Origin of the sequence: Natronocella acetinitrilica (assembly GCF_024170285.1) — a bacterium.
In the GTDB taxonomy this organism is placed as follows: domain Bacteria; phylum Pseudomonadota; class Gammaproteobacteria; order Nitrococcales; family Aquisalimonadaceae; genus Natronocella; species Natronocella acetinitrilica.
In genome coordinates this window covers 167,739-224,461 of the sequence record NZ_JALJXV010000001.1, presented here as the reverse complement: position 1 = coordinate 224,461, position 56,723 = coordinate 167,739, and the positions used below count along the sequence as shown (strand labels likewise).

The 56,723-nt window shown below is 63.7% G+C and carries 51 protein-coding genes and 2 tRNA genes (2 of these 53 cut by a window edge); 26 read left to right on the top strand and 27 right to left on the bottom strand.

Annotated features, from left to right (window positions below):
* The 8 genes from ftsX to argB form a co-directional block, all read left to right on the top strand.
* On the top strand, nt 1-619 hold the 3' portion of the coding sequence (gene ftsX, locus J2T57_RS01110) for a permease-like cell division protein FtsX (protein WP_253472944.1). The gene continues 305 nt to the left of window position 1, outside the view; only the last 619 of its 924 coding nucleotides appear in the window; its start codon lies off the left edge, out of view; it ends in the stop codon at nt 617-619.
* Between the two features lie 99 nt (nt 620-718).
* Nucleotides 719-1,582, top strand: a complete 864-nt coding sequence (gene rpoH, locus J2T57_RS01105; RefSeq protein WP_253472940.1) for an RNA polymerase sigma factor RpoH — start codon at nt 719-721, stop codon at nt 1,580-1,582.
* A gap of 52 nt (nt 1,583-1,634) precedes the next feature.
* Nucleotides 1,635-2,309 carry a RadC family protein gene (radC, locus tag J2T57_RS01100; RefSeq protein WP_253472937.1) on the top strand — a complete coding sequence of 225 codons (675 nt, stop codon included), beginning with the start codon at nt 1,635-1,637 and terminating at the stop codon, nt 2,307-2,309.
* Nucleotides 2,310-2,319: 10 nt separating this feature from the next.
* A complete protein-coding gene (locus J2T57_RS01095; RefSeq protein WP_253472934.1) occupies nt 2,320-2,550 on the top strand; it encodes a hypothetical protein in 231 nt (76 codons plus the stop codon).
* 71 nt (nt 2,551-2,621) lie between these two features.
* A complete protein-coding gene (gene coaBC, locus J2T57_RS01090) occupies nt 2,622-3,842 on the top strand; it encodes a bifunctional phosphopantothenoylcysteine decarboxylase/phosphopantothenate--cysteine ligase CoaBC (RefSeq protein ID WP_253472931.1) in 1,221 nt (406 codons plus the stop codon).
* A complete protein-coding gene (dut, locus tag J2T57_RS01085) occupies nt 3,839-4,297 on the top strand; it encodes a dUTP diphosphatase (RefSeq protein WP_253472929.1) in 459 nt (152 codons plus the stop codon). Before coaBC ends, dut begins: the two co-directional genes overlap by 4 nt.
* A 53-nt stretch (nt 4,298-4,350) precedes the next feature.
* Nucleotides 4,351-6,924 carry a phosphomannomutase/phosphoglucomutase gene (locus tag J2T57_RS22085; RefSeq protein ID WP_301289038.1) on the top strand — a complete coding sequence of 858 codons (2,574 nt, stop codon included), beginning with the start codon at nt 4,351-4,353 and terminating at the stop codon, nt 6,922-6,924.
* Nucleotides 6,925-6,951: 27 nt separating this feature from the next.
* On the top strand, nt 6,952-7,854 hold the full coding sequence (argB, locus tag J2T57_RS01075; protein ID WP_253472927.1) for an acetylglutamate kinase: 903 nt from the start codon (nt 6,952-6,954) through the stop codon (nt 7,852-7,854).
* A 17-nt stretch (nt 7,855-7,871) separates the two neighbouring features.
* Here argB and J2T57_RS01070 read toward each other — a convergent pair whose 3' ends face one another.
* Complete coding sequence (locus tag J2T57_RS01070) at nt 7,872-8,516, bottom strand: DUF4124 domain-containing protein (protein ID WP_253472925.1); 645 nt, start codon at nt 8,514-8,516, stop codon at nt 7,872-7,874.
* Between the two features lie 74 nt (nt 8,517-8,590).
* Nucleotides 8,591-9,835 carry an alpha/beta fold hydrolase gene (locus J2T57_RS01065; RefSeq protein WP_253472923.1) on the bottom strand — a complete coding sequence of 415 codons (1,245 nt, stop codon included), beginning with the start codon at nt 9,833-9,835 and terminating at the stop codon, nt 8,591-8,593.
* On the opposite strand from J2T57_RS01065, the gene J2T57_RS01060 reads away from it, so the two are divergent.
* From J2T57_RS01060 to J2T57_RS01050, 3 genes are read left to right on the top strand one after another with little or no spacing between them, the layout of a single operon-like run.
* Complete coding sequence (locus J2T57_RS01060) at nt 9,834-10,682, top strand: alpha/beta hydrolase (protein ID WP_253472921.1); 849 nt, start codon at nt 9,834-9,836, stop codon at nt 10,680-10,682. The genes J2T57_RS01065 and J2T57_RS01060 overlap by 2 nt on opposite strands.
* 12 nt (nt 10,683-10,694) lie before the next feature.
* Nucleotides 10,695-11,096: a hypothetical protein gene (locus tag J2T57_RS01055; RefSeq protein WP_253472919.1), complete on the top strand. Its 402-nt coding sequence runs from the start codon at nt 10,695-10,697 to the stop codon at nt 11,094-11,096.
* Nucleotides 11,097-11,138: 42 nt separating this feature from the next.
* Nucleotides 11,139-11,741, top strand: a complete 603-nt coding sequence (locus tag J2T57_RS01050; RefSeq protein WP_253472917.1) for a YdbL family probable chaperone protein — start codon at nt 11,139-11,141, stop codon at nt 11,739-11,741.
* A gap of 354 nt (nt 11,742-12,095) precedes the next feature.
* Here the strand turns inward: J2T57_RS01050 and J2T57_RS01045 are convergent, their stop codons facing one another.
* The 4 genes from J2T57_RS01045 to icd form a co-directional block, all read right to left on the bottom strand.
* Nucleotides 12,096-14,039: a translocation/assembly module TamB domain-containing protein gene (locus J2T57_RS01045; protein ID WP_253472915.1), complete on the bottom strand. Its 1,944-nt coding sequence runs from the start codon at nt 14,037-14,039 to the stop codon at nt 12,096-12,098.
* A gap of 109 nt (nt 14,040-14,148) precedes the next feature.
* Entirely contained in the window at nt 14,149-14,790 is a 642-nt protein-coding gene (pyrE, locus tag J2T57_RS01040; RefSeq protein WP_253472912.1) for an orotate phosphoribosyltransferase, read from the bottom strand.
* A gap of 19 nt (nt 14,791-14,809) precedes the next feature.
* The gene (gene ppc / locus J2T57_RS01035; protein WP_253472909.1) at nt 14,810-17,452 is read right to left on the bottom strand and encodes a phosphoenolpyruvate carboxylase; all 2,643 of its coding nucleotides are present in this window, start codon (nt 17,450-17,452) and stop codon (nt 14,810-14,812) included.
* Between the two features lie 135 nt (nt 17,453-17,587).
* Complete coding sequence (gene icd, locus J2T57_RS01030) at nt 17,588-19,348, bottom strand: isocitrate dehydrogenase (NADP(+)) (RefSeq protein ID WP_253472906.1); 1,761 nt, start codon at nt 19,346-19,348, stop codon at nt 17,588-17,590.
* 382 nt (nt 19,349-19,730) lie between these two features.
* On the opposite strand from icd, the gene J2T57_RS01025 reads away from it, so the two are divergent.
* Complete coding sequence (locus J2T57_RS01025) at nt 19,731-20,921, top strand: acetyl-CoA C-acyltransferase family protein (RefSeq protein ID WP_253472904.1); 1,191 nt, start codon at nt 19,731-19,733, stop codon at nt 20,919-20,921.
* Nucleotides 20,922-21,367: 446 nt separating this feature from the next.
* On the top strand, nt 21,368-22,174 hold the full coding sequence (locus J2T57_RS01020) for an exodeoxyribonuclease III (RefSeq protein ID WP_253472902.1): 807 nt from the start codon (nt 21,368-21,370) through the stop codon (nt 22,172-22,174).
* A 16-nt stretch (nt 22,175-22,190) separates the two neighbouring features.
* On the opposite strand, the gene J2T57_RS01015 is transcribed toward J2T57_RS01020, so the two are convergent.
* Together J2T57_RS01015 and trxB are read right to left on the bottom strand one after the other, a co-directional pair.
* Entirely contained in the window at nt 22,191-22,517 is a 327-nt protein-coding gene (locus tag J2T57_RS01015) for a glutaredoxin family protein (RefSeq protein WP_253472900.1), read from the bottom strand.
* Nucleotides 22,518-22,636: 119 nt separating this feature from the next.
* Nucleotides 22,637-23,629: a thioredoxin-disulfide reductase gene (trxB, locus tag J2T57_RS01010; protein ID WP_253472898.1), complete on the bottom strand. Its 993-nt coding sequence runs from the start codon at nt 23,627-23,629 to the stop codon at nt 22,637-22,639.
* A gap of 229 nt (nt 23,630-23,858) precedes the next feature.
* Here trxB and J2T57_RS01005 point away from each other — a divergent pair, with 229 nt between their 5' ends.
* The 3 genes from J2T57_RS01005 to J2T57_RS00995 all read left to right on the top strand — a co-directional run bounded on the left by J2T57_RS01005 (nt 23,859) and on the right by J2T57_RS00995 (nt 28,527).
* On the top strand, nt 23,859-26,555 hold the full coding sequence (locus J2T57_RS01005) for a cation-transporting P-type ATPase (protein WP_253472896.1): 2,697 nt from the start codon (nt 23,859-23,861) through the stop codon (nt 26,553-26,555).
* The gene (locus J2T57_RS01000; RefSeq protein ID WP_436262671.1) at nt 26,525-27,943 is read left to right on the top strand and encodes an AmpG family muropeptide MFS transporter; all 1,419 of its coding nucleotides are present in this window, start codon (nt 26,525-26,527) and stop codon (nt 27,941-27,943) included. Before J2T57_RS01005 ends, J2T57_RS01000 begins: the two co-directional genes overlap by 31 nt.
* Nucleotides 27,944-28,125: 182 nt before the next feature.
* Nucleotides 28,126-28,527: a tetratricopeptide repeat protein gene (locus tag J2T57_RS00995; RefSeq protein WP_253472894.1), complete on the top strand. Its 402-nt coding sequence runs from the start codon at nt 28,126-28,128 to the stop codon at nt 28,525-28,527.
* Nucleotides 28,528-28,928: 401 nt separating this feature from the next.
* Here J2T57_RS00995 and J2T57_RS00990 read toward each other — a convergent pair whose 3' ends face one another.
* From J2T57_RS00990 to J2T57_RS00980, 3 genes are read right to left on the bottom strand one after another with little or no spacing between them, the layout of a single operon-like run.
* On the bottom strand, nt 28,929-30,053 hold the full coding sequence (locus J2T57_RS00990) for an aminotransferase class V-fold PLP-dependent enzyme (protein ID WP_253472892.1): 1,125 nt from the start codon (nt 30,051-30,053) through the stop codon (nt 28,929-28,931).
* 37 nt (nt 30,054-30,090) lie between these two features.
* Nucleotides 30,091-31,818 carry a potassium channel family protein gene (locus tag J2T57_RS00985; protein WP_253472889.1) on the bottom strand — a complete coding sequence of 576 codons (1,728 nt, stop codon included), beginning with the start codon at nt 31,816-31,818 and terminating at the stop codon, nt 30,091-30,093.
* Between the two features lie 8 nt (nt 31,819-31,826).
* A complete protein-coding gene (locus tag J2T57_RS00980) occupies nt 31,827-32,210 on the bottom strand; it encodes a DUF6394 family protein (protein WP_253472886.1) in 384 nt (127 codons plus the stop codon).
* Nucleotides 32,211-32,440: 230 nt separating this feature from the next.
* Here J2T57_RS00980 and J2T57_RS00975 point away from each other — a divergent pair, with 230 nt between their 5' ends.
* The gene (locus J2T57_RS00975; protein WP_253472883.1) at nt 32,441-33,919 is read left to right on the top strand and encodes a response regulator; all 1,479 of its coding nucleotides are present in this window, start codon (nt 32,441-32,443) and stop codon (nt 33,917-33,919) included.
* Here the strand turns inward: J2T57_RS00975 and nfi are convergent.
* From nfi to trmB, 4 genes are all read right to left on the bottom strand, one after another.
* A complete protein-coding gene (gene nfi, locus J2T57_RS00970) occupies nt 33,912-34,622 on the bottom strand; it encodes a deoxyribonuclease V (protein WP_253472880.1) in 711 nt (236 codons plus the stop codon). The genes J2T57_RS00975 and nfi overlap by 8 nt on opposite strands.
* On the bottom strand, nt 34,623-34,922 hold the full coding sequence (locus J2T57_RS00965; RefSeq protein WP_253472877.1) for a DUF6763 family protein: 300 nt from the start codon (nt 34,920-34,922) through the stop codon (nt 34,623-34,625). It lies immediately after the preceding gene.
* Nucleotides 34,923-35,067: 145 nt separating this feature from the next.
* The gene (locus tag J2T57_RS00960; RefSeq protein ID WP_253472874.1) at nt 35,068-36,108 is read right to left on the bottom strand and encodes an NADP(H)-dependent aldo-keto reductase; all 1,041 of its coding nucleotides are present in this window, start codon (nt 36,106-36,108) and stop codon (nt 35,068-35,070) included.
* Nucleotides 36,109-36,147: 39 nt separating this feature from the next.
* On the bottom strand, nt 36,148-36,780 hold the full coding sequence (gene trmB, locus J2T57_RS00955; protein WP_253472872.1) for a tRNA (guanosine(46)-N7)-methyltransferase TrmB: 633 nt from the start codon (nt 36,778-36,780) through the stop codon (nt 36,148-36,150).
* 212 nt (nt 36,781-36,992) lie between these two features.
* Here trmB and J2T57_RS00950 point away from each other — a divergent pair.
* Nucleotides 36,993-37,066, top strand: a tRNA-Gly gene (locus J2T57_RS00950).
* Between the two features lie 23 nt (nt 37,067-37,089).
* Here the strand turns inward: J2T57_RS00950 and J2T57_RS00945 are convergent.
* The gene (locus J2T57_RS00945) at nt 37,090-37,587 is read right to left on the bottom strand and encodes a host attachment protein (RefSeq protein WP_253472869.1); all 498 of its coding nucleotides are present in this window, start codon (nt 37,585-37,587) and stop codon (nt 37,090-37,092) included.
* Between the two features lie 331 nt (nt 37,588-37,918).
* On the opposite strand from J2T57_RS00945, the gene J2T57_RS00940 reads away from it, so the two are divergent.
* From J2T57_RS00940 to J2T57_RS00910, 7 genes are all read left to right on the top strand, one after another.
* Nucleotides 37,919-40,381 (top strand): AsmA family protein, encoded by a 2,463-nt coding sequence (locus J2T57_RS00940; protein ID WP_253472866.1) that lies wholly within the window; start codon nt 37,919-37,921, stop codon nt 40,379-40,381.
* A complete protein-coding gene (gene mutY, locus J2T57_RS00935; RefSeq protein WP_253472863.1) occupies nt 40,381-41,448 on the top strand; it encodes an A/G-specific adenine glycosylase in 1,068 nt (355 codons plus the stop codon). The genes J2T57_RS00940 and mutY overlap by 1 nt, the downstream gene beginning before the upstream one ends.
* A gap of 3 nt (nt 41,449-41,451) precedes the next feature.
* On the top strand, nt 41,452-41,727 hold the full coding sequence (locus J2T57_RS00930) for an oxidative damage protection protein (protein ID WP_253472859.1): 276 nt from the start codon (nt 41,452-41,454) through the stop codon (nt 41,725-41,727).
* Between the two features lie 79 nt (nt 41,728-41,806).
* A tRNA-Phe gene (locus J2T57_RS00925) sits at nt 41,807-41,882 on the top strand.
* Between the two features lie 58 nt (nt 41,883-41,940).
* Nucleotides 41,941-42,807 carry a DMT family transporter gene (locus tag J2T57_RS00920; RefSeq protein ID WP_253472856.1) on the top strand — a complete coding sequence of 289 codons (867 nt, stop codon included), beginning with the start codon at nt 41,941-41,943 and terminating at the stop codon, nt 42,805-42,807.
* A 31-nt stretch (nt 42,808-42,838) separates the two neighbouring features.
* Nucleotides 42,839-44,053: an MFS transporter gene (locus tag J2T57_RS00915; RefSeq protein ID WP_253472853.1), complete on the top strand. Its 1,215-nt coding sequence runs from the start codon at nt 42,839-42,841 to the stop codon at nt 44,051-44,053.
* 91 nt (nt 44,054-44,144) lie between these two features.
* A complete protein-coding gene (locus tag J2T57_RS00910) occupies nt 44,145-44,555 on the top strand; it encodes a hypothetical protein (RefSeq protein ID WP_253472850.1) in 411 nt (136 codons plus the stop codon).
* Between the two features lie 77 nt (nt 44,556-44,632).
* Here J2T57_RS00910 and J2T57_RS00905 read toward each other — a convergent pair whose 3' ends face one another.
* The 11 genes from J2T57_RS00905 to glpD all read right to left on the bottom strand — a co-directional run bounded on the left by J2T57_RS00905 (nt 44,633) and on the right by glpD (nt 56,362).
* Complete coding sequence (locus J2T57_RS00905; RefSeq protein ID WP_253472847.1) at nt 44,633-46,156, bottom strand: CoA-acylating methylmalonate-semialdehyde dehydrogenase; 1,524 nt, start codon at nt 46,154-46,156, stop codon at nt 44,633-44,635.
* 139 nt (nt 46,157-46,295) lie between these two features.
* On the bottom strand, nt 46,296-47,252 hold the full coding sequence (egtD, locus tag J2T57_RS00900; RefSeq protein ID WP_253472844.1) for an L-histidine N(alpha)-methyltransferase: 957 nt from the start codon (nt 47,250-47,252) through the stop codon (nt 46,296-46,298).
* Between the two features lie 2 nt (nt 47,253-47,254).
* The gene (gene egtB, locus J2T57_RS00895; protein ID WP_253472841.1) at nt 47,255-48,535 is read right to left on the bottom strand and encodes an ergothioneine biosynthesis protein EgtB; all 1,281 of its coding nucleotides are present in this window, start codon (nt 48,533-48,535) and stop codon (nt 47,255-47,257) included.
* Nucleotides 48,536-48,718: 183 nt separating this feature from the next.
* The gene (locus J2T57_RS00890) at nt 48,719-50,470 is read right to left on the bottom strand and encodes an ABC transporter substrate-binding protein (protein ID WP_253472838.1); all 1,752 of its coding nucleotides are present in this window, start codon (nt 50,468-50,470) and stop codon (nt 48,719-48,721) included.
* A 115-nt stretch (nt 50,471-50,585) separates the two neighbouring features.
* Complete coding sequence (locus J2T57_RS00885; protein WP_253472835.1) at nt 50,586-50,858, bottom strand: DUF2160 domain-containing protein; 273 nt, start codon at nt 50,856-50,858, stop codon at nt 50,586-50,588.
* Nucleotides 50,859-50,873: 15 nt separating this feature from the next.
* Nucleotides 50,874-51,677 (bottom strand): carbohydrate ABC transporter permease, encoded by an 804-nt coding sequence (locus tag J2T57_RS00880; RefSeq protein ID WP_253472832.1) that lies wholly within the window; start codon nt 51,675-51,677, stop codon nt 50,874-50,876.
* Nucleotides 51,678-51,701: 24 nt separating this feature from the next.
* Nucleotides 51,702-52,094 (bottom strand): carbohydrate ABC transporter permease, encoded by a 393-nt coding sequence (locus J2T57_RS00875; protein WP_253472829.1) that lies wholly within the window; start codon nt 52,092-52,094, stop codon nt 51,702-51,704.
* A 15-nt stretch (nt 52,095-52,109) separates the two neighbouring features.
* On the bottom strand, nt 52,110-52,565 hold the full coding sequence (locus J2T57_RS00870) for an ABC transporter permease family protein (RefSeq protein ID WP_253472826.1): 456 nt from the start codon (nt 52,563-52,565) through the stop codon (nt 52,110-52,112).
* A gap of 5 nt (nt 52,566-52,570) precedes the next feature.
* On the bottom strand, nt 52,571-53,659 hold the full coding sequence (locus J2T57_RS00865; RefSeq protein WP_253472823.1) for an ABC transporter ATP-binding protein: 1,089 nt from the start codon (nt 53,657-53,659) through the stop codon (nt 52,571-52,573).
* Nucleotides 53,659-54,759 (bottom strand): ABC transporter ATP-binding protein, encoded by a 1,101-nt coding sequence (locus J2T57_RS00860; RefSeq protein WP_253472820.1) that lies wholly within the window; start codon nt 54,757-54,759, stop codon nt 53,659-53,661. The genes J2T57_RS00865 and J2T57_RS00860 overlap by 1 nt, the downstream gene beginning before the upstream one ends.
* The gene (gene glpD, locus J2T57_RS00855) at nt 54,701-56,362 is read right to left on the bottom strand and encodes a glycerol-3-phosphate dehydrogenase (protein ID WP_253472817.1); all 1,662 of its coding nucleotides are present in this window, start codon (nt 56,360-56,362) and stop codon (nt 54,701-54,703) included. Before glpD ends, J2T57_RS00860 begins: the two co-directional genes overlap by 59 nt.
* Before the next feature lie 254 nt (nt 56,363-56,616).
* Here glpD and glpK point away from each other — a divergent pair, with 254 nt between their 5' ends.
* Nucleotides 56,617-56,723 carry the beginning of a glycerol kinase GlpK gene (gene glpK, locus J2T57_RS00850; RefSeq protein WP_253472814.1) on the top strand. The gene runs 1,393 nt beyond the window's last position, so 107 of the gene's 1,500 nt are visible here — the first part of the coding sequence; the start codon lies at nt 56,617-56,619; its stop codon lies beyond the right edge, outside the window.

Here is a 56,723-nt window from a genome sequence, read left to right as displayed (position 1 = left end):
CGACGCCCTGGCTGAGTTCCGCCAGCTCTCCGGTATGGGCGACGCGCTGGACCTGCTCGACGAAAACCCGTTGCCCGCCATGCTGGTGCTGGAGCCGACCACCGGGCTCGACGCTGCTGATTTGCAGACTCTCACCACTGAGTTGGAGATGCTTGGACCAGTGGAGCAGGCGCGGCTCGATCTGCAGTGGGTGCAGCGGCTCGATGCCATCATGCAACTGATGCGCCGGGGGGTGTGGCTGATCTCCCTGTTGCTGGCCATCAGCGTTGTTCTCATCGTCGGTAACACCGTTCGGCTGGCCATCGAGAACCGGCGCGAGGAAATCATTATCACCAAGCTTATCGGGGCCACCAACGCGTTCATACGCCGGCCGTTTCTCTACGAAGGGGTCTGGTATGGTCTGGCAGGTGGGCTGCTTGCCGTGATCCTGGTAGAGGGTGGCCGGCTGCTGCTGCAAGGCCCGGCAGACCGGCTTGCAACCCTTTACCAGACCGGCCCACTGTTGCATGGCCTGGGTTTCCAGGGTGGCCTCGCGGTGCTACTTGGTGGAACCGCCCTTGGCCTGATTGGCTCCTGGATGGCCGTCGCCCGGCACCTGGCTGCCATCGAACCACGATAACGCCCGTACCTTGCCAGAAAGGAACCACCCGGGGGCTTAGCACTCTAAGTGCGTGAGTGCTAAAATAGGCCAATCAGTTTAATCGGGGAGTCCAACGACATGGGAACCGCCTTGACCCGGGTGAATCCTGCCCATCTGCCGCTACGCGCCGGCAGCGAGGACGCGTACATCAGCGCCGTGAATCAGATCCCCGTGCTCAGCGTCGAAGACGAGCAGGCGCTGGCCATTTCGTATCGGGAGCATCAGGATCTGGATGCCGCCCGCCACCTTGTACTGTCGCATCTGCGATTTGTCGTGCATGTGGCCCGGGGCTACTCCGGGTATGGGCTGCCGCTGTCTGACCTGATCCAGGAAGGCAACATCGGCCTGATGAAGGCAGTGAAGCGTTTCGATCCGTCGGTCAAGGTGCGCCTGGTCTCCTTTGCCGTGCATTGGATTCGTGCCGAGATCCATGAATACATCCTCCGCAACTGGCGCATCGTCAAGGTCGCCACCACCAAGGCGCAGCGCAAGCTCTTTTTCAATCTGCGCAGTTCGAAAAAGCGCCTCGGCTGGCTGTCCCGGGACGAAGTGAACACCGTGGCCCGGGATCTTGGCGTCAAGCCGGAAACCGTGCTGGAAATGGAATCCCGGCTCAGCGGGCACGACGTCGCGTTCGATCCGCAGCCGGATGCCGACGATGACGACAGCGCGCCGCGATCACCGGCTGCATACCTGCAAGACCAGCGCCTGGATCCGGCCGAGCAGCTTGAGCGGGGCGATTGGGAAGAGCACCAGTCCGCTGCTCTGCAGACCGCTCTGGATTCGCTTGACGAACGCAGCCGCGATATCGTGCAGCGGCGCTGGCTGGCGGAAGAAAAGACCACGCTGCAGGAGCTTGCGGACCATTACAATGTATCCGCCGAGCGGGTCCGTCAGCTCGAGAAGAACGCCATGAACAAACTGCGGGCGGCAATGGCCTGACCGGATCGGCTCCATCCATCGTCCGGGTTCGTGTTCCAGGGAGGGAACAGCGATGTCCATCACCGACTGGCCAGCGGCCGAGCGGCCGCGCGAGCGGCTGCTGAGTCAGGGCCCCCAGGCGTTGTCAGACGCCGAACTGCTGGCGATTTTCCTGCGTACCGGCGTTGCGGGCAGCAGCGCCGTGGATCTGGCTCGCAATCTGCTCGCCCGCTTTGGTGGCCTGCGCCCCCTGCTCGAGGCGGACCGCGATGCATTCTGTCAGGGGCCTGGCCTGGGGGACGCGAAGTACGCGCAATTGCAGGCGGTAATGGAGATGTCCCGCCGTCATCTGGCTCACGAACTGCAGCGCGGCGATGCCCTGACATCCCCGGCGCTGACGCGCCGCTTCCTTGCCTCGAAGCTTCGCCATCTGCCCCATGAAGTGTTCGCCTGCCTGTTCCTGGACAACAGGCACCGGGTGCTGCATTTCGAGGAGCTGTTTCGCGGCACTATCGATGCCGCCAGCGTCTACCCCCGTGAAGTCGTCAAGCGCGCCCTTGCCTGCAACGCCGCCGCAGTGATCATTGCCCACAACCATCCATCCGGCGTCGCCGAACCCAGCGGCGCCGACCGCCAGATCACCCGTCGACTGCAGGAAGCCCTGGCGCTGGTGGATATCCGGGTGCTGGATCACATGGTCATCGGGGATGGCGAGCCGGTATCCTTTGCCGAGCGGGGTCTCATTTAAGGAGTTTTCGTTGCGCGCCATCATTGATGCGGACGGCCGCGAGTGGTCGGTGACCCTCGGCCGTGAATCCTACGGCATGCAGGTACTGCTCTTCGTGGCGGCCGGTGCAGGTGTGCGCAAGGCATTGCTGGCCTCCGACACGCGGATCGATGCCCAGGCGGAGCTGGATCAGCTGACCGACGCTGGCCTGCGGGAGCGGCTGGCGGCGTCGGTTCCCTGGGAGGACAGCCTCATGGGCTGAATGGGTCCGTTACCCATTCGCGCTGTCATCCCTTACACTTGGCCGCAGTTCTCCCGGCGGCGATGGTTTCTATGTCCAGCCTGATCGACAAGAACGTGTTGCTCGGTGTCAGTGGTGGCATAGCCGCCTACAAGAGCGCTGACCTGGTGCGACGCCTGCGTGATGCCGGTGCCCATGTCCGCGTGATCATGACTGCCGCCGCTGAGGAATTCGTCCGCCCGCTGACATTCCAGGCGGTATCCGGCGAGCCGGTGCACTCCAGCCTGCTGGACCCCGATGCAGAAGCAGCCATGGGGCACATCGAGCTGGCCCGCTGGGCCGACGTGCTGCTGGTTGCACCGGCAAGCGCCGATGTCATGGCCCGGTTCCGCCACGGCCTGGCGGGCGACCTGCTGTCGACGGTCTACCTGGCCACCGAGGCACCGGTCGCCCTCGCGCCGGCCATGAACCGGGTGATGTGGGCGCATCCCGCTACCCGGGAGAACGCCGCTGCCCTGTCGACCCGCGGAGTACATCTGTTTGGTCCGGGGCAGGGCGATCAGGCCTGCGGCGAGGTCGGTGCCGGGCGGATGCTGGAGCCACTGGAGCTGGTGACCCGGCTGGCCGGAGTTTTCGCCGAACCCGTGTTGGCGGGGCGGCGGGTGCTGCTGACTGCGGGCCCGACCCGGGAGCCGCTGGATCCGGTCCGCTACATCACCAATCGGAGTTCCGGGAAGATGGGTTTTGCCCTGGCCGCGGTGGCTGCGGCAGCCGGTGCCGAGGTCACACTGGTGGCGGGGCCGTGCGCTCTGCCGACGCCTGCGGGCGTGCATCGGATCGATGTTGAAACCGCTGAGCAGATGTACGCCGAGGTGCAGCGGCACGTTGCCGGCCAGGATGTATTCATCGGTTGTGCCGCTGTCGCCGATTACCGCCCCGCAGAGGCGGTTGCCGGCAAGATCAAGCGCAGCGGTGCTGATCTGAAACTGCATCTGGTCCCCAACCCGGATATTCTGGCCGCAGTGGCAGCCCGTGCCGAGGACAGGCCCTTTACCGTCGGTTTCGCTGCCGAAACCGACCGTGTACTTGAGCATGCTTCGGACAAGCGCCGCCGCAAGGGGCTGGATCTGATTGCGGCCAATCGGGTGGGGCCCGGCCTGGGGTTCGATACGGACGACAATCAGCTGGAGCTGATCTGGGATGGCGGGCACCGGCAACTCGGACCCGGGCCGAAGTCCGCCCTCGCCGCCGAATTGATCACGCAGATCGCGCAGTGCCTGCAAGATGATAAACCAGAAGGAGCAGCATCGTGACGCAGATAGTCGAGGTGCGCATCCTCGATGAACGCCTGGGGTCCAGCTTTCCGCTGCCGGATTATGCAACCGACGGCTCCGCGGGCATTGACCTGCGCGCCTGTCTTGATGAGCCCCTGAGCCTGGCACCCGGCACTACCGAACTCATTCCCACTGGCATGGCCATCCACATCGGTGACCCCGGATTGGCGGCGGTGATCCTTCCCCGGTCCGGCCTGGGTCACAAGCATGGCATCGTCCTGGGTAACCTGGTTGGCCTGATCGACTCCGACTACCAGGGGCAATTGATGGTTTCCTGCTGGAATCGTGGAGAGACCACGTTCACCATGGAGCCTGGCGAGCGATTGGCGCAGCTGGTGTTCGTGCCCGTCGTGAGGCCGGAATTCAAGCGCGTGGACAGTTTCACACCCACTGGTCGAGGCGAGGGCGGCTTCGGGCATTCCGGTCGGCGCTAGGGATCCATGGCGAGGCGAGAACAACGATGAGGCAAGGGCCTGTGTCAGGAGCTATGGACAAGCGGCAAGGCGGGGAGACGGCCATATCCCTGCTGGGTGTTGTGCTTTTCGTCGTTGCGGCAGCCATATTGCTGGCTGCGGTCTGGTTCGCCCAGGGCGCGGCGGACCAGGAGCGCACGGCGGCACAGCAACGCGAGGCGGTGACCGGGGCCGGTATGGCCGCGAGACAACTTGGCGCGGCAATGTCCCGGGAGCGCGCGCAACTGGAACTGCTTGCCACCCGGCCGGAACTGGTCGCAGCGGCTGCAGCCGGAAACATGGACTGGCTGGCCGAATCCGGACTGCAGGCGCAGTTCCCCGGTGCCATGCGTCTGGTGCTATTGCCCAGGGGCTGGAATCAGGCCGATCCCGGCGCCGAGCCGCCCATCGGCTTCGCGTTGCTGGACATGCTCCGCTCCGCCGAGCGGACCGGTGAAGCGCCGTCGCCAGAAGCACACCTGCTTGGTCGCCCCCTGGCCCATGTGAATTTCGTGCAACCGGTGGTGGCCGATGGCGAGGTCAGGGCGACCCTGGTGCTGACCTATCCGGTGGCCTGGGTACAACAGGCGCTGGCGTTGCCGGCCAGCGGCGCTGGCCAGCTTGCCGTGGTGCAGACGCCGGTGGACGGCGAGAGCGCTGAAGTGGTCAGCGTCGGTGGAGTCGTTGTCGGTGGTGGCGAGCATATCCAGACGATCCCCGGCGCTGGTTGGCGCTTGCGCTATTCCGCCCCTCCGGCCGCGCGGGTCTTCGATCCGCTCACCGATACCTGGTTCCTCACCATTACCGGTGTGGCGCTGGTGCTGCTCGCCATCAGCATCTGGCTGGTCATGGCATCGCTGCGGCGTCATCTGCTTGCCGATTCCCGTGAGTGGGCAAGCGTCGCTCAGGAGGCGGCTGCGGGCAGCGTGCGACCAGATCATCCCATGCGCCTCAAGGAGTCGGGGGTAGTCCTGCAGGAAACGCTTGCCGGGCTGTCCAGGCCGAAGGGCGAAGCTGCGGCGGCGCCGCCATCTGCAAAGCCCGCGGCGGGGGGCGGGGCGAGAAAAGCGCCGCGTTCGGCGGCCTCGGCCAGCTTCGATGATCCGGATGACCTGCTCAGCGGCCTCGAGGTGGACGAAAACGTCTCACCGGAAGACCTGGAGTCGTTCCGCTCGCCGGCCAGGGCTCAAGCTCAGCCGGCAACACCACAGAAAACCGAGAAGGAAACCGCCGTGTTCGTCGAACCCAGTCTGTTTCGGGCCTATGACATCCGCGGAGTGGTGGGCAGCGGGGGATTATCCGTGGAGTCCGTCCGTGCCATCGGCCGCGCCATCGGCAGCGAGGCGGCGGCCCGGGACTGCGCCCAGATCGTGGTGGGTCGGGACGGCCGCCTGTCCAGTCCGGAACTTGCCGATGCCCTCATCGACGGCCTCTGCGCCACCGGCCGGGAGGTCATCGACATTGGTCGAGTGCCCACGCCGGTCACCTACTTTGCAACCTATCACCTTCAGACCGGTTCCGGCGTCGAGGTGACGGGCAGCCATAATCCGCCGGACTATAACGGACTCAAGATCATGCTCGGCGGTGAGACACTCTCGGGCAGTGCGATAGCCGACCTTCACCGGCGCATCACAGAGGGCGATCTCGTCGATGGAAAGGGAACTGCGCGGCGGCAGGATGTGCTCATCGATTATGTGGACCGTATCGCCGGCGATGTCACCCTGCACCGTCCCCTCAAGGTGGTGGTGGACTGCGGCAACGGTGTTGCCGGCGAGGTTGGGCCGCTGGTCCTGCGCAGCCTTGGGTGCGAGGTGCGTGAACTCTACTGCGATATCGATGGCACCTTCCCCAACCATCACCCGGACCCCAGTGATCCGGCCAATCTGGTGGATCTGATCGCGGCGGTGCGGGAAGACGGCGCTGACGTCGGGCTCGCGTTCGACGGTGACGGCGACCGCCTGGGTGTGGTGGACGCCAATGGCAAGATTATCTGGCCGGATCGGCAGATGATGCTCTTTGCCATGGACATACTCAGCCGTCAGCCAGGCGCGGATATCATCTTCGACGTCAAGTGCTCCGCCCACCTTGCCCGGATCATCACCGACAATGCGGGTGTGCCGGTGATGTGGCGAACCGGGCATTCCCTGATCAAGGCCAAGCTCAAGGAATCCGGCGCTCCCCTTGCCGGTGAAATGAGCGGCCATATCTTCTTCAACGATCGCTGGGATGGCTTTGATGACGGCATCTACGCCGCCGCCCGCCTGCTGGAGATCCTGTCCATGGATCCGCGTAGCAGCAGCGAGATCTTCGCCGAGTTGCCGGAGACCGTCAGTACCCCGGAGATCAAGGTGCACCTGCAGGAGGGTGAGCCACCCCGCGTAATCGAGGCGCTGGTTGCCCGTGCCCGGTTCCCGGAAGCGCGTGTGACCACCATCGATGGATTGCGGGTGGATTTCCCCGACGGCTGGGGCCTGGTTCGGGCTTCGAACACCACGCCCTGCCTGGTGCTGCGTTTCGAGGCGGACACTCAGGCTGCGCTGGATCGGATCCGCGACGAGTTCCGCGGCATGATCACTGCCGTGCGCCCCGATCTGAACCCGGATTTCTGAACCCGCACCTTTGACACTGGACAGGCCATGACCGATACACCGACCGACCCAGCCCTGGTCGCACATGTGCTGACCGAGGCACTTCCCTACATTCGTCGCTTCCAGGGCAAGACCATCGTGGTCAAGTTCGGCGGTAACGCCATGGTGGACGATGCGCTCAAGCACAGCTTTGCCCGCGACATCGTGCTGATGAAGCTGGTCGGCTTCAATCCTGTCGTAGTGCATGGCGGTGGCCCGCAGATCGGCAAGTTACTGGCCCGCATTGGCAAGGAAAGTCGTTTCATCGAAGGCATGCGGGTGACCGACGACGAGACCATGGATGTGGTTGAAATGGTGCTCGGTGGTCTGGTCAACAAGGAAATTGTCCAGCTCATCAACGGCCAGGGTGGTCGGGCCGTGGGTCTGACTGGGAAGGACGGCGGCCTGATACGGGCGCGCAAGCTGGTACTGCCACGCCGCGAAGGGCAGTCCCCGGACGAGGATCTGGATATCGGGCAGGTAGGCGAGGTTGCCCACGTGGATGCCTCGGTGGTGGATATGCTCGACAGCGGCGAGTTCATCCCCGTGATCGCGCCCATTGGCGTTGGTGACGATGGTCGCTCGTACAACATCAACGCTGATCTGGTGGCGGGTAAACTGGCCGAAGTGCTCAAGGCCGAAAAGCTCATCCTGCTGACCAACACACCGGGCCTGCTGGATTCGGAAGGTCGACTGCTGACGGGGCTGGACGCCAGCCGCGTTCAGGACCTGATCAACGACGGGACCATCCACGGTGGCATGTTACCGAAGATCCGCTGCGCCCTTGAGGCGGTGGAGCGCGGGGTGCGCTCGGCGCACATCATTGATGGCCGGGTAACTCACGCCGTGTTGCTGGAGCTGTTTACCGACAGTGGCGTTGGCACGCTTATTCGGGGTAGCGAGCCGAGCTGAGTTGAGTGGGACGGACCCTAGTCGCGGTTCATCTCGGCCTGCAGTTCCTGGTAGCGATCCAGGTGGCGGCCGAACTCGGTCATCAGGCGGTCTTCCTCGTCATCCATGTTGTCGAGTTCCCGCTGTCGATCGCGAATGCGTGATTCCACGCGCTGAATCCGGGCATAAAGGCCGTCCAGGTCCTCGGCAGACCCGCCGCGCTCGGCCTCTGCCGCCCGTCCCCGAAGCTGCTCCAGTTCGCCGTGATCACGCTCCAGCCGCGTCTCGATGAGGGTTCGGCTGCGATCCAGTGTCTCGAGACGGGATTCCTGCACCCGCAGGATATGATCGCTGCTGGAATAGGTTCTCAGCAGGAAGCGATCGAACGCCGCCTGCTCCTCGCGTGCCTGTCTCTCCGCTGCGGCCTGCTCCTCCTGGCGGCGGCGTTCCTCGATCAGGGCCTGGCGCTGTTCCTCGGTGGGCGCGGCATCGATGTCTTCCTGGGCGATCCCGCTGGGTGAATACACCCGCCTGCCGTCCCGGGCCCGCTCCGGCGGCAACCGATCGGTGTAATGCACATTGCCGTCATCATCGACCCAACGATACAGCTGGGCCTCGGCGGACTGCACCGGGCCCATCAGCACGATCAGACAGACAAGCAGAAGTGCGGTTAGCCGTAGCATTGGGCTGTCCAGTTCAGCGGAACTCGATTGAGGGTCTGTCGTCGAAAAACCACAAACCCCACCTTACTGCCTCGTCAGGGCTGTTTCCAGTGATCCATTTCACGTTGCCGAGCTTCGGCCGTCTGTTCCTCACCCAGCAGCAGGACGCGCCTGGTGGCACGCCACAGGCCGACCCCATCACGCAGCCCCGGAGACACGTCCACATGGCCGAGGCCCCGGGCCTGGTAGAGCCAGACTTGCCGGTCTCCCGCCAACGCCTCTCGCAGCCGCAGGCTGTGACTGAGCGGAATGATCGGGTCGTCGGGTCCGTGGATCAGCACAACATCGGCGCGTAGCCCCGAAAGATCCCGGTTGGCCAGATCAAGCTGGCGAAACTCTTCAAGCATGGCCGGCGGCAGGCCGTCCAGTAGAGCTTCGACCTGTTCCGCGTCCCGGTTGTTCACCAGGTCGTAGACGGCTCGTCCCTGGGAGCCGAGCTGGCGGCGCAGATCCTCCAGCGGGGCTGTGGGTTCATCCAGGCGCCGTCGCGCCATCTGCTCCACCAACTCGCGGTCATCGTCATCCTCCAGCCAATGCAGCTGGCTCAGCAGCACGGCCCAGCGACCGGCGCGCAAGGGCGGTGGTGGTCGGGCGTCACCACTGCCGGCATCGACGCCCGTGGTGACGTAGCGAAGGGTATCCACCAGGTCGTAGTAGCCCCCCACGGAGATCAGGAAGCTCACCGAGTCAGCGACCGCCGGATCGGAGGCGGCCAGCAGCGTGGGCCCCACCGCCAGGCTGAAAGCGGCGATGGCGGTGGATTCTCCAGCCGCCGGGCCCTGGTCGCTGATGCTGTGGCGCAGGGCATCGATGAGCACCTCGATTTCACGTGAACTGACGGAGAAGTCCCGCAACCCTTCGACTTCTGGCACGAACACGACGAATCCGCTTCGGGCCAGGGTGGCGGCGAAGGCCGTCAATCGCTCATCGCGACGCCCATCCTCGGTGAAACCGTGCACCAACAGCAGGTTGCCCCGGTGGTCCCGGTCGGACCGATAAATGTCCGCCTCGTAGTTGCGGCCATCGATGCTGTAGTGCACATGCTCGCGTGCTGGCGTTCCGTGGCGCCGCTGCAGGCGGCTGTCGCCGTCGGTGGAGGCGACATCGGCAAGCAGCAGCGCGGCTTCGTAGTCGCGCATGGCGCATCCCGTCAGCAGGCTCAGGCAGGCGGCCAGCAGGATGCATGCTGCCAATACACTGTTGCACAGTGACGGCGTCGCGATGCTGGGCTGGCGAAACGCAATGCGCATGGATGGTCGGCTACACTGGAATGCAGACATGATGGATGGTTCCGCCACAACCTTAGCACTGATTGCCCGGATCGCCCTGGGCCTGGCACTGGTCTATCTGCTGCTGCTGACCTTGCTGTTCGTGTTCCAGTCCCGACTGATCCATCTGCCGGGTATCCCCGGACGAGAGCTGACGGCATCGCCGTCGGACATCGGGCTTGACTATGAGGATGTCCACATCGCCACTGCGGACGGGCTGCAACTGCATGCCTGGTATGTGCCGGCCGTCGAGGAGCGGGGGGTTGTGCTGTTCTTTCATGGCAACGCCGGCAATATATCCCATCGCCTGGATTCCATCGCCCTGTTCAACGAGTTGGGCCTCTCCGTGCTTATTCCAGACTATCGCGGTTACGGGCGTAGCGAAGGCCGGCCATCGGAGGCCGGGCTGTATCGCGACGCCGACGCGGCCCTCGCCTACTTGATCGACCAGCGCGGCGTGTCCCCGGAGCGGCTCATCGTATTCGGTCGCTCCCTGGGGGCAGCGGTTGCCGCACACGCCGCAAGCCAGGAGACGGTGGCCGCCCTGGTGCTGGAATCTGCCTTCACCTCGGTGGCCGACATGGCGGCGGAACTCTACCCGATCTTTCCGGTGCGAGCGCTGGTGCGCCAGCATTATCCGACGCTGGAACACATGCAGCGCAGCGATGCACCGTTGTTGATCATCCATTCGCCCGATGACGAAATCATTCCATTCCGGCACGGTCAGACTTTGTATGAGAGCGGTCCCGAGGCAAGGCGCCTGCTGGAAATCGAAGGTGACCACAACACCGGTTTTCTGCGCAGTCGCTCCCGCTATCTGGATGGCTGGCAGCGCTTTCTCGAAGAGTACGTGCACTAAGGGACACGGATCATGAGCGGGGAAATCGGGTCGCCTGGTCAACTGGAGCGCGTGGCGGATCTCCTCGCCCTGCCTGCGAGCAAGGTCATCAGTGAAGCCTACGCGCAGGCCCATGGTGCCCGCCGCCCCTCGCCCGCCATGATTGATCAATGGTTGTCGGCCTATACCGAGCATGGCGAGGTGCCGGAATGGCTGGCGGCTTTCTGTGAAACGGTGCGGCGCAGACATGCGGCGGGCGTGCGGAACCCGGGCGCGCTGATGGATGATCAGGGTCCGCGGCTGACGCCGATGCGCGGGCTGGTCTGGTTCGCGCTAATCTGTTGTATCGTGATTATCCTGTTTGCGGCGGCGCAGATCAGCAGCCAGTCCATGGGGCTCGGTCATTGCGTGTTGCCGCCCTGTACCGGTCGTTAGCGTGATTGCCGTCCCCGATCGTCCTGAACCCGGAGGTGGTGCTTGAATAGGGAAGTCCTGATCCGTCCGGCGATGCTGGTCATCGCGTCTCTGGCCCTGCTGCTGGCGGCCTGTGTCACCATCAACGTCTATTTCCCAGCCGTTGCCGCCGAGCGTGCGGCGGACCGGATCATTCAGGATGTCTGGCGGCAGGAATCCCCTCCAGTGGAGCCGGAGTCCCGATTGGATGAGCTGCGGCCGCCATTGGCCATGCAGTTGCTTGAAGCTGTTGTGGGTTCGGCCCAGGCCGCCTCACCTGATCTCGATGTCAGCTCCCCGGCCATACGCAGCCTCACCGCGTCCATGGAAGAGCGTCATCGTAGCCTCCGGCAGCACTATGAGAGTGGTGCGGTGGGGCTCACCAACGACGGGCAGCTTGCCCTGCGTGATCAGGGAGTGATCCCGCTACAGGAGCGCAACCGGGTGCGGCAGCTGATTGCCGACGACAATGCGGACCGGCTGGCGCTGTACCGGCAGATCGCCGTGGCCAACGGCCACCCGGAATGGGAGAGCGATATCCGCCGGACGTTCTCCGAGCGCTGGATCGCCAACGCGCCGTCCGGATGGTATTACCAGGACGCCCGCGGCAACTGGCAGCGCAAGTAGGGCGCGTTGCGAGGGGGTGGGTGTTTTCCGGCATGGCAGCGCGGGGATGGTGCGTTACGCGCTGCGCGCTAACGCACCCTACGGCGGGCCAGCCCCAACGAAGCCTCATGCAGGGTGCTGTTAGGCCGAAGGCCGTAACGCACCATGTAGACGGTGGTCAGTGGTCAGGCCATTCAGCCCCAATGCACAGACGGAGGTCGGGTGCGCCGCTCGGAGACCGTATGCGAGAGGGACCTCGCATACGAGCCCCCAGGGACGGGTTCACGGCGTGTCTCTGAGTGGCGCACCTGACCTCCGTTCCCCGATAAAACCTGCTGCGATACCCCTTGAAAGGGGCAGCCCCCCCTGGTGTCCTCACTGCGTCACCGTCCGCAGCTGCTCGAGCAGCGTTGGCCAATCCACATCCCGGGTGAAACCGATGACGTCGACTCTGGGTACGCCGGTGCCGCGAACCAGATAGTAGCCATCATCGTCCGCCGAGCCGACCCCACTCATGCGGCAGACGTCATCGCGCAGCCGGCACTGAATGCCGAGCCGCTGATATCGGAACTCGTCGAACAGTCGCAGGAAGGTCGAGGTGACCAGTGCGCTGCCGCCACCACCCAGGTCGGCGATATTCTCGATGGCCCGCTGACTGATGCGGCGCTGCGCGGTGGAGCCTGGCGTGCTGTAGAAGCGGGCATCGAAGGCCACCGGTTCCCAGTTCAGCAGCTCCAGGCCGGTGATATCCCCGTCCAGGCGCCCGGTAATGCGACCGAACTCGAAGGTGCTGGTGATCTGCCGCAGATCCAGTTCACGGAGTTGTATGTCCGTTTCCAGGACAGGAAAGCGCCCCATGGGCTCGTAGATCCGGAAGCGGGGAATGGTCAGCCTGCCGTCGAAGACTTCGGCTTCCAGCGTGCCGTCCAGATTGAGCACCCCGCCACGATAGGTCACGCTGGGCACGGTGCCGGAGAGGCGTCCACGCAGCAGCGGCCAACCCATGGCGCGACTGAGGGCAGGCAGCCCGATGGGGTCCAGCCTGGCCTGAACGCTGGCGGTGAAGTTGTCGCCGCCGAGCCCTGTGGCCTCGAGCTGCTGCAGGTGCAGCGTTCCATCCTCCACGGGCAGGCGGAACGGCCTGGTGAGGCGGAGGCTGTCGCCGGCCAGGGAGAAGTCCAGCCGTGCCTCGCCGAGTCCCAGGCGATAAAGCTCCGCCTGCTCCCAGCGAAGCACGCTGGGTGGCGGCGTGGCATGGCGGCTCCAGACAAGCCGACCACCCACGCCTTCAAAGGCATAGCGTTCCCGACGATCAGAGACAGTCACCGATGCCAGGTCAAGCTGAGCGTGGTCCGGCGTCCCTCTGTTCACGTCCAGATCGCCGGACAGGCTGCCCTCCATGTCCAGGCTGTCGAACAGCGTGCCGATGAGGAACGGCTGCAGATACGTGTCGTAGCCCGCCGGCAAGGTCAGGGCGTCTACGCGGAGTCTCAGCGACTGCAGGACGGGGTCTGCATCCCAGTCGAGTCTTGCCTGTCCACGACCGCGCAACAGCCCCGGCTGATCCACCCGCAATTGCTCCAGCCAGGTGCTGCCCCGCCGGTTTGTCATGGTGGCGACGATATCAGTGGGGTGGTTGTCCAGATCGAGCAGCACCGGGTCGAGGTAGGCGAGCCCGGAGCGGGCACGCAGGCGTAGCGTGCCGCGCTGCTCATCCCAGTCGCCCCGCAGCCCGAACACCGCGGTCAACGACAGGTTTTCCGTCGCCGTGCGCCCGTCGGGGCTTGCCACGGTAAGCCCCGTCCCGGAAATGACCAGGGTACCGCTGGTTGAGCCGTCCGGATCCAGGTTCACGGTGGCGTTGAGCCTGGCCTCGCCTTCGAGCCACCAATCCGCCAGGCCCGGGAGATCCTGCAGGGTGTCCAGCGCAACCGATGGCAGTGCGAGTTGCAGCGTCCCTCCATGGGCGGCGCTCCAGTCCAGGCCCAGGCGGACGGCATGGTCGTCGACAACGCCCTCCAGGGACACGGCCAGAGCGCCGCTGGCATGTTGTCGCCGGATATCGCCCCGCAGCTCCACGGTGGGCAGACCCGGGTCACTGATGCGGACGGAGGCCTCGCTGCAGTGGAGGGCGGCTGTAGTCAGTCGCAACGTCCCGCAGGAGACCTCTGTTGGCCCGAGCTCCTGGTCACCGATGCGGAGATTGCCGAGGCGAAGATGGCCGGAGGGGGCTGTGTCGGAGTTGCCAAGATCAAGTCGAACATCGATATCGCGTATGCCGAAGGCGGGATTACTCACGCCGCCGATGGTGAGACCCAACTTCTGTACGGCGCCCGTTGGCCACGGAAACAACAGGCTTAACAGCGCGACCAGGAAGATCGCGGCGACGCCGTTCCGCCGTCCGCAGAGGACGAGCCGGCAGGACGACTCAGGCGCCGTAGCGGCCGCGATAGTCGCGTATGGCCTCAAGCTCTTGCTGATAGTCTCCCATCTCCTCCAGCCAGGCGATGAGGTCTTCCAGATCGGCAATGGGGATGACCGGAACGCCCAGTTCACTCTCGACCTGTTGTACCGCCGAACTGTTCCCGCTGCCACGCTCCTTTCGGTCCAGCGCGATGGCGACCCCCGCCAGGCTGGCACCGGCCCCATGGATGAGATCCACCGATTCCCGGACCGAGGTTCCCGCCGAGATCACGTCATCGATGATGAGCACGCGGCCCTGTAGCGGGGCACCGACGATGACGCCACCCTCACCGTGATCCTTGGCTTCCTTGCGGTTGAATGCAAAAGGTATGTCCCGATGGTGTTCGTCGGACAGGGCAATGGCTGTCGCCGTGGCCAGTGGTATGCCCTTGTAGGCGGGGCCGTAGAGCATGTCGAAGCCAATACCGGACGTACTGATGGATTGGGCATAGTAGCGCCCCAGCGCCGCCACCGAGGCGCCGGTGTTGAACAGGCCGGCATTGAAGAAATATGGGCTGATACGTCCCGATTTCAGCGTGAACTCGCCGAACCGGAGCACGTTGCGCTTAAGGGCAAAGCGCAGGAAGTCATACTTGTAAGCATGCATGGATGGGGGTGATTCCTCTTTAACCCGTGTTGCGCATCCCGGCCGCGATGCCGTTGATGCAGACCTGTAGCGCCTTGCGCAGGTTCTCTTCCCGGCCGTGACGCACGCGATGCAACAACTCCACCTGCAAGCGGTTGAGTGGGTCCACGTAGGGGTTGCGCACATCCACCGAGCGCCTCACCACCGGGAAGTCGTCCAGCGGGCGCTCATGTTCGCTGACACGGAGCACGGCAGCCAGCGTCTCGCGATAGCGGTCGCGCAGGCTCGTGCCCAGGGGCTGCAACTCCGCCGGCACCAGTCGTTGATCATAGAGCCGGGCCACGTCCGGGTCACCCTTGGCCAGGACCATCTCCACCATGTCGATGAAGGCCCGGAAAAACGGCCACTCCTTGAACATCGTGCGGAGCTCGCCCTCGAGTCCGGTGTCATGTGCCATCCTGAGCGCTTCACCAACGCCCAGCCAGGCCGGTAGCAGCAGCCTTGTCTGGGTCCAGCTGAAGATCCACGGAATGGCACGCAGGCTCTCGACACCGCCCGAGGCCTTGCGTTTGGCCGGGCGCGAGCCGATGGTCAGGCCGCCGATTTCCTGCTCTGGCGTGGCCGCCCGGAAATAGGGAACAAAGCCTTCCGTTTCCCGGACCATGCCCCGGTAGGCCTTGACCGCCTCGGCGGAGAGCTGATCCATGATGCGCCGCCATTCCTGCTGAGGATCTGGCGGCGGCTGCAAGGTCGCCTCGAGCACGGCGGTTGTATAGAGCTCCAGGTTGCGAAGCGCAATGCCGGGCAGGCCGAACTTCGCCTGGATGACCTCGCCCTGTTCGGTGACGCGAATGCTGCCGTTCACCGATCCGGGCGGCTGCGAGAGTATGGCGGCGTGGGTCGGGCCACCGCCCCGGCCGATGGCGCCGCCCCGGCCGTGGAACAGGGTCAGCTTTACGCCGTTGCGGCGGCAGCAGGCCACCAGCTTTTCCTGGGTCTGGTACAAGGCCCAGGCCGCGGTGAGGTGTCCGGCGTCCTTGCCGGAGTCGGAATAGCCGATCATCACTTCCTGGTGGCCCTGGATGCGGTTCTTGTACCAGTCGATCTGCAGCAGCCGTTCCATGCTGCCCTCGGCGCCCTCCAGGTCCGCCAGGGTCTCGAATAGCGGCACCACGCGCAGGTAATGCTGGACGCCTGCCTCCTTCTGCAACAGTTCCACGGCAAGGATGTCCGAGGGTTTCGAGGCCATGGAAATCACGTAGGCACCCAGGCTGGCCGGGCCCTGTTCGGCAATCACACTGAAGGTGTCCAGCACCTCCTGCACATCGTCATCCGGCTGAAAGTCCCGGGGCATCAGTGGCCGCCGGCTTTCCAGTTCACGCACCAGGAATGCCTGCCGCTCGTCCTCGCTCCAGTCGCGGTAGGCACCGAGGCCCAGCGACTCGGTGATGGCATTCAGGGTTTCGGTGTGACGGCCGGCCTCCTGGCGTATGTCGATCCGCATCAGGGTAAGGCCGAAGCAGGACACACGCCGCAGCAGGTCCAGCAGACGGCCATCCGCCACCACGCCCGCGCCGCTGCGGTGCAGACTGTAGTAACAGTCCATCAGCGGTTTGCGCAGGGCGTCCACGTCCAGGAGGATCTCGCCTTCCGGCGGGTCACGCCCCTCCAGTTGGGCCTCGACCCAGCGCATGGTGAGGCGTAAACGTGCCCGCAGCCGCTTCAGCAGCACACGGTAGGGCTCCCAGGCGTCTCCCACCTGTTCGCGCAGATCGTCATCGGCACACTGCAGCGACAGTTCGCCGATCAGGGCGGTGACTTCCCGCTCATACAGGCTGGCAGCCATCCAGCGAGCCACCAGACAGGCCTCCCGGGTAACCCGTGCAGTGACCCGGGGGTTGCCGTCGCGGTCACCGCCCATCCATGAGCCGAAGCGGATCGGGGCCACGTCCAGCGGAAGGCCTTTCTCCGTGTAGCGTCGCAGACTGCGATCCAGCCGCCGTGCGTGGCGGGGCACCGCATCCCACAAGGTCTGCTCCACCACGGCGTAGCCCCAGCGGCACTCGTCAAGGGGCGTCGGCCTGCGCTGGCGAATCTCGTCGGTATGCCAAGCCGCGGTCACCTCCCGCTTCAGAGCTTCCTCGATGCCCTCGCGTTCTTCCGGCGTCAGGTCCAGACGGTCCTGGCGGTCCAGCAATTCGGCGATCCGGTTATGCTTTTGCAGCAGGCTGCGGCGGGTCACCTCGGTGGGGTGTGCGGTCAGGACCAGGCCGATCTGCATGTTGCAGACGGCGCTGTGCAGGTCTTCTGGCTGGGCGTGAGGGGTCAGCCGCTTGAAGGCCTCTTCCAGCGAGCCGCGTAGTGGCGCTGATTGCGGATCTGCCGCCCATGCGCGACTGCGGCGCACGCGGTGGTGCTGTTCACAGATGTTGGCCAGGTTCAGGAACTGCGAGAAGGCGCGAACTACCGGCATGATGTGTTCGTCGTCGAGGCCGGTCAGTGTGCTGTCCAGCCGCGCCGCGGATTCGTTGCTTCCGCTGCGCGCCTCCTTGGCAAGGTTGCGGATGGTCTCCACCACACGGAAGACGTTCTCACCTCCCTGCTCCATGAGTACCCGGCCCAGCAGGTCACCCAGCTGGCGAATGTTGTCCCTGAGAGGCTGATCCGTTTGCGGGCTGGTCATGCCTGCATCTCCTTTTGCCTGAAATCCCTGGGGTGGCGGGCGCAACCACAGCCTGCCGCTGTGGAAGCATGATGCCCGCAAAGCAGGCCGGCTGGAACCGGGGAGGTTCCAGCCGGCGGGTGGTGGTGGTGCGGTCTACTCGGGCAGGCCGAATTGCTCGACGCTGGCGAAGATATCGGTATCGGAAATGATGCCGATGGGTTCCTGTTCCTTGTCGATGACGGCGCAGCGACGGATATTGGTGGTCGCCATCTTGTCGGCACACTCGTGCAGCGTCATGTCGACGGGGACGGTGACCAGTGGCTTGGAAGCCACTTCGGATACCCGCACCGATGCCGGTGTCCGGTTTTTCGACACGATGCGGCTGATGACGTCGCGCTGGGTCATGATGCCCCACTCGCCAGCCGAATCCGGGCGGGTTATCACCGAGCTGATGCCCTTGTCGCGCATCAGGTGCATGGCGTCTTCAACCGTGGTTTCCGGCGGCACGGAAATGGGGTTGGGGTTCATCAGGTCACCCACGGTGTGGGGGATGCGCCCCGACGCGATCATCTCCTCCAGCGGCGAGGAGACCCGGCGCAACTCGCGGACCTTTCGATCCTGCTGGATGGCCTCGTCGCGCTGCTGCCGGTATTGCGCGATGTCCAGGCCGCCGTTGATCTGGTCGATGATTGCATTGGCGAACTGGCTGGTCTTCACTTCCGCGGCGCCTTCGATCTGGCGAGCGAAGTCGTAGGTGACGATCTTGCTGGTCACCACTTCCTGGTAGGCGGCGGTAATCAGGTCGGCCGCTTCCTGCCAGCCGATGTGCTCAAGCATCATCACGCCGGAGAACAGCAGGGAACCCGGGTTCACCTTGTCCTGGTTGGCATACTTGGGCGCGGTGCCATGGGTGGCCTCGAATACGGCGACGTTGTCGCTCATGTTGGCCCCCGGGGCGATACCCACGCCGCCCACTTCCGCAGCCACCGCGTCGGAGAGGTAGTCGCCGTTCAGGTTCATGGTGGCGAGCACGTCGAACTCGTTGGGCCGCAGCAGCATCATCTGGAAGATAATGTCGGCGATGCGGTCCTTGATGACCACCTTGCCGTCGGGGCGCTTGCCGCCGTAGGTGCTGTAGAGCTCTTCCTCGGTGATGGTGTGGTCGCCGAATTCCTCGCGGGCCAGTTCGTAACCCCAGGAACGGAAGGCCCCTTCGGTGAACTTCATGATGTTGCCCTTGTGCACCAGGGTGACGCTTTCGCGACCGTTGGCGATGGCGTACTGCACGGCCTTGCGCACCAGGCGCTTGGTGCCGAACTCGGAAATCGGCTTGACGCCGAGGCCGGCATCGTCGAAGAAGTTGGCGCCCATTTCGTTGCGCAGGAAGGCGGCCAGCTTTTTGTTCTCATCGCTTCCCGACTGGTATTCGATCCCTGCGTAGACGTCCTCGGTGTTCTCACGGAAGATCACCACGTCCACGTCTTCCGGCTTTTTCAGGGGTGACGGAACGCCGGCGTAGTGGCGCACCGGGCGCACGCAGGCGTACAGGTCCAGATCCTGGCGCAGGGAAACGTTCAGCGAGCGGAAGCCACCCCCCACCGGTGTGGTCAGCGGGCCCTTGATGGACACCAGCAGATCCTTCAGGGCGTTCTTGGTTTCCTCTGGGAAGTAGTTGCCGTCGTACAGGCCAGCGGCCTTTTCACCCATGTACAGCTCGGCCCAGTGGATCTTGCGCTTGCCACCGTAGGCCTTTTCCACCGCGGCGTCCCAGATCCGCATGGAGGCATTGGTGATATCAGGGCCGATACCGTCACCCTCGACATACCCAAGGATGGGGTTGTCCGGCACCTGGAGCTTGCCGTCTTTCGCAGTGATCTTCTGGCCGCTCTCGGGGTATTTGATGTGTCCTGTCATGGTTCCTCCTGTCTGAAGTTGGAGCCGCTGGCACGGATGCCCGTACGGGGCGAGCCGCCGGCGCTGCGATCAGCGGATGTGCGGTCCGGGCCCCTGCATGCCGCGATTCTCGCGTTGGCGCAGGCAGTGCAGAAGGTCAGGTGTGTGCTGTCCGAAAGCGTGTCCGCCGCCTTCGCAAACGGCGCCACATTTTGAACCACCGCCCCTGTACGATCAAGCTCTTGCGGCAATTGGCGCTGGCGCGTCATTTCCGGTCGCCCTGTCTGGTGGATCCTTCTCGGGATGCTCGACACTACTGTGGACAGGCACCTACAATGCCGCTCCAGCATGTGAAAACTCATTCATCGATCGACGGCTTTGGCTGTCGACAGGAGGTGTCACCATGAGCAGCAATCGCGAAGTCGTGGTCGTCGGCGCGACACGGACAGCAATCGGCACCTACGGCGGCGGGCTCAAGGACGTGCCTCTCGGTGATCTGGCCGCCTCCGTGCTGCGTGAATCCGTCGCCCGGGCAGGCGTCGATCCGGCGCAGATCGGCCACGTGGTTTTCGGCAATGTGATCCACACCGAACCCCGTGACATGTATCTGGCGCGGGTTGCCACCATCAACGGTGGTCTGCCGCAGAGCACGCCGGCGCTGACCTTGAACCGCCTGTGCGGCAGCGGCCTCCAGGCCATTGTTACCGCGGCCAGCTACATCCAGCTCGGCGAGGCCGATGCGGTGGTGGGCGGTGGCTGTGACGCCATGTCCCGCGCGCCTTACTGGCTGCCATCCGGTCGCTGGGGGCAGCGCATGGGCGATGGCACCATGCTTGATGCCATGGTGGGTGCGCTCACCGATCCCTTCGACAAGTGCCACATGGGCATCACCGCCGAGAATGTGGCGGAGAAGTGGGGTATTTCCCGTGAGGATCAGGACGCCCTAGCGGTGGAATCCCACCAGCGTGCCGCTGCCGCCATTGATGCTGGTCGCTTCAAGGACCAGATCATGCCGGTGGAGGTCAAGGGCCGGAAGGGCGTCACGGTGGTGGACACCGATGAGGGGCCACGACGCGATGTCACCCTGGAGAAGCTCGCGGGGATGAAGCCGGTGTTCAAGCGGGATGGCGGTTCCGTAACGGCTGGCAACGCGTCGTCGCTGAACGATGGCGCGGCGGCGGTGACCATGATGTCCGCCGATGCGGCGGAAAAGGCCGGCGTCAAGCCCCTGGCCCGCCTGGTAGGTGCCACCGTGGCCGCTGTCGATCCCAAGTACATGGGTATCGGGCCGGTGCCGGCGGTGCAGCAGTTGCTGGAGAAGACCGGCATAGCATCTGCCGATGTGGATGTCTGGGAAGTCAACGAGGCCTTCGCCGCCCAGGCGCTGGCGGTGGTGCGGGACCTCGACCTCGATCCGGCCAAGGTCAACCCCAACGGCAGCGGCATTTCCCTTGGTCACCCCATCGGTGCCACCGGCGCCAACCTCACGGTGAAGGCCGTCTACGAACTGCAGCGCACCGGCGGCCGCTACGCGGTGGTCACCATGTGCATCGGCGGTGGCCAAGGCATCGCTGCCCTGTTTGAGCGCTTATGACGCGGCGGGGCTGATCTGGCTCGATTTCGGTTGAGATGGTTTGGGATGCTTTTTGGGGGGGCTTCGATCGGGTCGGCTACGGGTGACTGGTCCGCGGACACGCCGTGAACCCATCCCTGGGGGCTTGTCGGCCGGGTCCCTCCGGCCGACAGTCCGCAGACCAGTCACCCGCATCCGACCTGCCTCGGGGGCCGCTTCAGGAGTTGGTAACGCCGCCCTCCCGTGCCCATGCCCCGGCGGCATGGCAGTGAGGCGTGCGATCCCCACGGACTGTCGGCGAGAGGGACCTCGCCGACAAGCCCCCAGGGACGGGTTTACGGCGTGTCCGTGGGGATCGCACGTCTCACTGCCGATCGAAGCCCCCAGTCACCACCGACCGTACCCAACCGGATCGAAGCCACCCTGCATACCAGAGTGCTAACCTGAAAAGAAACAGAATCAGACACATGCGAATCATTACATTGAACTGCAACGGGATTCGGGCGGCGGCCCGGAAGGGTTTCTTCGACTGGTTGCCGGAGCAGGACGCCGATATCGTCTGCTTGCAGGAGATCAAGGCCCAGGAAGATCAGCTGACGCCGGAACCGTTTTATCCGGACGGCTATCAGGCCTGGTACCACCCGGCCGAGAAAAAAGGCTACAGCGGCGTCGGGCTGTATTCCCGGGTTCCGCCGGACGAGGTCATCAAGGGCATCGGCTGGGATGAATTCGACGCCGAGGGAAGATTCATCGAGGCCCGTTTCGGCAAGCTCTCGGTCATTTCGTTGTACATGCCGTCCGGTTCATCCGGGGACGAGCGCCAGCAGGTGAAATACCGCGTCATGGACCACTTCATGGACCACCTGCTGAACTGGCATGCCTCCGACCGCGAATACATCATCTGCGGCGACTGGAACATCGCCCATCGCAAGCTTGATCTCAAGAACTGGCGCGGCAACCAGAAAAATTCGGGTTTTCTGCCGGAAGAACGTGCCTGGATGGATCAGTTGCTCGACGAACACGGATATGTAGATGCCTACCGTGCCCTGTATCCGGAGCGTGAGCAGTACACCTGGTGGTCAAACCGGGGGCGCGCCTGGGACAACAACACGGGGTGGCGCATCGACTACCAGATCGCCACGCCCGCGTTTAAACCCTTGCTGCGAGAGGCCAGCGTCTACACGGCGCAGCGCTTTTCCGATCACGCGCCACTGATCGTCGACTACCAGTGGCCAGAGTCACTCGGCGTGCAACGCAAGGTGCAAGCAGCCTGAGCCGCAGTGCCGGGTGTCACTTGGCGAAGCGGTCTTCCAGGTAGTCGATGATGGCCTGGGATTCATACAGCCAGCGGCTGTCACCATCCTGGGTGCGGATCATGAGGCAGGGCACCTTGCTGTGACCGCCGCCCTTGATCAACTGCTCACGAAAGGCGGGCACGGTGCGGATGTTGCGCCGTTCGATCTTGAGCCGCAGGCGCTCCAGTACGCGAATGACGCGAATGCAGAAGGCGCAGGTCTCGTAGTAGTAGAGCGCGAGATCATCTGTTTCACGATCGACGGTGCGCTGCTGTTCCGCACTACGTTGCACGACACGGGGATTGAGGGGGCTTGTGGTCATTGGTCCCTGTTGGGTTGCAGGAATTTACAGAACACTGACATATATGGTAGCGGCTCGGTGGCCGGAAGTTAACCGGTCACCGGGCATTTTCTGGAAATTGTTTCCAGATCAGTGTTTCCCTAGGCAGACGCGGTCTCCGTCTCGCTACCGGCCCGGGACCCCGCCTCCAGTGCATCCAGATATTTCTCGGCATCAAGGGCGGCCATGCAGCCCGTCCCGGCGGATGTCACCGCCTGGCGGTAGACGTGGTCCATGACGTCACCGGCGGCGAACACCCCAGGCGTGCTGGTTGCCGTTGCATTGCCCGCAAGGCCGCTCTGCACGCGAATGTAGCCGCCGGCCATGTCCAGCTGGCCTTCGAAAATGCCGGTATTGGGGGTATGGCCGATGGCAATGAACACGCCGGCCACAGTGATGTCCTGCGTGGTGCCGTCGGTACCCGTGAGGCGGGCGCCGGTGACCCCGGTCTCGTCCCCGAGCACCTCGTCAAGCTGATGGTTCCAGATAATGCTGATCTTTCCAGCATCGACCTTGTCCATCAGTTGGTCCTGCAGGATTTTCTCTGCCCGCAGGCTGTCCCGGCGATGCACCAGCGTCACGTGATCTGCGATGTTGGAGAGGTAGAGAGCCTCCTCCACGGCCGTATTCCCGCCGCCGATTACCGCCACTTTCTGGCCACGATAGAAAAAGCCGTCGCAGGTTGCGCAGGCCGAGACCCCCTTGCCCATGAACGCTTCCTCGGAGTCCAAGCCCAGATAACGGGCACTGGCGCCTGTGGCGATGATGAGCGCGTCACACGTATAGGTAGCCTGATCGCCGGTCAGACGGAACGGCCTGGATTCCAGGTCCACCGTGTTGACGTGGTCGAAGATGATCTCGGTACCGAAGCGCTCGGCGTGCTTGCGCATGCGCTCCATGAGGTCCGGACCCTGCAGGCCCTCTACGTCACCGGGCCAGTTGTCCACGTCCGTGGTGGTGGTGAGCTGACCGCCCATTTGCATCCCTGTGACCATCACCGGCTTGAGATTGGCTCGCGCCGCATAGACCGCTGCCGTGTAGCCGGCGGGGCCCGAGCCGAGAATGAGAAGTTTCTGATGCCTGATTTCGGTCATGTTGTGGTCTGCCAATGGCTGTTTGAATGGATGGTGGACACTTAAGTCAGTGCTTCCCTAAGTATGCCCGTGATCGCTGGCTAACGCCTGAACCGGTGGTCATGGGGTCGCCGTCGGCGGAAACCAAGGTGCGGCTTCCACCGACGGGTTGCGACGCGGTACGCCCTCGCGCCAGAGTGTAGGGCGTTTTTTCTGCAGGTTCTGTCAGTTTATCCGGGAGACCATGACCATGCGCCCGTCCGAAAAGCCCGCCCAGCAATGGCACGCAAAACCTGCCGATGAGGTGTTGGGTGCCCTGGAATCCGGGCCGCACGGGGTCGATGATGCGGAAGCGGCCCGGCGTCTTGAGGCGCACGGGCCCAATCGGTTGCCAACAGGGCGCCGGCGCACCCTGCTCGAGCGCTTCCTGCTCCAGTTCCACAACATGCTGATCTACGTGCTGCTGGCGGCCGCAGGCGTCACCGCACTGCTGGGGCATTGGCTGGATACGGCGGTCATCCTCGGCGTGGTGGTGATCAATGCTGTTATTGGCGTCATTCAGGAGGGCAAGGCAGAGAAAGCCCTGGATGCCATCCGCGACATGCTCTCGCCCCAGGCCACGGTGCTGCGCGGCGGACGCCGCGAGTCGCGCCCGGCGGAGGAACTGGTGCCGGGCGATGTGGTGGTACTGCAGTCTGGCGACAAGGTGCCGGCGGATCTGCGCCTGTTCAAGGTGCGTGATCTGCGGGTGGACGAGGCCATGCTCACCGGTGAGTCCGTGCCGGTGGAAAAGGCGACGGATGCAGTCGCCGGCGAGAGCGACCTGGGCGAGCGCGTCGGCATGGCCTACTCCGGCACGCTGGTCACCTACGGTTCGGCCCAGGGTGTGGTGGTGGAAACCGCCGGAGCCACGGAAATCGGCCGCATCAGCCGCATGCTCGAAGAGGTGGAGAGCATCACCACGCCGCTGCTCCGCCAGATCGAGACGTTCGGTCGCTGGCTGGCCCTTGCCATTGTCGGCCTTGCCGCCGCCACGTTCGCTTTCGCCTATCTGGCCCGGGATTATCCACTGGCCGAGGTCTTTCTGGCGGCGGTGGGTCTTGCGGTGGCGGCCATCCCAGAGGGGCTGCCGGCCATCATGACCATCACGCTGGCCATCGGCGTGCAGCGCATGGCGCAGCGCAACGCGATCATTCGCCGACTGCCGGCGGTGGAAACCCTGGGTTCCGTGACGGTCATCTGTTCCGACAAGACTGGCACGCTGACCCGTAATGAAATGACGGTGCAGAGCGTGGTGCTCGCCGACCGGCAGATCGACGTGAGCGGAGTTGGTTATGCACCCGAGGGCGGGCTCGCGGAGAACGGTGAACCCGTCGACCCCGAGGACATCCCCGCCCTGGCCGAGCTGTTTCGCGTGGCTTTGCTGTGTAACGACGCAACGGTCAAGCGGGACGGGGAGCAGTGGCGCATGGAAGGCGATCCGACAGAGGGGGCACTGGTCACCCTGGCCATGAAGGCGGGACTAGACCCAGCGACTTCCCATGAGGAACTGCCCCGGACTGATGCCATTCCCTTCGAGTCGGAACATCGCTTCATGGCGACCCTTAACCACGATCATTCCGGCAATGCGCTGATACTGCTGAAAGGCGCGCCGGAGCGGGTGATCGAGATGTGTGCCGAGCAGCAGGGCAGTGACGGGCCCATGCCCATCGACCGGGATTACTGGGAGGCACGCATGGCCGAGATCGCCGATGCCGGTCAGCGGTTGCTGGCCCTGGCGGCCAAGCCCGGCAGAAGCGATCAGTCTGCCCTGCAGTTCGATGATGTGAACGATGGGCTGGTGCTGCTCGGCCTCGTGGGCATTATCGACCCACCGCGGCAGGAGGCCATCGAGTCAGTGGCCACCTGTCAGCAGGCCGGCATCCGGGTCAAGATGATCACCGGTGATCATGGCCGCACGGCCAGGGCTATTGGCGCGGCGCTTGGGATCGGCGATGGCGAACGGATGGTCACTGGTGCCGAGATCGAGGAACTGGATGATGAGCAGTTACGGGATCTGGTGGCGCAGACCGACGTCTTCGCCCGGGCCAGCCCGGAACACAAGCTCCGTCTGGTGCGTGCCCTGCAGGCCTCGGGTGAAGTTGTGGCGATGACCGGGGACGGTGTCAATGACGCCCCGGCGCTCAAGCGCGCCGACGTGGGCGTTGCCATGGGCATGAAGGGCACGGAGGTCTCCAAGGAGGCCAGCGCCATGGTGCTGGCGGACGACAACTTCGCTTCTATCGCCCGTGCCGTGGAGGAAGGGCGGACGGTCTACGACAATCTGCGCAAGGCACTCCTGTTCCTGTTGCCCACCAATGGCGGTCAGGCCGGCGTGATCGTCCTGGCCGTGCTTGCCGGGCTGATGTTGCCCATCACGCCGGTACAGATCCTCTGGGTGAACATGGTCACTGCGGTGACTCTCGGGTTGGCCCTGGCTTTCGAGCCCACCGAGCCGGGTGTCATGCGGCGCCCGCCCCGTCCACCTTCGGAGCCCATCATTACGCGGTTTCTGCTATGGCGCATCGGGTTTGTCTCCACCCTGCTGGTGATCGCCACCACCGGCATGTTCCTGGGGTATCTGGCCGAAGGTGAAGAGGCCCTCGCCCGTACGCTGGCGGTGAACACCCTGGTGGTGTGTCAGGCTTTCTACCTGGTCAGTGCCCGGTTCGTGAATACCCCCGCCATCAGCAGTGGGCTATTGCGTGGCAATGTCTGGGTGCCGGCCTCCATCGCGGGCATACTGGTGCTGCAACTGGCCTTTACCTATGCTCCGCCCATGCAGCTATTGTTCGATACGCGCCCACTGGCAGCCAGCCATTGGGCACTGATGCTGATGGCCGGCTTCCTGGTGTTCGTGGTGGTTGAACTGGAGAAATGGATAATGATGTCCCGGAGCCGGGGTTGAGCACGGCAGTGCCTCGTCCGGGGCGGCGCGAATTGCTGGGCGTTTACATGCACCCCCGGGTGGTGGGCATGGCATTCCTTGGTTTCGCTGCCGGGCTGCCGCTATTGCTGGTGGGCGGCACCTTTACCGCCTGGCTGCGGGACCTGGGCGTGGAACTCGCAGCCATCGGTTTTCTCAGCTGGGTGGGCCTCGCCCACAGCATCAAGATCCTGTGGGCGCCGGTGGTGGATCGACTGCCGCTGCCCGTGCTGACCCGGATTTTCGGCCGCCGTCGCGCCTGGATCCTTCTTGCCCAGGTACTGATCGCCATTTCGCTGCTCGGTATCGCGACCACAGACCCGACTCGACAGCTCTGGCTGGTGGCGGTCTGGGCGGTCGTCACTGCCTTCGCCTCCGCGACCCAGGATATTGCCGTCGACGCCTACCGTGTCGAGGCGGTCAGTCGACAACGCCAGGGCGCCATGGCGGCCACCTACGTCACCGGTTACCGGGTTGCGCTGCTTGCCGCCGGTGCCGGGGCATTGCATATCGCCGCCGTGGGAAGCTGGAGCCTGGCCTACGGTGCGATGGCTGTGCTGATGGGGGTGGGTATTGTCACCACCCTGATCATTCGTGAACCTGAAGTTCAGGTCAGCGCCACGACCCGGCAACTGGAAAAGCGCGTGCTGGACTACCTGGCGGTAACCAGTCACCAGGGGCTGCGCCGGGACCTGGGTGCCTGGTTCATTGGTGCCGTAATCTGCCCGTTCGCCGACTTCTTCAGGCGCTACGGGCTGGCCGCCCTGGCTGTGCTGGTGTTCATCGCCACCTTCCGTATCAGTGACATCTTCATGGGGGTGATGGCCAACCCCTTTTATCTCGATCTGGGTTTCAGCATGCGTCAGATCGCCAATGTGGCCGCCGCCTTCGGCCTGGCGATGACGCTGACCGGCGCTGCCCTGGGTGGCGCCCTGGTGGCGCGTTTCGGCATTGCACCCATGCTGATCTTCACCGCCGTCATGGCGCCTGTGACCAATCTCACCTTTTCCTGGCTCGCTTTGCTGGGCCCGGAAGTCTACGGGTTGGTGATCGCCATCGTTGCCGACAACATCACCGGCGGCATGGCCATTGCCGTGTTCATCGCCTACTTGTCCAGCCTGACCAATACGGCGTATACGGCAACCCAGTACGCACTGTTCAGCTCGGTAATGACCCTGCCCGGCCAGTTCCTCGGTGGTTTTACGGGGGTGGTAGCGAGTCAGGTCGGTTGGTTCTGGTTCTTCGTCAGTTCGGCGGCAATCGGCTTGCCGGCAATCCTGCTGGCGATCTTGCTGGTGCGCATCGCACACCCGGATCGTATGCCGCGTGCTCTGGGTGCCGAGGTGGATCAGGTGCCTGACGCAAAGTGACACTCCCTGACACCTGGTGCCGTTGCCGGTTGCCCCATAGCGTCAGTTGTCGATGGTGGCATGTGATTCGAAATCTCCTAAGCTAATGATAATGCAAAAATTGTAATACTTGGCCCGGTTCCTGCTTTCTAATCTGGCAGAAAGGCAGGTGTAGCCTGCATCGATCACCGGGGGGAAAGACCATGATGAACAGTGCAGAAGTGGCGGTGGCGGCCTACCAGATCGGACGTCGCTACGAAATGGGTGACGGTGTGGATATCTGCATGGAGACTGCAGCCCGTTTCTACCGCCAGGCCGCCATGCGGGGTATGTCCGAGGCACAGCATGCGCTGGGCTTTCTGCACGCCACGGGGCAGGGTGTAGAGCGTAACGAAAAGCTCGCCGCCCGTTGGCTGCACAGCGCCGCCGAGCAGGGCCACCCGGATGCGCAACACAACCTGGCGGTGATGTATGCCGAAGGCCGCGGCATTGAGGAAAATTACGGCGAAGCGATTCGCTGGTTCTACCGGGCAGCCATGAATGGCAGCCGCTATGCCAAAGAATATCTCGATAGCCAGGCAGACACCGGCAGCCGGGCAGGCTAAAGCCTGGAACGGAAAATCGAGAAAAATAATTACAGGGTGGGCATGGTGTTGTGGCCCCGCGGAAACGCGGGGCTTTTTTTTCGTTTGTCGGCAGTTCAAGGGATCGGCGGGTTACGCGCCGTGGGCTAACAGCACCCCGACGGATGATATCGGGGAACGTCGGTCCGGTACGCCGCTCATGGACACGCCGTAAACCCATCCCTGGGGGCTCGACAGCGACATCCCTGTCGCTGACGGTCCATGAGCGGCGAACCGGACCGACGTTTGTGCCTTTGGCCTGGGGCGGGCGAAACCACCGCCATCGCGGTACGTTACGGCCTTCGGCCTAACACACCCTACGTGTGGCCGTGCGCGCTGCTGTAGGGTGCTGTTAGCGCGCAGCGCGTAACGCACCGCAACTCTTACAAGCTGCGCAAAGCCTCCTCGAGTTTATCCACCGTGCGGTCAATGTGGCCAAGTTTGTCGAGGCCGAAAAGCCCGATACGGAAGGTCTTGAATTCGGGCGGCTCGTCGCACATCAGTGGAACGCCCGCTGCGGTCTGCAGCCCCACGGCAGCGAACTTGCTGCCGTTCTTTATGAGGTCGTCCTCGGTGTAGCTGACCACAACGCCCGGGGCCTCGAAGCCCGTTGCCGCCACGCTGGGATAGCCGAAATCCTTGAGCAAGGTGCGAACCCGCCGGCCCAGCTCCTGCTGCTGTTCCTTGACCTTGCCGAATCCCCTGTCGCGGGTCTCGTGCATGGCATCGCGGAATTGCGCCAGGGAATCCGTGGGCAGGGTGCCATGATAGGCGTGGCCGCCGGCCTCGTAGGCCTGCATGATCTGCCGCCACTTGAGCAGATCGCAGGCGTAGCTGCTGCTTGGCCGTTCGCTCATGACCCGTTCGCCCTCCGCGCTCAACATCACTAGCGCACTACACGGGGAAGCGCTCCAGCCCTTTTGCGGTGCGCTGATCAGCACATCCACGCCACAGGTCCGCATATCCACCCAGATCGCGCCAGAGGCGACGCAATCCAGCACCATGATGCCGCCCACGTCGTGGACGGCTTCGGCAACCGCCTTGATGTAATCATCCGGCAGAATGATGCCGGCAGAGGTCTCGACATGGGGTGCAAACACCACCTCGGGACGCTCCCGCCGTATGGTCTCTACCACGGTTTCCAGGGGAGCCGGCGCATAGGCTGCTTGATGCCCGTCGTGGACCGGGCGGGCCTTGAGCACGATTTCCTCGGACGGAATCCGGCCCATCTCCAGGATCTGGGTCCAGCGGTAGCTGAACCAGCCGTTGCGAATCACCAGGCAGCGTCGTCCGCTGGCAAACTGTCGCGCCACCGCCTCCATGCCGAAGGTGCCACCGCCGGGTACGAGTACCACCGCCTCCGCGCCGTAGACGTCGCGCAGCCCCTTGGATATGTCGAGCATCACCTTTTGAAAGGCGCCCGACATGTGGTTCAGGGAGCGGTCGTTGAAGACCACCGAGTACTCGAGTAGGCCGTCAGGATCGACAATCGGGACCAGTGTGGACACGGTCTTCCTCCGCTATGGCAACGCTTCAGTATGCGCTCTATTGTTCACGCTGTGACGCCATCGGTCGAGCCCTGATCCGTGATGGCGTCAAACGCCGCCAGAGCCAACCTTCCGGGCGCATTTCCCCGGTCATGACATAGCGCAGGGTGTTCGGGTTCCTGACCACGCCGCGCATGAGGCCAAGCGCCTTCTCCGTGCCGCAGAATACCAGTCGGTCACCGGATTCGAGAGAAGTGTCCGCTGTCGGCAAAAGATGGCTGTCGTCCTCCCGCTGCAGCATCAGCGGCACCATGTCCAGCGCTTGATCCCGACGCCGGGGATCGCGGCAGATGTCGCCGACGGTCACCGCGTTTCCGTCCTCCAGCGCGTCTACGACGCTAGGTGTTCGCGCCGCGCTGATCCGCACCGTCCAGCATTCAGGGGTCTTGCCGCTGGACACCGCAGCAATGCGCTCTGCCAGGTCCGCGTTCCAGGCATTGCTCTGCGCCCGTGCCTGATCGAGGAAACTACCCAGTAGGGGTGCGTTGAGCACGGACAGCGCCTTGCTGGCGATGATGTAGCTGGGTTTGACCAGTAACTCGGGCCTGGCTGCCTGGAACAGGGCCTTGTTGCCCAGCGCATTCTCCCGCGCCACCAGGTAGAGATCCGGCTTGATGTCCCTGGCCGTCATGATGATGGAGAGGTTATCGGCATCGTCGGCGGTTCCAGCCAACAGGGCGGTAGCCTGATCGATGCCAGCGGCGCGCAGGGTGTTGGCCTCGGTGCCTTTGCCCTTGACCGAGCCTGGCGGGCAGCCGTTGCGCTCCGGCGTCTCGTCAATAATCACGGTTTCCACACCCACGCTTTCCAGGGCTTCGCGGACGGCGTGGCCGAGTCGGCCGTAGCCGCAGATGATCCAGGTCCCCGCCGGCGGAGAGGGGTGCTCTGCCAGAGTTGTGTGGGGTATGCCCGAGAGCCAGTCATATACGCGGTGGGTGTCCGGGGCGCGAATGGCCAGCGCCAGGCGGTCGGCAAAGGCGGCGTAGGCGTTGATGATCACATCGGTGCCGAAAGATGCCATGTTGGCGGCAGTTTCCTGTCGCTCGGCACGGCACAGGACTGGTAGACCGGCACTCAACAGTTTGCTGCTGATGGCGATCTTGAGGTTCACATGATCGTCGTCCGTCACCGCCAGCACTCCCATGCACCAGCGATGCCCGAGGCCGGCTGCCTGCAGGTTGTCCGGAATCCTGGCATCGGTGCAGAAGGCGGGTACGTGCACACCCAGTTCCCGCAGATTCAGGTCGTCGATGCGACTCTGCAGATCGTCCACCACAACCACCCTGCGGCGGCGTTCTGTCAGTGCGCGAACCAGCAGGCGGCCGGTGTCACCGAAGCCGCAAACCAGCCAGAACGGCTCGGTCAGGCTTTGGACGCTGCGGTTCAGCTGACTGCGGGTCAAAGCCGCGCGGAAGGTCTGATCCTGGATCAGCGAGATGATTGTTCCGACAGAGTAAAGCCAGGCGATCACCGTCAGATAGATGCTGACTATGGTCCAGAGTCGCTGGGCGCCGGAGAATTCGTAGGGAACTTCGCCGAAGCCGATGGTCGAGCCGGTATAGCTCACCACATAGAAGGCCTCGAAAAAGCCCATGCGCCAAGGGTTGCCTGCGTCATCCACCCCCGGCATCAGTGTAAAGCCCACGACGGCGATGGCGTAGGCGCTGATCAGCACGATCAACGGTGGGCGGAGCCGCCGCAGGACCAAAAGGATGGCGCTGCTCACGACAGGCGTCAGCGTTGCAGGCTGACCGTTTCCACGGTCAGCAGCACGGCGGAGAGCAGGTTGGCGAGCAAGGCGCCGCCGGACAGTGAGACGATGCTCGCCATCACCGCCGGTGTCATGCCGGCATCACTGACATGTACGGCGACTGCCCACACCACGGCGGCGGCGATGAGCTGGAGATCCGCCACCAGGCTCGCCGCGAGGAGGACTGCACCGATCTGCGTGCGTTCGCCGAATTTCATCACCGTGGCGATCAGGCTGACCACGATCGCGGCGAACAGCTCGTAAACGTTGTGATGATCCGGGTTATCGATTTCGCCAATGAAGAAACCGAAGTTCAGGGTCAGCGCGAGCAGTATGAAAAAGCCGAATATCACTTTCTCCAGGTTCATCGCTGGCTGGTCTCCTCCTCGGTTCCGTCGACACGGATCAGCTCATCGAGCGGATGCCGCGTGGCCTTTCAACAACGTTAGCATGCGGTTGGCGGTCGGGCTTCCCTTGTCGAGCGCGGCGCCGTGAATACTTCAGCGCTTCCCTTGTGCGGTGATGTGAAGCGTGACTCACCTTGCCCGCGGCAAAGATGGGATAGTGTGGCCTCGATGCAGGGCGCGAGAGGGTGGGCATGGCAATCAGCAAGGCGCTGGTGGTGGACGATTCGCGGCTGGCGCGGGTGGCATTGAGCAAGATGCTTACGCGCCGTGGCTTGCACGTGGACACCGCCGACTGTGGTGGCGATGCGATTGAATTCCTGCGCAGCCAGTCGCCGGATGTGGTGTTTCTGGACTACATGATGCCGGACATGGACGGCTTCGAGGCGGCGGAAGCAATCAACCGCCTGCGCGGCGAGCGTGCGCTGCCACTGGTCATGTATACGTCCCAGGACAGTGATGAGGATCGACGTCGCGCCCGGGAGCTCGGTATCTGCGGTTTTCTCTCCAAGCCCACCAGCGACCAGGGTCTGGACGCGGTTTTACAGGAACTGAGCCGCTGGAGGCCGCCAGAGCCTGCGGCGAACGTTGCCGTCGTGCCTGAGCCAGAGCAGGTCCTGTCGCCGGAGCCTGTGCAAGCGGCAAAGCCCGAGCCAATGCCGGAAGCAGCTGCACCATCTGCCGATCCGGCACCCATGGCGGCGAGCCAGGAAATGACGCAGCCGCCGGCGTCGGGGTTGGACGAAGCCGCCGTGCGGGACATTGCCGTCGCCGTGGTTCATGAGCGCGTTCGCGAACTGGCCCGTGACGTGGCCGCTGATGTTGCCCGGGATGCCGCCCGCGACGTGGCCGACACGGCAGAGCAACGCCTGCAGGCTGCACTGGCGGCGCTGGACGAGCGCTGGCGGGGAGAACTGGACAAGACCGGAGAGGATTGGCGAGACGGTCTCAAGGGTTTTGGCGACAGTGTTCATGAGGCCGCCACCGAGGCCGCGACCCTGGCTGCGCAGCAGTCGTCGGAACGCCTGGCGGCGGAAACCGAGCAATCCCTGCTTGAGCAGCTTTACCGGCTCATTGGCGACCAGAAACCGGCTGCGGCGGACACCGTCGAACTGGAACAGCGCCTGCGTGAACAGTTACTCAGCGAGGCGCGGGCCGCCGCGGAAGAGGTGGCTGCGCCCATTGCCCGCCAGAATGCCGGTGTCACGGCCACCGAAGTGTCCCGGGAGATGGCGACCAGGGTTGCGGAGGAGTCGGCCCGACGCGTCGCGGAAGATGCAATGATCGCCATGCGCGAATCCATGCCGGATGCCGTCGATGACATCGACCAGCGCGCCGTCGAAGCGGTTACATCGGCCATTGCGCAACTGACAGGGCGAGAGGATTTCCGTGCCCAGGTGCTGGCCGCCGTGGGCGAGCATGCGGTGCCCCGGCTCAAGAATCAGCTGGATCACTGGGTGGAAGAGCGGGCGCGCAACGCAGTCGATCATCTTGTGGCGGAACGCCTCGAGCGTACGGTCGACGCCATGGTGCGGGAGGCGGTTGCCGCCAGCGCCGAGGCCGCGGCCCGAGAGGCCCACGCCCTGCACGCCCGCTCCCGGCGACAGATAAACATTGCCGGCGCCATGCTTGGTGCCGGGGTGGTGACGGCCATGGTGCTGGCTTTTATCTAAGCGCCGGCCGGATCGGGATCGGGCCGCGGGAGGCCCGGTCGGCCGCCCGTATGGGTTCTGGCAGCCGATACCGACTGAGGGTTCCTAGCACCCAGTCCATCGAGTCGGCGTGATCCACCAGGTGGCCGGGTGAGACGTAGACCGGCCGCACCCCTGTGCGGGTTCGCAGCACCGTGCCGATTCGCTCACCCCGGTCCATCAGCGGCGTATGGCAGCCCTTGTCCTGCCCCGGGTCTTCATGGCATCCGACCAGGCGGCTTTTCCCCACCCCGATTGCCGGCCGGTTCAGCCACAGACCGAGATGGCTGGCGATCCCCAAGCGGCGGGGGTGGGCGATTCCCTGGCCGTCGCAAAGCAGCAGATCGGGCTTTTGGGCCAGCTGTTCCATTGCCCCGAGCACCGCCGGCATCTCGCGGAATGACAAAAGGCCAGGCACATAGGGAAAGACGCAGGGCTGGCGGTGGATGACCGTCTGCACATGGTTCATCGCGGGATAGTCGAACAGGCTGACAACGGCGCGCAGATGGCCGTTCGCCTCGATCCCGCAGTCGATGCCGGCAACGGTCTCGGGTTGCCCCTGCAGTGGTGTCAGACAGATGCGTTCGGCAAGCCGGCCCTGCAGTTGGCGTGCCTCAGACGCCGACAGTTCCCAGCCGTGTAGCGACGGCCTCAGGTCCGGCGCTCCGAGCTCTTTCCCAGACACCTAGAAACGGTCGAGATCGGGACCATCCAGGGGGTTATGGCTGTCCAGCCTGTAGGCGGAGTCGCTGTCAGTACCGTAGTCCTCCCGGGCCAGGTCCAGCGAGCCGCTGTAATCCTCGGGTGGCTCCACCGCCATGAGCTCCAGTTCCAGCCACGTCTCCATGTCCAGCTCTTCGATGGCGCCGTCGAAATACTGGATTTCCACCGTCCCTTCCCGGCTATCCAGGGCCACCACCTCGAACAGGTCGCCGCTCGCGGTCTCATACCAGTCGCCGATCTCCGGCCTGTACTGAATGCCCATTGCGCTCCTCCTCCGCAACGTGCTGGCGGTATCTGATCGCTAGTCGGGCCATCCGGCCCCGCAGGACCGGATGTATGCGGGGAACCAGTCACGTCCCTCAGTTATAGAAGGCCGGCGCGTGATCGGCAACTGTTCGACACTTCCTCTACGGGCAGGGGTTGGGCTGCGCCGTATGGATGGTCTCGATGCCCTCAAGCACCGCGTCGTTCAGCGTCAGCCTGGCACTGTCGATGTTGCTGCGCAGTTGCTCCGTCGTGGTCGCACCGATGATGGTGCTGGTGAGGAAGCTGCGCGAATTGACGAAGGCCAGGGCCATCTGCCCCGGGTCCAGGCCGTGCTCCCGGGCCAGCGCCACGTAGCGCTCCGTGGCATTTGCACCCAGCGGGTTCAGGTAGCGCTGGAAGCGATCGAACAGCGTCAAGCGGGCTCCCGCCGGTCGCTGGTCGTTGAGGTACTTTCCGCTTAGGGTGCCGAAACCAAGAGGCGAGTAGGCCAGTAGCCCGCATCGCTCGCGATGGCTGACTTCCGCCAGGCCGACTTCATAGCTGCGGTTGAGCAGGCTGTAAGGGTTCTGGATGGACTGCATCCGGGGCAGGCCGCGTTCTTGTGCGAGTTGCAGAAACTTCATCGCACCCCATGCGGTCTCGTTGGACAATCCCACATGACGAATCTTGCCGGCCTTGACCTGCTCGTCCAGCGCCTCCAGTGCCTCGACCATGGCTGCTTCGGCGCCGTCGTCGTCGGCCTTGGGGCGATAGCCGAGCTTGCCAAAGAAATTGGCGTTGCGGGTCGGCCAGTGCAACTGGTAGAGGTCGATGTAGTCGGTCTGCAGGCGGCGCAGCGAATCATTCACTGCCTGGCGGATGTGCTCCCGGTTGTAGGTCGTCGCGCCGCCGCGAATATGGTCTGGCCCCGGGCCGGAGATCTTGGTGGCGATCACCAGCTTGTCGCGGTCGCTGCGCTGCTTGAGCCAGGTCCCTATCCAGTCCTCGGTGAGCCCCTGGGTCTCGCCTCGGGGCGGAACGGGGTAGAGCTCCGCGGTATCAATGAAATTCACGCCCTGATCCACGGCAAGGCTCAGCTGCTCGTGGGCCTCGGCTTCTGTATTCTGCTCGCCCCAGGTCATGGTGCCCAGGCAAATAACGCTGACGTTGAGATCGGTGGTACCCAGTGGACGAAAGTCCATGTGGCCATCTCCTCTGTGGCTGTCCGGATTGCGGAAGTGTCAGCCGCGGCGTTGGTAGACGAGATCACGCACCTGGTGACCCTTGCGCACGCCGCGGCGCTCAAACTTGGTAGGCGGCCGTCCGTGGCGATCGGGTGCGAAGTTCTGATCGCCATGAATGTTCTCGAACAGCGGAGCGTCAGCCATGACGTTGTGCATGTGTTCGGCATAGTCTTCCCAGTCCGTCGCCATGTGCAGGATGCCCAGGGGCCGGAGGCGGGACGCGGCAAGATCCACCCAGGCAGGCTGCACCATGCGCCGCTTGTGGTGGCGCTTCTTCGGCCATGGATCAGGGAAAAACAGGTGGATGGCGTCCAGGCTCTGCGGCGCAAGCCAGTCCCGCAGGACCTCGAGTGCGTCATGGCAGGCGACGCGAACATTGGCGATGCTCTCCGTCTCCAGCCTGTTGAGCAGCCGCCCGACACCGGGGCGGTGGACCTCGACGCCGAGAAAGTTTTTCTCTGGCGCTTCCATGGCCATCTGCGCCAGGGAGTCGCCGTCGCCAAAGCCGATTTCCAGCACCGTGGGTGCTGCTCGCCCAAACAAGGCCGGCAGATCCAGGGAAACCACCGGCGGATTCACGCCCCAGTGCTCGTAGAGTGCACTCAGCGCCCGCTTCTGGGCATCGGTCATGCGGCCTTCCCGCCGGACAAAAGTCCGGATGGTGCGAGCGCCTCGCGCCGGTTGCTGATCACTCACCGCAAATACCTCACAGCTTGGCAGCCGGGCATTTTGGCGTATTCGATGGGCCAAGGGAAAGGCGTCACTGCGTGGGCTTGTCAGATGTGGCGTGCAATCGCACAATGATCAAGGAAACCCGGCGCCGTCAGGCGCCGGGGCGTCTCGCGGGTGTAGCTCAATGGTAGAGCCTCTGCTTCCCAAGCAGATGACGTGGGTTCGATTCCCATCACCCGCTCCACTTTGATTTCCCGCAGATATCGTTCAGATTCCGGCTCGTGGCTTGCAGGGTGGGATGTGGCCTTCCTGCGCCAGTTTCTTCTGGATCTGGCCAGGGGTCAGCTTGGCGAGGTCCTTGGCAATCTCGGTCAGCTGGATATTTGATGCGATGGTGTTCTGCAGAGGTGGCCGCAGGTAACCAAGCATGCGTTTCTCGGCGCACAGCACGATACGCTGTGTGCCATTGCCACGGGCGATTTCGTCCAACTCGCGGGCTATGTCCCGCGCAAAGCGACGTTCCATCTCGGCGTCGTGGCCGGCGCGATGGTCGTCATAGCCGTGAGCGGCGCCTCCATTCGAGCGATTGCGTCCGGCTCGTGTCTCCGCGAACACCTCATCGTCATGGGCCTGGTGTTCCGGATTGGTCAGGCTCTTGCGCTCCACCAGATTGGGACCGGATTCCAGTTCCGGCAGTTCGGCGGGCTCCACAGTGAAAAAGCGCGCACGGGATCCTTCGGCTACGACCACACAGTACTGACTCATACAGCTCTCCTTCTGAAGCCGTGGTGGAAGTGGCATGGACATGCAAAACCCGCCGCTGACGGCCGCAGAGGCCGGCCGGCTGCATGAACCAAATGCCGTTGGGGGTGGACTAAAACGCGGAAACAGGCCGCCCGCGACCGGCTGCCGATCGCCATTGCGGCGCCAGGAGGAGTCGTGCTGCGTATATCGCGGCATCAGGCGGAATTCCCCTGTTTCCTCTCGCGCTGCCTTGAAGTATAGAACAGGGTCTACAGACGTTTTCTGTATGCTGTCCTACATTAGTGTCTCCTTTGAGGATGACGACATTTCACTGGGGAAGAAGGAAGCCTGCATGGCAAAGCTCGTCAAATGGATCGTTTTCGCGCTGCTCGGTGTTGTCGGGCTCGTGATTGCCCTGGTTGTCGCCATCGTCCTGCTGGTGGACCCGAACGATTACCGGGATGACATCGGCCGCCTCGTGCAGGAGAACACCGGACAGGAACTGGTGATCGAGGGGGATATCAGCCTCTCGTTCTTCCCCTGGCTTGGTCTGGATCTTGGCAGGACGCGCCTGGAGAATCGCGACGGCTTTGGCGATCAGCCATTTGTTCAGGTGGAGAGTGTCGGCATCGCCGTGCGTCTGCTGCCCCTGCTGCGCCGGGAAGTGGTGATGGACACCATTCGCATGGATGGGCTGGTAGTGCACCTGGTGCTGAACGAGCAGGGCGAGGGCAACTGGGAACTGGATCTGCCGGAGTCTCCCGAAGAGGTTGCCACCGAGCCCCCGGAGCCGGACACCGACGCGCCGGATGACCGGGCACCCCCCGTCGTTGTAGGGAGGCTTGGCGGAGTCGAGCTGACCAATCTGCAACTGATTTACGAGGATCGGCAGGCCAACACCCGCCAGGAGTTCGGCCCTGCCAACGTCTATCTCGGTGAGATTGACCTGGACGACGACATCTCCCTGCGTGCGGACTGGGTGGCAGCGCTGGATGGCGACCTCCGCATGGAGGGGGAACTCGACTCCCTTTTCCGCGTCAGCTCGGACTTCGAAATCATCAACCTCGCTCTTCGCGACCTACAGGTCCGCACTTTCTCGCCGGATCTGCCCCCGCGTGGACTGCTGGCAACCATCGGTGCCGTGGTGGATGTGGACCTGGGTCGTGACACGGCCCGTCTGGAGGCGCTGCGCCTGCGCGCGGCGGGTCTTGATCTCACCGCCCAGGCGGATGTGTCCAACCTCACCGGTGATCTGTCCGTCGACGGCCGATTCGACCTGGCCGAGACCGATGTCCGGGGCCTGCTGGAGGCGTTGGGTCAGCCGGTGGAGGATGACGGGCCGTATCCCTCGGACCTCGCCCTGTCGGGGCGCTTCGGGCTTGCCGACGATGCACTGACGATCACCGAGCTGGCGCTCGGTGCCGCAGGGCTCGCCCTCAGTGCCGAGGCCCGGGTAGCCGATCTCAGTGGTACGCCCACGGTGAACGGCCGCTTCGAGCTGGCCGAGGCGAATCTGCGGCAGGTCCTCCAGGCCCTCAATCAGGAAGTGCCGGAGACCGCTGATCCCGACGTGCTCACCGTGTTTTCTATGAATGGTGAGTTCACCGCCAACGAGGATTCCGCGCAGGTCGGCAACCTGGCGATTCGTCTGGACGACACCAGCATTGCGGCCACCGCTTCCGTCACGGAGTTCGATGATCCGATGATCGGCTTCAACGTCGAGATCGACCGGCTTGACGCCGACCGCTACCTGCCGCCGCCCTCCGAAGACGATCCGGCGCCGGTGGAGGCCGTGGGCGAGGATTCCGACGCCGAGCCCGTGGAATTGCCCATGGAGCTGCTGCGTAGCCTGCGCCTCGACGGCAACTTCCGGCTCGGTGAACTCATCATCAGCGAACTGCTGTTCGAGGATCTGCACTTCACGGTCAGCGCCGACAACGGCCTGCTGCGTGTGCACCCCATCGGTGCCCGCCTTTACGGCGGCGCCTATAGCGGCGACATCCGTATCGATGCCAGCGGCGACGAAGCCGTGGTGAGCGTGAACGAGCGGGTGGAAGGCGTGCAGGCCCGGCCCCTGGTGCAGCATTTCATGGGCAAGGACCTGCTCGAGGGAACGGGCAACCTGACCATCCAGGCCGAAGCTGAGGGTGTTGAGGTCATGGATCTGGTGCGAACCCTGGTGGGTGAGGCCGAGTTCCGGTTTACCGATGGCGCCGTGATGGGGATGAACATTGCGCAGATGATGCGGGACGCCACCGCCCGGCTGCAGGGTCAGCGAACCGCTGCCAGCGCCGAGCCGGAACGCACGGACTTCGCCGAACTCGTCGGTCGGCTGGTGTTCGATCGCGGCATCGTCCGCAACGAGTCGCTCAACGCACAATCGCCATTGTTGCGGGTGACCGGCGGGGGTGAAGCCAACCTGCTGGAGCAGACGGTGGACTATCGCCTGGTGATCAATCTGGTGGGCACGCTCCAGGGTCAGGGCGGGGAGTCACTGGACAACCTGCGTCGCTTGCCGATACCGCTGCGCATACGCGGCTCTCTGCTTGAGCCCAGTATCAGCCTGGACCTGCAGGCCGCCCTGACGGATCAGCAGAGGCAGCGCCTGCGCGATGAAGAAGAAGCCCTGCGGCAGCGCGCCCGGGAGGCCGAGGACGAATCCCGTGCGCGTCTTGAGCAGGAGCAGCGGGAGGCCGAGGAGCGCCTGCGTCGGGAGCAGGAGCGAGCCGAGCAGCGCTTGCGGGACGAAGCCCGTGAGCAGGAAGGCGAGGTTCGTGATCGGGCCAGGGACGAATTGCGCCGTCTGATACGCTGATGGCGGTCACTGGAGCCGAGGCGGAAATGTTCCGCCGGCAATTGCTCGACTGGTTTGACAAGCATGGCCGCCACGATCTGCCCTGGCAGAATCCGGCAACGCCATACCGGGTCTGGGTCTCGGAGGTCATGCTGCAACAGACCCAGGTCGGCGTCGTCATTCCGTATTTCCAGCGCTTCATCGAGCGCTTCAGGGATGTGACGGAACTGGCGGACGCACCGCTGGACGATGTCCTGACCCTCTGGTCGGGGCTCGGCTACTATGCCCGGGCGCGCAACCTGCACCGGGCGGCGCAACGCATCAGGGATCACCATGGTGGCCGCCTGCCGGAACGACTTGCCGACTGGGAGGCATTGCCCGGTGTGGGGCGCTCCACGGCCGGCGCCATCCTGTCACTGTCCCTGGGGCAAGCCCACGCCATACTCGACGGCAACGTCAAACGGGTGCTGGCCCGTTACCACGCAGTGCCGGGCTGGCCTGGCCGCAGTGCAGTGCTGAAAGCTCTGTGGGCCTTGTCCGAAGCCCACACGCCGCAGCAGCGTTGCGGCGATTTCAACCAGGCGATGATGGATCTGGGCGCCACCCTGTGCACCAGGGCGCGTCCCGCCTGCCTGCTGTGCCCGGTGCGGGATGGTTGCCGGGCTCTGGCCAGCGGCGAGCAGCAACGTTACCCGGAACCGAAGCCACGGGCTGCCTTGCCGGTGCGACGGCTGCGCATGCTCTTGCTGGAATCCGCCGACGGCCTGCTGCTGGAAAAGCGCCCGCCCACCGGCATCTGGGCCGGGTTGTGGAGCCTGCCCGAGTGCCCCCCGGAGGAACCCCTGGAGGCGCTGTGCCGGGAGCGTTACGGGCTGGATGTCGGCCAGTCGGACCCGTGGCCCGCGTTTCGTCACAGCTTCACCCACTATCATCTGGACATCGAGCCGGTGCATGCCGTGGTCGAGCCTATTGCCGGTGCTGCAGGCGTGGCTGATCGTGACCTTGTCTGGTATAACACGGGCACCTTGAGCCGGGGCCTTGCCGCCCCGGTAAGCAGACTGCTCGACAGCTGGAAGAAAGGAGCCTGAGCCATGGCCCGCACCGTACAATGCGCAAAACTCGGCGAAGAACTCGAAGGCCTGGACCGGCCGCCGTATCCGGGGGAACTCGGCAAACGCATTTTCGAGAACATCTCGAAACAGGCGTGGCAGCAGTGGCTGGGCCACCAGACCATGCTGATGAACGAGTACCGCCTGACACCCATCGAGCCCAAGGCGCGGAAATTCCTGGAAACGGAGATGGAAAAGTTCCTCTTCGGAGGCGGCGCCACGCCACCGCCGGACTACGTGCCGCCCGAAGAGCGCTAGCGCCAGCGTGCCGCCCCGCCAGGTTCGGGGCACGCGAGCCTTGACTGGAAAGGGCCGATCCGATTGAATAAGCGCCCTCGGCCAGGTAGCTCAGTTGGTAGAGCAGGGGATTGAAAATCCCCGTGTCGGCGGTTCGATTCCGTCCCTGGCCACCATCATCGGGCCGAACCGACCTCGTGTCGGTTCGGCTTTTTTTCTTTGCAGAAAACTGCCATGCAAGCCGTCACGGTCAACGAAAAGCTGCTGTTGGGCATCGCCATGACCATGATGGCGGGTGCCCTGCTGGCGAGCATGGACGCCCTGGGCAAGCACCTGTCCCAGTACTACCCGGTGCTGCAGGTGGTCTGGGCACGTTACTTCTTTCATGCTGCGCTGGTCCTGCTTGCCCTGTCGGCACGTCATGGCCTGAGTTTTGTACGGACCCGTCACCCATGGATTCAGACCATCCGGGGACTCATGCTTATCACGGTGACCGGTTTGCTCTATCTGGCCCTGATCCGGGTGCCTCTCGCCGATGCCACCGCGATCATGTTTTTCGCGCCGGTCCTGGTAACGCTGCTCTCGGGGATCTTCCTGTCGGAGCGGATCACGCCCGTCCGAGTGGGGGCCGTAATGGCGGGCTTTGCCGGTGTTCTGCTCATCGTCCGCCCGGGCTTCGAAACCGACTGGTTCATGCTGCTGCCGCTTGGCGCGGCCTGCACGCTGGCGGTGTACCTGCTGCTGACCCGCACGTTGAGCGGCCGCGATCCGACACGCACCACGATTTTCTATACCACGGCCATGGGAACGGTGGCACTGACGCTCATGATGCCCCTGGTCTGGCAGATGCCGGGTGTCGGTCATCTGCTGCTCATGGTGATCATGGGCGCCCTCGGCGCGACGGGCCACTTTCTGATCATCTCGGCGTTCGCCCACGCGCCGGCCTCGGTATTATCGCCGTTTCTGTATTTTCAGATCATTTCCGCCATGGTTATCAGCGTTGCCGTGTTCGGTGATCCGCTGACCGCAACAATGCTGGCGGGCACCTTGTTGCTAATCGGTGGTGGACTGGCCGTCTGGTGGCGCGAAAGTCGTCCATGAGTCGCAAATGATTCTGTTGGGGGGGGTACGTGTGACAGACCGGACCGGAACAACCGTCGCCGCGAATCCGGCGCCGTACCGCAATATTGCGCTGCTCGCCCTGGCCCAGGCCATGCTGATGTCGGGCACCTCGGTGCTGATTGCCACCTCGGCCTTGGTCGGGCGGGCATTGGCGGACAACCCGGCCCTGGCCACGATTCCCCTGGGGCTGCAGTTCATGGCCATGACGGCGGCGGCGATTCCTGCATCGTTGTTCATGGGCCGCTATGGCCGGCGCCCCGGTTTTCTGATTGGCGTCAGCCTTGGCCTGCTGGGAACCCTGCTTGCAGGGCTCGCGGTCTGGTCACAGAGTTTTGCGCTGTTCTGCGTTGCGGCGGTGCTGATCGGAGTTTACAACGGGTCTGGTCAGTTCTACCGCTTTGCGGCCGCTGACGTGGCACCAGTGGAGCGCCGTGCCCGGGCGATATCCTTGGTCCTGGCCGGCGGTATTGTCGCAGGCTTCATGGGGCCGAATCTCGCAGCCTGGACACGGACGCTGCTGGGGCCGGACTTCACTGCCAGCTATCTGGTGCTGGCAGGGCTGTATCTGGTGGGCATGGCCGCCATTTCCGCGCTGCGTATCCCCCTGCCGCCGAAGCAGGTGCTGAACGATCCGGGCCGCCCGCTGCGGCAGATCGCCGCCCAGCCCACCTTCATGGTTGCCCTTGCCGCTGCCACCGTGGGCTACGGGGTCATGAACCTGCTGATGGTGGCAACACCCTTGTCCATGGAGGCACACGACCACGCTTTTGACGATGCGGCATTCGTGATCCAGTGGCATGTGCTGGCCATGTTCGTGCCCTCGTTCTTCACCGGTGAGCTGGTGCGTCGGTTCGGATTGCTGACGGTGCTTGGCACCGGAGTCGTGCTGATGCTGGCCTGTGTGGCGGTCCACTTCAGTGGTCATGGCGTGTGGCACTACTGGAGCGGGCTTGTGCTGCTGGGTGTTGGCTGGAACTTCCTTTTCATCGGTGGTACGACGCTGTTGACCGAGGCCTATGCCGAGTCCGAGAAGGCCAGGTCCCAGGCCTTCAACGACTTCGTGGTATTCGGCACCGTCACCCTGACGGCTCTCGGCTCCGGAGCGCTGCTCAGTACGTTCGGTTGGGTGTTGCTGAACCTGATGGTGGTGCCGTTTCTGATAGCGGTACTGGTGGGGCTGTTGTGGCTGCATCGTCTCCGGCGGCGGCAGCTCCAGGAGGCCTGACACGGCATTCGCTTTGTATCCGGCGGCAGGGTGCGGCATGCTTATCGCCGACCAAGGCGCATGGGCGTCGAGAACTTCGAGGATTTGAGTAATGAGTCAGGATAACTTCCCCGACCTGAGCCTGGATCTCGGCTCGTTGGTCAGCGAGGAAACTTTCAGCGATAGCCGGGCGGGCAGCATCCGCCGCCTGACGCCGATCAAGCCGGATGGCAGCGTCGACGACAGCCGCTCGGTGGAGTACACCGGCCATACCCAGGTCATGACGGAAGCGGGGCCGTTACCGGTTAACTTCACACTGGAAGTCGAATCCCTGGAACAGGCGGTGGAGCAGTTCCCCGCACAGGCTGAAAAGGCCCTCGAGGAAATGATTCGCCGCATCGAGGAAATGCGCCGTGAACAGGCATCTTCCATCGTGACGCCGGGGCAGGGCGGGTTCGGCGGCGGCATGGGTGGAGGCGGCCCGCAACCGGGTGGCCCCAGCGGTGGCTTCAAGCTTCCCTAGGAGGGGGCTCACTGTCAGGACACAAACAAAAGGGGCCGCATCAGTAATGCGGCCCCTTTTCGTACAGCTGGTGCTGTCTACTTCATGGTAGGCATGACGAACTCCGAACCGGAGCGCACACCCGTCGGCCAACGCGACGTCACCGTTTTCATCTTGGTGTAGAAGCGCACACCGTCCGGGCCGTGCATGTGCAGTGGCCCGAACAGGGAGCGCTTCCAGCCACCGAAGCTGTGGAAGGCCATGGGCACTGGGATCGGCACGTTGACGCCTACCATGCCCACCTGGATATCCTGGCTGAACTGTCGGGCGGCGTCGCCGTCGCGGGTGAAGATCGCCACGCCATTGCCGAATTCGTGTTCGTTGATGATCTTTACCGCGGTTTCATAGTCGGGTACGCGCACCACCGCAAGCACGGGGCCGAAGATCTCTTCCTTGTAGATGCGCATGTCGGTGGTGACACGATCGAAAAGCGTGCCGCCGATGAAATAGCCTTCGGTGTCGGGGAAGGCACGCTTGCGACCGTCGACCACGGCCTCCGCGCCCTCCTCGATGCCGAGACCGATGTAGCCGCTGACCTTCTCCAGGTGCTCACGGGTCACCAGGGGCCCCATTTCAAGACCTTTCTCCGCCAGGCCGTCGCCGATGCGCAGGTTCTCCACCTTGGGCTTCAACCGCTGGATCAGGGCGTCGGCCACTTCGTCACCCACGGCCACCGCCACCGAGATTGCCATGCAGCGTTCACCGGCGGAGCCGTAGGCGGCGCCCATCAGGGCGTCGACGGTCTGGTCCAGATCGGCGTCGGGCATGGCCACCAGGTGGTTCTTCGCGCCACCCAGCGCCTGCACCCGCTTGCCGTGGGCGCAGCCGGTGGAATAGATGTACTCGGCGATGGGAGTGGAGCCGACGAAGCTTACCGCAGCCACATCCGGGTCGGTCAGCAGGGCGTCCACCGACACCTTGTCACCGTTGACCACATTGAACACGCCGTCTGGCAGCCCTGCTTCCTTGAGCAGTTCCGCCATGTACAACGGTACCGACGGATCCTTCTCCGAGGGCTTGAGCACGAAGGTGTTGCCGCAGGCGATGGCCACCGGGAACATCCACATGGGCACCATGGCCGGGAAATTGAACGGAGTGATACCGGCGCAGACGCCTACCGGCTGCATCATGGAGTGGCTGTCGACATTGGTCCCCACGTTGAGGGAGTGCTCACCCTTCAACAGGTGGGGAATGCCGCAGGCGAACTCCACCACTTCAAGGCCGCGGGTCAATTCGCCACGGGCATCCTCGAACACCTTGCCGTGTTCCGAGGTGATCAGCCGGGCGATGTCGTCGGCGCGCTCCTCGATCAGCGTCTTGAAGCGGAACATGATGCGCGCACGGTTGAGCGGCGTAACCCGCTGCCAGCCCGGGAGGGCATCGCGGGCCGCCTCGATGGCGCGACGCGTGGTGGCGGCGTCCGCCAGGCTTACCTCGCAATTGCTCTCGCCGGTGGCGGGATTGTAAACGGGGAAGCTGCGTTCGCCACCATCCACGACCTTGCCGTTGATGAAATGCTGGACGCGCTGCTTTGCGGCGTCGGATTCACGTACCTGAGCCATCTGTCTGCCCTCAAGGGTTCGATATGTTTGCCATTTGCCGTCCTGCTGGCGAGACGGGCATCGCGGTCGGGCCGCGCATGCGTGGCCCGGAATAATAGCAGCCCCGAGCGCTCATGACCTCCCGGGGGCGGTTCGGTGTTCAGTGGCGATGCAGCAATTGCACGGAAAACCAGTTGTCAGGGTCCTGCCACGATGTGACCTGCTGAAAGCCCGCAGCCGCGGCAATGCCTTGCAGGCGCTCGACGGTGTACTTGTAGCTGTATTCGGTGATGATGGGCTCATCGGTGGAAAACCCGAACTCGGCCTCGCCGATCCGAACGGACTGATCGCGCTGACTGACCAGGTGCATTTCGATGCGGCTCTCGACGTCATTCCAGACCGCCCGATGGTGGAACTGATCGATGACAAAGTCGGCGCCTAATTCGTGGTTGATTCGTCTCAGCAGGTTCTGATTAAAGGCTGCCGTGACGCCAGCGCTGTCGTCGTAGGCGGGCAGGATGACGTCGCTGTCCTTGCGTAGGTCTATCCCCAGCAGCAGCATGCCGTCCGGGCCGGCGGTGGCGTGCAGCGCACGCAAGAGATTCTCGGCATCCGCCGGTGCAAAGTTGCCCAGGGTAGAGCCAGGAAAATAGATCAGCCGGCGTCGTGGCGTCCTGACGGTGTCCGGCACGCTGATCTCGCGTGTGAAATCGGCGCAGACCGGCAGGATCGGCAGTGCCGGATAGGCGTCACGCAACAACTCGCAGCTTGCCGCCAGATGCTCTGCACAGATCTCCACTGGCGCATACGCCACCGGGTTGATGAGTTCATCCAGTAGCAGGCGGATCTTGACGCTGCTGCCACTGCCCGGTTCGAGCACCAGGGCGTCCGGCCCCACGGCGTCCGCCATGCCTGCTGCATGCTCCCGCATGATGGCCAGTTCCGTTCTGGTCAGGTAGTACTCCGGTAGCTCGCAGATACGGTCGAACAGCTCCGAGCCCCGAGCGTCATAGAAATACTTGGGTGGAATGCAGCGCGGCCGCTTGCCCAGACCCCGACAGACGTCGTCATGAAATTCCCGCACCGGATCAGGCATACCGGTCGCTTCGGCAGACATGGTCAGGCTCCTTCCGTGGTCTGGGAATCTCTGGCGAGGCGGATGCCGCTGAATTGCCAGCGGGCATCCGGATAAAAGAAATTGCGATAGGTGGGCCGCAGATGGTCGGCTGGTGTCACGCAGGAGCCGCCCCGCAAGATCAACTGGTTGCACATGAACTTGCCGTTGTATTCACCCACGGCGCCGGGTGGCGGCCTGAATCCCGGGTACGCGGTGTATGGGCTCGCACTCCACTCCCAGACGTCTCCCCAGATCTGTATCATCCCCTCGCCCCTGCCCCGTGCCGGGTGGAATCGACCGCTCTGCTGCAGGTTGCCTTCGATGGCGACAGTCTCCGCGGCAATTTCCAGTTCCGCCTCCAGCGGCAGACGCGCGCCGGCCCAGCGGGCGAAAGCGTCCGCCTCGTAATAGCTCACGTGACAGACGGGCGCATCCGGGTCCAGTGCCAGGACGCCACCGAGGGTGAAGACACTGTCCAGATCGACCTCCCAGTAAAGTGGTCGTTCCCAGTCGCGTTCCCGGACCGTACTCCAGCCATCCGACAGCCAGAGTTCCGGCCGCTGGTAGCCGCCATCCCGGATGAACTCACGGTATTCCCCGTTTGTGACAGGGCGATTGGCGATGGCATGGGGTTCCAGAAAGACGCGATGGCGTGGTGTTTCATTGTCGAAGTAAAAGCCCTCACCGCCATGGCCAACAGTGACCAGCCCGCCCCCACCGGCCAGAAACCGCAGCGATGGCGCCGCCGGCCCGTCGTCCGGCTCGGGCGCCTGGAATTGCGGCCGTAAGGGGTTCACGGAAAGCACATGCTTGATGTCGGTGAGCAGCAGTTCCTGATGCTGCTGTTCATGGTGGGTTCCCAGTAATACCAGGGCGGCAACTTCCGGAGTCGGGTTCCGGGCTAGCAGTGCATTGACCGCGTCGTCGACATGACGTCGATAGGCCCGGATCTGCTCGATGCCCGGGCGGCTCAGCAAGCCCCGCTGTGGTCGCGGATGCATGGAACCCACACCATTGTAATAGCTGTTGAAGAGAAAACCGAAGGCCGGATCGTACGCTTCATAGCCGGGCAGGTGAGGCTTGAGCACGAATTCCTCGAAAAACCAGGTCACGTGAGCCAGGTGCCACTTGGTGGGGCTGACGTCGGGCATGGTCTGGATGACCTGGTCCTCCGGCGTCAGCGTCCGGGTCAGCTGCTCGGTGGTGGCGCGAATGCGCGCGAAGCGCGCGCCCAGTGTTTCGCCCTCGGCGAGGGTGGCGTCGGGATTAACCGGTGCGAGCATGCGCCTGTCCTGTTAGCTGCTGATGAGTCCCTGGGTGGAGGCTTGACGCTGCAGCGCATCAAAAAAGCCTCTTCACAAGGTAGCTATCAGGCGCTGGCGCGTCAAAACGTTTCAATGGATAGAAAACACGCTGCCGACAGTCGTCGGCAGCGTGAAGGGAGGATCCCATGGGGATCGGGATGCTTATTGAGCCTCGGTCCAGGAGCGCAGCAGCTCCTCGTAGGGTACCGTGACGCCCTGGGGCTTTTCATTGTCCAGCTTCGGCTTGGGAGAGCCGGGCTGGCTCAGCCAGTACTCCGGGTCGCGTTCCGGGTTCATGCGTGGGCCGAAGTTGGGCTGGGCATTGGCCCTCTCGAGCCGGGCCATCAGGTTGTCCTGTTCCAGGGCCAGACGATCCAGGGCTTCTTGTGGTGTCCGCTCGCCACTGATGGCGTCCGAGATATTCGGCCACCACATCTGCGACATGCGTGGGTAGTCAGGAACGTTCAGGCCGGTATCGGTCCATAGGTCCCGGGCGGGGCTGCGGTAGAACTCGACCAGACCACCCAGTTGTGGCGCCCGCTCGGTGAACGATTCGTGGAAAATGTCACCTTCGCGAATCGGCGTCAGGCCATGGTGGGTCTTGGCCAGGGAGGTTGATTTGGCCACCGTGAACTGGGCGAACAGCCAGGCCGCAGCACGGCGATCCGGGTCGGTGTGGTGGAGCAGGGTCCAGGAACCGGCATCCTGATAGCCTACCTTCATGCCCTCTTCCCAGTACGGGCCGTGGGGCGAGGGTGCCATGCGCCACTTGGGCAGGCCGTCGTCGTCAACCACCGGCAGATCATCGGCCAGCATGGCTTCGGTGAAGGCGGTGTACCAGAAGATCTGCTGGGCGATGTTGCCTTGGGCAGGCACCGGACCGGCCTCCGAGAAGGTCATGCCACGGGCCGATGACGGCGCGTACTTGTCCAGCCACTCGATGAACTTGGTGAGCGCAAACACGGCCGCCGGACCGTTGGTCGCACCACCGCGGGTGATGCTGGAACCCACCGGATGGCCGTCCTCGACCCGAATACCCCATTCGTCCACCGGGATACCGTTGGGCAATCCGGTGTCGCCGGCACCGGCCATGGAGAACCAGGCGTCGGTGAAGCGCCAGCCCAGCGATGGATCGCGGCGACCGTAGTCCATGTGGCCATAGACGCGCTGTCCATCGATTTCGCCGACATGCTCGGTGAAGAACTCGGCAATGTCTTCGTAGGCGGACCAGTTCACCGGCACGCCCAGGTCATAGCCGTAGATTTCCCGGAACTGCTCCTGGAAATCCTCGCGCTGGAACCAGTCATAGCGGAACCAGTAGAGGTTGGCGAATTGCTGGGCCGGAAGCTGGTAGAGCTTGCCATCCGGGTCCCGCGCCATGTCCAGGCCGATGAAATCGTCCAGATCCAGGGTGGGCAGGGTGATGTCCGCGCCTTCGCCGCTCATGTAGTCCTCGAGGGCGAGGGTGGCGTCATAGCGGAAGTGGGTGCCGATGGAATCGGCGTCGTTGATGTAGGCATCGTAGATGGGGCGGCGCGACTGCATCTCGGTCTGCAGACGCTCCACCAAATCCCCTTCCTGGATGATGGAATGCTCCACGTTGACGCCGGTCATGCGTGAGAAGTAGTCCGCCAGGATTTCCGATTCCCAGACGTGGGTTGGCAGGGATTCCGCCACCGTGTTGATGCTCATGCCCCGGTAGGGCTCGGCGGCCTCGATGAACCAGCGCATTTCCTCCAGCTGTTCCTCGCGGGAGAGCTGCGATGGCTGCAGGTGGTTGTCCACCAGTTCCTCGGCGATGGCCATGCGTTCTTCCATGGTCATGCCGTGGGCGGTGGCCGACAGCACGGCGGCGAGACCGAGGGCGGTCACGCTTGCACCGGCGGCCAGCTTGGCTTTGTTGAGAAACATCATTGTTCTCCTCCGTGTCATTGTTCGTCCGCCGTTGCGGACACCCTCCGGCGCAGTCTTCTGTTGCAAGGCCGACGGCTGCGCACCCCCGCCGGCCCATCGCCGCAACGCGACGAATTCAGCCCCAGCGCATGAGCGCCACCATCCAGACGGCGCAGGCGGCGGTCATGAAACCGGGATGGAAGTCGGTCAGACCGACCCAGAACAGATGAAAGTAGGCGCTGCTGAGCAGGCCGATGAACAGGCGATCGCCCCGTGTCGTCGACAGCGGCAGGAAGCCCTTGCGCTGCGTGGTCGGAGAGAGCACCTGCCAGACCGTCATGGCCGCCAGAATCGTCGCGATCACGGCGAAGAAGGCAGCGGTGGGTGGTGTCCAGTACATCCATTCCATGTTGTCGGTCTCCCCTTAGACGCGACCCAGCGCGAAGCCGCGGGCCAGGTGATTGCGCACGAAATAGATCACCAGCGCGCCGGGAATCAGTGTCAGCACGCCGGCGGCGGCGAGCAGGCCCCAGTCGACACCGGTAGCGCTGATGCTGCGTGTCATGACCACCGAGATGGGTCGGGCGTCCACCGAAGTCAGAGTGCGGGCGAGCAACAGTTCAACCCAGCTGAACATGAAGCAGAAAAACACCGCCACGCCGATGCCGCCGCGAATCATGGGTATGAAGATGGTGAGAAAGAATCGCGGAAAGCTGTAGCCGTCGATGTAGGCGGTTTCGTCGATTTCCTTGGGGACGCCGGACATGAACCCTTCGAGAATCCACACCGCCAGCGGTACGCTGAACAGGCAATGCGCCAAGGCCACGGCGATGTGGGTGTCGAACAGCCCGACGCTCTGGTACAGGTTGAAAAACGGCAGCAGGAAGACCGCCGGTGGCGCCATGCGGTTGGTGAGCAGCCAGAAGAACAGATGCTTGTCACCGGCGAAACGGAAGCGCGAGAACGCGTAGGCCGCGGGCAGGGCCACCAGCAGCGAGATCACCGTGTTCATCGTCACATAGATCAGCGAGTTCACGTAACCCGCCGCCCAGCCGCGTTCGGTGAAGATCCGTGCGTAGTTGCTCAGGGTGAAATTTTCCGGCCACAGGCTGAAATTACCGAGGATCTCCGAATTTGTCTGGAACGACATGTTCAGCAGCCAGTAGATCGGCAACATCAGGAACAGCAGGTAGGCGATCAGCCCCAGGTATCGTGCCTTGAATGCCATTGTTATCTCTCCTCCGGCGCCTGGTTATCGGTTCTGGGAGCGGGTGATCACGGTGTAGAACACCCAGCTCAGCGCCAGAATGATGAGGAAGTAGATCAGCGAGAACGCCGCCGCCCGGCCGATATCGAACTGACCGATGGCCATGGTGGCGAGGTACTGACTGAGGAAGGTGGTGCTGCTGCCGGGCCCGCCGCCGGTGAGCACGAAGGGCTCGGCATAGATCATGAAGCTGTCCATGAAGCGCAGCAGCACGGCAATGGTCAGCACGCCGGCGAGCTTCGGTAGTTGCACGTACCGGAATACGGCGAAGCGGGAGGCGCCGTCGATTTTCGCGGCCTGATAATAGGCGTCGGGGATCGCTCGCAACCCGGAGTAACAGAGCAGCACCACCAGCGAAGTCCAGTGCCAGACGTCCATGGCCAGCACGGTCAGTCAGGCACCCAGACGACTGCCGGTGTAGTTGTAGTCAATACCCAGGGCGTTGATGGTCACCCCCAGCAGGCCGATGTCCTGTCGGGCGAAGAGTTGCCAGATGGTGCCTACCACATTCCATGGCACCAGCAACGGCAGGGCCAGGGCTACCAGGCAGACCGCCACCCAAGGGCCGCGGGAGGGCATGCACAGGGCAATGGCCACGCCCAGGGGGATCTGGATCAGAAGCACCGCACCTGAAAACATCAATTGCCGGCCCAGGGCGGCATGCAGGGCGTTATCCCGCAGGATGCTCTCGAACCATTCGGTGCCGACGAAAAACCGGGTGTACGGGTCCAGGATGTCCTGCACAGAGTAGTTCACCACGGTCATCAGCGGAATGATGGCGCTGAAGGCGACGATCACCAGCACCGGTAATACCAGAAACCATGCCTTTTCGTTATGCACTCTATCCATGGTTGTTACTCCACTAGTGCGCCGTTGCAGTAGAGGTGTGTCCCGTGTTCCGGGAAGTGCAGGGAGACCCTGTCGCCGGGGGTGCCTTGCTGGTCTTCTGGCGCTTTCACGACCAGTTGCCGCCCCTCCAGGTTGACGGTGGCCAGGGAGTAATTGCCCAGGTCGTCGATGCGCTCCAGGGTGGCGGGGACCAGGCTGTCGCCGGAGCCCTCGGCAAGCTGCAGGAACTCGGGCCTGATGCCGAGTTCCAGCTGCCCCCCCTTGGCAAGTGCGGTGCGGACCCGCGCGGCATCCACCGGTAGGGTGCGCTCGCCAATCGTAAGACGATCGCCACTGGCCTCCACCGGCACGATGTTCATGCCCGGGCTGCCGATGAAATAGCCGACAAAGGTGTGTTCCGGGCGCTCGAACAGGGCCTGGGGAGACCCCGTCTGCAGGACACGGCCTTCGGTCATCACCACGACCTGATCGGCAAAGGTCAGTGCCTCGGTCTGGTCATGGGTCACATAGATCAGCGTGTGGCCGAATTCGCTGTGTATTTCTCGCAACTTGCGCCGCAGCACCCACTTCAGGTGAGGGTCGATGACCGTCAGGGGTTCGTCGAAGAGGATTGCAGAGACATCGTCGCGCACCAGACCGCGGCCCATGGAGATAAGCTGCTTTTCATCGGCACCCAGATTCTTCGCCCGGCGGGCCAGCAGGTGGTTCAGTTCCAGCATCTCGGCCACCGCTTCCACCCGCTTGCGGATTTTGGGTGCCGGTGTCTTGCGGTTGCGCAGGGGGAAGGCCAGGTTGTCGTACACCGTCATGGTGTCGTAGATGACCGGGAACTGGAAAACCTGCGCGATGTTGCGCTCCTGTGGTTCCAGCGGAGTGACATCGCGGCCGTCGAACAGCACCCGCCCCTCGGAGGGCCTCAACAGGCCGGAGGTGATATTCAACAGGGTGGTCTTGCCGCAGCCGGAGGGGCCGAGCAGGGCATAGGCGCCGCCGTCGTCCCAGGTGTGTTCCATGGGCTTGAGCGCGTAGTCCTCCTCACCCGTCGGCTGGGGCACGTAGCTGTGGGCCAGTGTCTGGAAGGCAATGCGGGCCATCAGTGCACTCCCCCTGCCGATGCGCCGTTACCCGGTGCCCGCGCCAGCGTTCCGGAGGGCGAGAAGGCGAACAGCTTGGCCGGGTTGGCGTAGGCGGTCAGTCGCTGACCCACATGCGCTTCGAAGACGCCGGGAACCTGTGCCACCCAGCTGTTTTCGCCGTCATTGATATGGGTGAATGAGAGCGAGCCGCTGATCTCGGTGAGTTCGCAGTGGCCATCTATCACGACGCCATTATTCTGTTGCTGCTGGGGGCTCAGATGATGCGGGCGCAGGCCGAAAATGTATTTGCCGGGTGCCAGATCGGCGAGATGCGTCGGCAGCGGAATGCCGCGATGCTCACCGACCCTCACCTCGCCGTCCATGATGCGGCCGGAAGCCAGATTCATTGGTGGGTCGCTGAAGATACGGGCGACCTCGATGGTGCGGGGGTTGCGGTAAACGTTGTGGGTCGGCCCGCTCTGCTCGACGCGACCTTCATGCAGAACAGTCAGCGAGCCGCCGAGTATCAGTGCCTCCTGGGGTTCGGTGGTGGCGTAGACAACCACGGAATCGCGGACTTTTAGGATTTCCCGCAGTTCCTGGCGCAAGCCCTCGCGAAGCTTGTAGTCCAGGTTGACCAGGGGTTCGTCCAGCAACAGCAGCTTGCTGTCCCGAACCAGTGCCCGGGCCATGGCCGTGCGTTGCTGCTGCCCTCCGGAGAGTTCTGCAGGGGTGCGGTCCAGCAAATGGGACATGCCCATCATCTCGGCGGTCTCCCGCACCCGTCGGTCGATTTCCTTGCGTGCCACTCCGGCCAGGCGCAGCGGCGAGGCGATGTTCTGGTAAACGGTCATCGCCGGATAATTGATGAACTGCTGATACACCATGGCGACGCTGCGCTTGCGCACCGTCAGCCCGGTTACGTCGCGTCCATCCTCCAGGACACGACCGCCATCCGGCTGCTCCAGCCCGGCCATGATGCGCATGACCGTTGTCTTGCCGGCCAGGGTGCGGCCGAGCAGGATGTTGAAGCTGCCCGCCTCCATGCGCAGGCTCAGGTCATCTAAATGAACTTCCCCTCCGACGACCTTGCTGATGTTCTCCAGCTCGATGGTCATTTTCTACTCGCTTGTTATCGCTATCGGGATTGGCGCCGCGGGTCCCGCCCCCTGCCGCCGTGCTGGCGGGCTCGGTGGTCTCCGTTCGGGTCTCGCGGTGCCGGTCTTCAAACCACTGGATCACTGCCTGCTTGGTCTGCTCCGATGCATGGAGTCCAAGCCGGGAGCGGCGCCATAGAACGTCATCCGGCTGTTCGGCCCATTCCTGGTCGATGAGATAGTTCAGCTCGGCGGCATAAATGTCATCCCCCAGGTGTTGGCCCAGCTCGGCGAGGCTTTGCGCCTGACCGATGAGACGCTCTGCGCGGGTGCCGTAATTGCGCGCATACCGCCACGCCAGTTCCCTGGGGAGAAATGGATGGCGATCGGCGAAGGCCTTGAGCCAGCCCTCGAAGTCGGCGTTGGGAATATCGCCGCCTGGTAGCGCTGGCTGCGCTGTCCAGCGCTGATCCGGGAATCCCAGCCGGGGGCGCAGCAGTTCCAGCGCTTCTTCGGCGAGCTTGCGGTAGGTGGTGATCTTGCCGCCGAAGATCGACAGCAGCGGCGCCTTGTCCCCGGGGCTGTCCAGATCCAGCACGTAGTCCCGGGTGACGGCGGCCGCGTCAGCGGCGGCGTCATCGTAGAGTGGACGAACACCGGAGTATGTCCAGGCCACGTCGGCGGCAGCGATCTGCTGCTGAAAGTAGGCATTGACGGTTTTGCAGAGATAATCGACCTCGTGGTCCGAGATCACCACGTTGGCCGGGTCTCCCTCGAAGGGCTCGTCGGTGGTGCCAATCAGCGTGAAGTCCTGCTCGTAGGGAATGGCAAAGACGATGCGCTTGTCCGGGTTCTGGAAGATGTAGGCATGGTCATGGTCGAAGAGCTTCGGAACCACGATATGACTGCCCTTGATCAGGCGGACCTGGTTCGTGCCGGAGGCTTCGCCGATGGCGGCAAGCAGTTTCGAGACCCAGGGTCCGGCAGCGTTCACCAGGGCTTTCGCGGTCACTTGGCGCTCTTCGCCGGTGCGCGTATCACGCAGAGTGGCGCGCCAATGGTCAGGATTGCGGGTTGCGCCGACACAGGCGGTGTGGGAGACCACCGTTGCGCCGCGCTCCCGGGCGTCCATGGCGTTGAGTATGACCAGTCGTGAGTCCTGCACCCAGCAATCGGAATAGATGAAGCCGCGCTTGAGTTCGGGTTTCAGGCACTGGCCAGTTTCATCAACGCGCAGGTTGACCCCGCGGCTGGGTGGTAGCATTTTCCGGCCGCCAAGGTGATCGTAGAGGAACAGTCCCAGGCGAATCAACCAGCTCGGGCGCAGGCCGCGGCTGTGGGGCATCACGAAACGCAGCGGCCAGATGATATGAGGTGCGGCCCGGAGCAGCACTTCCCGCTCCATGAGTGCCTTTCGCACCAGGTTGAACTCGTAGTATTCCAGATAGCGCAAGCCGCCATGTACCAGCTTGGTGCTTGCAGAGGACGTGTGCGCGGCAAGGTCATCCCGGTCGCACAACAGCACGCGCAAGCCACGTCCTGCCGCGTCCCTGGCAATCCCGGCACCATTGATTCCGCCGCCCACGATCAGCAGGTCGTAATCTTCGTCCTTGGTCGTGTTCATTTCAGTTCAGTCTTTTCGTTAATGCGCAAAGGAATGTTGTGATGTGAAAAGTAAGCGCTCTCCGGGTGCCACGCAAGTTCTTTCCATGTTGCAGTGCAGTGAAGGGTTATGCTCGTTCTGGTGCGTTGCGATCCGTTATGTTCGTATGTGAACAATACAGGCTTGACTTTTGGGTGTGCGGGAACATCATTGGCACAGATTCCGGGCCAGCCCCGGGCTGAGGCGCAAAAGAACATGTAAGGAGGAGTCGAGCCATGACGGAGAAGCCACGGATTCTCGCCATCGATCAGGGCACCACCAGCAGCCGGGCCATCGTATTTAACGCCGATGGGCATATCGTGGCCACCGCCCAGCAGGAATT

Bases quoted from the DNA above. Each gene is read 5' to 3' on its own strand.
- rpoH (WP_253472940.1), top strand. From the start codon at position 719: ATGGGAACCGCCTTGACCCGGGTGAATCCTGCCCATCTGCCGCTACGC.
- radC (WP_253472937.1), top strand. From the start codon at position 1,635: ATGTCCATCACCGACTGGCCAGCGGCCGAGCGGCCGCGCGAGCGGCTG.
- coaBC (WP_253472931.1), top strand. From the start codon at position 2,622: ATGTCCAGCCTGATCGACAAGAACGTGTTGCTCGGTGTCAGTGGTGGC.
- J2T57_RS22085 (WP_301289038.1), top strand. From the start codon at position 4,351: ATGGACAAGCGGCAAGGCGGGGAGACGGCCATATCCCTGCTGGGTGTT.
- argB (WP_253472927.1), top strand. From the start codon at position 6,952: ATGACCGATACACCGACCGACCCAGCCCTGGTCGCACATGTGCTGACC.
- J2T57_RS01070 (WP_253472925.1), bottom strand. From the start codon at position 8,516: ATGCTACGGCTAACCGCACTTCTGCTTGTCTGTCTGATCGTGCTGATG.
- J2T57_RS01060 (WP_253472921.1), top strand. From the start codon at position 9,834: ATGATGGATGGTTCCGCCACAACCTTAGCACTGATTGCCCGGATCGCC.
- J2T57_RS01065 (WP_253472923.1), bottom strand. From the start codon at position 9,835: ATGTCTGCATTCCAGTGTAGCCGACCATCCATGCGCATTGCGTTTCGC.
- J2T57_RS01055 (WP_253472919.1), top strand. From the start codon at position 10,695: ATGAGCGGGGAAATCGGGTCGCCTGGTCAACTGGAGCGCGTGGCGGAT.
- pyrE (WP_253472912.1), bottom strand. From the start codon at position 14,790: ATGCATGCTTACAAGTATGACTTCCTGCGCTTTGCCCTTAAGCGCAAC.
- ppc (WP_253472909.1), bottom strand. From the start codon at position 17,452: ATGACCAGCCCGCAAACGGATCAGCCTCTCAGGGACAACATTCGCCAG.
- icd (WP_253472906.1), bottom strand. From the start codon at position 19,348: ATGACAGGACACATCAAATACCCCGAGAGCGGCCAGAAGATCACTGCG.
- J2T57_RS01025 (WP_253472904.1), top strand. From the start codon at position 19,731: ATGAGCAGCAATCGCGAAGTCGTGGTCGTCGGCGCGACACGGACAGCA.
- J2T57_RS01020 (WP_253472902.1), top strand. From the start codon at position 21,368: ATGCGAATCATTACATTGAACTGCAACGGGATTCGGGCGGCGGCCCGG.
- J2T57_RS01015 (WP_253472900.1), bottom strand. From the start codon at position 22,517: ATGACCACAAGCCCCCTCAATCCCCGTGTCGTGCAACGTAGTGCGGAA.
- trxB (WP_253472898.1), bottom strand. From the start codon at position 23,629: ATGACCGAAATCAGGCATCAGAAACTTCTCATTCTCGGCTCGGGCCCC.
- J2T57_RS01005 (WP_253472896.1), top strand. From the start codon at position 23,859: ATGCGCCCGTCCGAAAAGCCCGCCCAGCAATGGCACGCAAAACCTGCC.
- J2T57_RS01000 (WP_436262671.1), top strand. From the start codon at position 26,525: ATGGATAATGATGTCCCGGAGCCGGGGTTGAGCACGGCAGTGCCTCGT.
- J2T57_RS00995 (WP_253472894.1), top strand. From the start codon at position 28,126: ATGATGAACAGTGCAGAAGTGGCGGTGGCGGCCTACCAGATCGGACGT.
- J2T57_RS00980 (WP_253472886.1), bottom strand. From the start codon at position 32,210: ATGAACCTGGAGAAAGTGATATTCGGCTTTTTCATACTGCTCGCGCTG.
- J2T57_RS00975 (WP_253472883.1), top strand. From the start codon at position 32,441: ATGGCAATCAGCAAGGCGCTGGTGGTGGACGATTCGCGGCTGGCGCGG.
- J2T57_RS00965 (WP_253472877.1), bottom strand. From the start codon at position 34,922: ATGGGCATTCAGTACAGGCCGGAGATCGGCGACTGGTATGAGACCGCG.
- J2T57_RS00960 (WP_253472874.1), bottom strand. From the start codon at position 36,108: ATGGACTTTCGTCCACTGGGTACCACCGATCTCAACGTCAGCGTTATT.
- trmB (WP_253472872.1), bottom strand. From the start codon at position 36,780: ATGACCGATGCCCAGAAGCGGGCGCTGAGTGCACTCTACGAGCACTGG.
- J2T57_RS00945 (WP_253472869.1), bottom strand. From the start codon at position 37,587: ATGAGTCAGTACTGTGTGGTCGTAGCCGAAGGATCCCGTGCGCGCTTT.
- J2T57_RS00940 (WP_253472866.1), top strand. From the start codon at position 37,919: ATGGCAAAGCTCGTCAAATGGATCGTTTTCGCGCTGCTCGGTGTTGTC.
- mutY (WP_253472863.1), top strand. From the start codon at position 40,381: ATGGCGGTCACTGGAGCCGAGGCGGAAATGTTCCGCCGGCAATTGCTC.
- J2T57_RS00930 (WP_253472859.1), top strand. From the start codon at position 41,452: ATGGCCCGCACCGTACAATGCGCAAAACTCGGCGAAGAACTCGAAGGC.
- J2T57_RS00920 (WP_253472856.1), top strand. From the start codon at position 41,941: ATGCAAGCCGTCACGGTCAACGAAAAGCTGCTGTTGGGCATCGCCATG.
- J2T57_RS00910 (WP_253472850.1), top strand. From the start codon at position 44,145: ATGAGTCAGGATAACTTCCCCGACCTGAGCCTGGATCTCGGCTCGTTG.
- J2T57_RS00905 (WP_253472847.1), bottom strand. From the start codon at position 46,156: ATGGCTCAGGTACGTGAATCCGACGCCGCAAAGCAGCGCGTCCAGCAT.
- egtD (WP_253472844.1), bottom strand. From the start codon at position 47,252: ATGTCTGCCGAAGCGACCGGTATGCCTGATCCGGTGCGGGAATTTCAT.
- egtB (WP_253472841.1), bottom strand. From the start codon at position 48,535: ATGCTCGCACCGGTTAATCCCGACGCCACCCTCGCCGAGGGCGAAACA.
- J2T57_RS00890 (WP_253472838.1), bottom strand. From the start codon at position 50,470: ATGATGTTTCTCAACAAAGCCAAGCTGGCCGCCGGTGCAAGCGTGACC.
- J2T57_RS00885 (WP_253472835.1), bottom strand. From the start codon at position 50,858: ATGGAATGGATGTACTGGACACCACCCACCGCTGCCTTCTTCGCCGTG.
- J2T57_RS00880 (WP_253472832.1), bottom strand. From the start codon at position 51,677: ATGGCATTCAAGGCACGATACCTGGGGCTGATCGCCTACCTGCTGTTC.
- J2T57_RS00875 (WP_253472829.1), bottom strand. From the start codon at position 52,094: ATGGACGTCTGGCACTGGACTTCGCTGGTGGTGCTGCTCTGTTACTCC.
- J2T57_RS00870 (WP_253472826.1), bottom strand. From the start codon at position 52,565: ATGGATAGAGTGCATAACGAAAAGGCATGGTTTCTGGTATTACCGGTG.
- J2T57_RS00865 (WP_253472823.1), bottom strand. From the start codon at position 53,659: ATGGCCCGCATTGCCTTCCAGACACTGGCCCACAGCTACGTGCCCCAG.
- J2T57_RS00860 (WP_253472820.1), bottom strand. From the start codon at position 54,759: ATGACCATCGAGCTGGAGAACATCAGCAAGGTCGTCGGAGGGGAAGTT.
- glpD (WP_253472817.1), bottom strand. From the start codon at position 56,362: ATGAACACGACCAAGGACGAAGATTACGACCTGCTGATCGTGGGCGGC.